General features: G+C 65.9%; 52 protein-coding genes and 2 pseudogenes (1 of these 54 running past the window's edge). 14 read left to right on the top strand and 40 right to left on the bottom strand.

What is annotated here, in order from left to right; genetic code table 11:
• Positions 1-90: 90 nt before the first annotated feature.
• The 9 genes from CJ028_RS02200 to CJ028_RS02240 all read right to left on the bottom strand — a co-directional run bounded on the left by CJ028_RS02200 (position 91) and on the right by CJ028_RS02240 (position 10,136).
• Positions 91-1,251, bottom strand: a complete 1,161-nt coding sequence (locus tag CJ028_RS02200) for an ROK family transcriptional regulator (RefSeq protein ID WP_240607037.1) — start codon at positions 1,249-1,251, stop codon at positions 91-93.
• 338 nt (positions 1,252-1,589) lie between these two features.
• On the bottom strand, positions 1,590-1,976 hold the full coding sequence (locus CJ028_RS02205; protein WP_105033657.1) for a RidA family protein: 387 nt from the start codon (positions 1,974-1,976) through the stop codon (positions 1,590-1,592).
• Between the two features lie 52 nt (positions 1,977-2,028).
• On the bottom strand, positions 2,029-2,760 hold the full coding sequence (locus CJ028_RS02210) for an IclR family transcriptional regulator (RefSeq protein ID WP_105033658.1): 732 nt from the start codon (positions 2,758-2,760) through the stop codon (positions 2,029-2,031).
• 55 nt (positions 2,761-2,815) lie between these two features.
• A complete protein-coding gene (locus CJ028_RS02215) occupies positions 2,816-4,393 on the bottom strand; it encodes an N-acyl-D-amino-acid deacylase family protein (protein WP_105033659.1) in 1,578 nt (525 codons plus the stop codon).
• A gap of 1 nt (position 4,394) precedes the next feature.
• On the bottom strand, positions 4,395-5,576 hold the full coding sequence (locus CJ028_RS02220) for an ABC transporter ATP-binding protein (RefSeq protein ID WP_105033660.1): 1,182 nt from the start codon (positions 5,574-5,576) through the stop codon (positions 4,395-4,397).
• A 5-nt stretch (positions 5,577-5,581) separates the two neighbouring features.
• A complete protein-coding gene (locus CJ028_RS02225) occupies positions 5,582-6,418 on the bottom strand; it encodes a carbohydrate ABC transporter permease (protein WP_105033661.1) in 837 nt (278 codons plus the stop codon).
• Positions 6,415-7,338, bottom strand: a complete 924-nt coding sequence (locus CJ028_RS02230) for a carbohydrate ABC transporter permease (RefSeq protein WP_105033662.1) — start codon at positions 7,336-7,338, stop codon at positions 6,415-6,417. Before CJ028_RS02230 ends, CJ028_RS02225 begins: the two co-directional genes overlap by 4 nt.
• An 86-nt stretch (positions 7,339-7,424) precedes the next feature.
• Complete coding sequence (locus tag CJ028_RS02235; protein ID WP_161498872.1) at positions 7,425-8,681, bottom strand: ABC transporter substrate-binding protein; 1,257 nt, start codon at positions 8,679-8,681, stop codon at positions 7,425-7,427.
• A gap of 153 nt (positions 8,682-8,834) precedes the next feature.
• Positions 8,835-10,136: a type III PLP-dependent enzyme domain-containing protein gene (locus CJ028_RS02240; protein WP_105033786.1), complete on the bottom strand. Its 1,302-nt coding sequence runs from the start codon at positions 10,134-10,136 to the stop codon at positions 8,835-8,837.
• 125 nt (positions 10,137-10,261) lie between these two features.
• On the opposite strand from CJ028_RS02240, the gene CJ028_RS02245 reads away from it, so the two are divergent.
• The 3 genes from CJ028_RS02245 to CJ028_RS02255 are packed head-to-tail and all read left to right on the top strand — an operon-like array spanning position 10,262 to position 12,155.
• Entirely contained in the window at positions 10,262-11,143 is an 882-nt protein-coding gene (locus CJ028_RS02245; RefSeq protein WP_105033664.1) for a sugar kinase, read from the top strand.
• 18 nt (positions 11,144-11,161) lie between these two features.
• On the top strand, positions 11,162-11,773 hold the full coding sequence (locus CJ028_RS02250) for a bifunctional 4-hydroxy-2-oxoglutarate aldolase/2-dehydro-3-deoxy-phosphogluconate aldolase (protein WP_105033665.1): 612 nt from the start codon (positions 11,162-11,164) through the stop codon (positions 11,771-11,773).
• Positions 11,766-12,155, top strand: coding sequence for a rhodanese-like domain-containing protein (locus CJ028_RS02255; protein ID WP_105033666.1), 390 nt, complete (start codon positions 11,766-11,768; stop codon positions 12,153-12,155). Before CJ028_RS02250 ends, CJ028_RS02255 begins: the two co-directional genes overlap by 8 nt.
• Here CJ028_RS02255 and CJ028_RS02260 read toward each other — a convergent pair.
• Positions 12,146-13,315: an exo-beta-N-acetylmuramidase NamZ family protein gene (locus tag CJ028_RS02260; protein ID WP_105033667.1), complete on the bottom strand. Its 1,170-nt coding sequence runs from the start codon at positions 13,313-13,315 to the stop codon at positions 12,146-12,148. The two genes, CJ028_RS02255 and CJ028_RS02260, sit on opposite strands and share 10 nt — an antisense overlap.
• A gap of 22 nt (positions 13,316-13,337) precedes the next feature.
• Positions 13,338-14,204 (bottom strand): MurR/RpiR family transcriptional regulator, encoded by an 867-nt coding sequence (locus CJ028_RS02265; RefSeq protein ID WP_105033668.1) that lies wholly within the window; start codon positions 14,202-14,204, stop codon positions 13,338-13,340.
• Positions 14,205-14,372: 168 nt separating this feature from the next.
• Between CJ028_RS02265 and CJ028_RS02270 the strand changes: the two genes are divergently transcribed.
• The 5 genes from CJ028_RS02270 to CJ028_RS02290 all read left to right on the top strand — a co-directional run bounded on the left by CJ028_RS02270 (position 14,373) and on the right by CJ028_RS02290 (position 19,488).
• The gene (locus tag CJ028_RS02270) at positions 14,373-15,305 is read left to right on the top strand and encodes an N-acetylmuramic acid 6-phosphate etherase (protein ID WP_105033669.1); all 933 of its coding nucleotides are present in this window, start codon (positions 14,373-14,375) and stop codon (positions 15,303-15,305) included.
• A complete protein-coding gene (locus tag CJ028_RS02275) occupies positions 15,302-16,582 on the top strand; it encodes an ABC transporter substrate-binding protein (RefSeq protein ID WP_105033670.1) in 1,281 nt (426 codons plus the stop codon). Before CJ028_RS02270 ends, CJ028_RS02275 begins: the two co-directional genes overlap by 4 nt.
• A 67-nt stretch (positions 16,583-16,649) precedes the next feature.
• Positions 16,650-17,612, top strand: a complete 963-nt coding sequence (locus tag CJ028_RS02280; protein WP_105033671.1) for a carbohydrate ABC transporter permease — start codon at positions 16,650-16,652, stop codon at positions 17,610-17,612.
• A complete protein-coding gene (locus CJ028_RS02285; RefSeq protein WP_105033672.1) occupies positions 17,612-18,538 on the top strand; it encodes a carbohydrate ABC transporter permease in 927 nt (308 codons plus the stop codon). The genes CJ028_RS02280 and CJ028_RS02285 overlap by 1 nt, the downstream gene beginning before the upstream one ends.
• Entirely contained in the window at positions 18,535-19,488 is a 954-nt protein-coding gene (locus CJ028_RS02290) for a serine hydrolase domain-containing protein (RefSeq protein WP_105033673.1), read from the top strand. Before CJ028_RS02285 ends, CJ028_RS02290 begins: the two co-directional genes overlap by 4 nt.
• Before the next feature lie 182 nt (positions 19,489-19,670).
• Here CJ028_RS02290 and CJ028_RS02295 read toward each other — a convergent pair whose 3' ends face one another.
• The 9 genes from CJ028_RS02295 to CJ028_RS02335 form a co-directional block, all read right to left on the bottom strand.
• Positions 19,671-20,675 carry a SecDF P1 head subdomain-containing protein gene (locus CJ028_RS02295; RefSeq protein ID WP_105033674.1) on the bottom strand — a complete coding sequence of 335 codons (1,005 nt, stop codon included), beginning with the start codon at positions 20,673-20,675 and terminating at the stop codon, positions 19,671-19,673.
• Positions 20,676-21,122: 447 nt separating this feature from the next.
• A complete protein-coding gene (locus CJ028_RS02300; RefSeq protein WP_105033675.1) occupies positions 21,123-21,788 on the bottom strand; it encodes a nucleoside/nucleotide kinase family protein in 666 nt (221 codons plus the stop codon).
• 155 nt (positions 21,789-21,943) lie between these two features.
• Positions 21,944-22,264 carry a hypothetical protein gene (locus CJ028_RS02305; RefSeq protein WP_105033676.1) on the bottom strand — a complete coding sequence of 107 codons (321 nt, stop codon included), beginning with the start codon at positions 22,262-22,264 and terminating at the stop codon, positions 21,944-21,946.
• Between the two features lie 202 nt (positions 22,265-22,466).
• Positions 22,467-23,447 (bottom strand): hypothetical protein, encoded by a 981-nt coding sequence (locus tag CJ028_RS02310; protein ID WP_105033677.1) that lies wholly within the window; start codon positions 23,445-23,447, stop codon positions 22,467-22,469.
• Complete coding sequence (locus CJ028_RS02315; RefSeq protein ID WP_105033678.1) at positions 23,447-24,166, bottom strand: arsenate reductase/protein-tyrosine-phosphatase family protein; 720 nt, start codon at positions 24,164-24,166, stop codon at positions 23,447-23,449. The genes CJ028_RS02310 and CJ028_RS02315 overlap by 1 nt, the downstream gene beginning before the upstream one ends.
• Positions 24,163-25,599, bottom strand: a complete 1,437-nt coding sequence (locus CJ028_RS02320) for a tyrosine-protein kinase domain-containing protein (protein WP_105033679.1) — start codon at positions 25,597-25,599, stop codon at positions 24,163-24,165. The genes CJ028_RS02315 and CJ028_RS02320 overlap by 4 nt, the downstream gene beginning before the upstream one ends.
• A 106-nt stretch (positions 25,600-25,705) precedes the next feature.
• Positions 25,706-26,230 (bottom strand): hypothetical protein, encoded by a 525-nt coding sequence (locus tag CJ028_RS02325; protein WP_129590355.1) that lies wholly within the window; start codon positions 26,228-26,230, stop codon positions 25,706-25,708.
• A 59-nt stretch (positions 26,231-26,289) separates the two neighbouring features.
• Positions 26,290-28,080, bottom strand: a complete 1,791-nt coding sequence (locus CJ028_RS02330) for a DUF4012 domain-containing protein (protein ID WP_105033681.1) — start codon at positions 28,078-28,080, stop codon at positions 26,290-26,292.
• A gap of 30 nt (positions 28,081-28,110) precedes the next feature.
• Positions 28,111-29,556: a tyrosine-protein kinase domain-containing protein gene (locus CJ028_RS02335; protein ID WP_105033682.1), complete on the bottom strand. Its 1,446-nt coding sequence runs from the start codon at positions 29,554-29,556 to the stop codon at positions 28,111-28,113.
• A gap of 165 nt (positions 29,557-29,721) precedes the next feature.
• Between CJ028_RS02335 and CJ028_RS02340 the strand changes: the two genes are divergently transcribed.
• Together CJ028_RS02340 and CJ028_RS02345 are read left to right on the top strand one after the other, a co-directional pair.
• Entirely contained in the window at positions 29,722-30,462 is a 741-nt protein-coding gene (locus CJ028_RS02340; protein WP_105033683.1) for a CPBP family intramembrane glutamic endopeptidase, read from the top strand.
• Positions 30,463-30,673: 211 nt separating this feature from the next.
• Entirely contained in the window at positions 30,674-30,982 is a 309-nt protein-coding gene (locus CJ028_RS02345; RefSeq protein ID WP_105033684.1) for a DUF7882 family protein, read from the top strand.
• Positions 30,983-31,148: 166 nt separating this feature from the next.
• Here CJ028_RS02345 and CJ028_RS02350 read toward each other — a convergent pair whose 3' ends face one another.
• From CJ028_RS02350 to CJ028_RS02380, 7 genes are all read right to left on the bottom strand, one after another.
• Positions 31,149-31,676: a hypothetical protein gene (locus CJ028_RS02350; RefSeq protein WP_105033685.1), complete on the bottom strand. Its 528-nt coding sequence runs from the start codon at positions 31,674-31,676 to the stop codon at positions 31,149-31,151.
• 200 nt (positions 31,677-31,876) lie between these two features.
• Positions 31,877-34,213, bottom strand: a complete 2,337-nt coding sequence (locus CJ028_RS02355; RefSeq protein WP_105033686.1) for a DUF8320 family protein — start codon at positions 34,211-34,213, stop codon at positions 31,877-31,879.
• Complete coding sequence (locus CJ028_RS02360; protein ID WP_105033687.1) at positions 34,213-34,866, bottom strand: response regulator transcription factor; 654 nt, start codon at positions 34,864-34,866, stop codon at positions 34,213-34,215. The genes CJ028_RS02355 and CJ028_RS02360 overlap by 1 nt, the downstream gene beginning before the upstream one ends.
• A 40-nt stretch (positions 34,867-34,906) precedes the next feature.
• Entirely contained in the window at positions 34,907-35,536 is a 630-nt protein-coding gene (locus CJ028_RS02365; RefSeq protein WP_105033688.1) for a thymidine kinase, read from the bottom strand.
• Positions 35,536-36,951 carry a hypothetical protein gene (locus CJ028_RS02370; protein WP_105033689.1) on the bottom strand — a complete coding sequence of 472 codons (1,416 nt, stop codon included), beginning with the start codon at positions 36,949-36,951 and terminating at the stop codon, positions 35,536-35,538. Before CJ028_RS02370 ends, CJ028_RS02365 begins: the two co-directional genes overlap by 1 nt.
• Complete coding sequence (locus CJ028_RS02375) at positions 36,948-38,264, bottom strand: sensor histidine kinase (protein ID WP_129590356.1); 1,317 nt, start codon at positions 38,262-38,264, stop codon at positions 36,948-36,950. The genes CJ028_RS02370 and CJ028_RS02375 overlap by 4 nt, the downstream gene beginning before the upstream one ends.
• 53 nt (positions 38,265-38,317) lie before the next feature.
• Positions 38,318-39,490 (bottom strand): Rv2578c family radical SAM protein, encoded by a 1,173-nt coding sequence (locus tag CJ028_RS02380; protein ID WP_105033691.1) that lies wholly within the window; start codon positions 39,488-39,490, stop codon positions 38,318-38,320.
• A gap of 140 nt (positions 39,491-39,630) precedes the next feature.
• On the opposite strand from CJ028_RS02380, the gene CJ028_RS02385 reads away from it, so the two are divergent.
• The 3 genes from CJ028_RS02385 to CJ028_RS02395 all read left to right on the top strand — a co-directional run bounded on the left by CJ028_RS02385 (position 39,631) and on the right by CJ028_RS02395 (position 41,501).
• The gene (locus CJ028_RS02385) at positions 39,631-40,677 is read left to right on the top strand and encodes a DNA topoisomerase IB (protein WP_105033692.1); all 1,047 of its coding nucleotides are present in this window, start codon (positions 39,631-39,633) and stop codon (positions 40,675-40,677) included.
• Positions 40,678-40,777: 100 nt separating this feature from the next.
• A complete protein-coding gene (locus tag CJ028_RS02390; RefSeq protein ID WP_105033693.1) occupies positions 40,778-41,182 on the top strand; it encodes a hypothetical protein in 405 nt (134 codons plus the stop codon).
• A gap of 37 nt (positions 41,183-41,219) precedes the next feature.
• Positions 41,220-41,501, top strand: a complete 282-nt coding sequence (locus CJ028_RS02395; protein WP_105033694.1) for a hypothetical protein — start codon at positions 41,220-41,222, stop codon at positions 41,499-41,501.
• 33 nt (positions 41,502-41,534) lie between these two features.
• Here the strand turns inward: CJ028_RS02395 and CJ028_RS02400 are convergent, their stop codons facing one another.
• The 6 genes from CJ028_RS02400 to CJ028_RS02425 all read right to left on the bottom strand — a co-directional run bounded on the left by CJ028_RS02400 (position 41,535) and on the right by CJ028_RS02425 (position 47,537).
• Complete coding sequence (locus tag CJ028_RS02400; RefSeq protein ID WP_105033695.1) at positions 41,535-41,831, bottom strand: hypothetical protein; 297 nt, start codon at positions 41,829-41,831, stop codon at positions 41,535-41,537.
• A 236-nt stretch (positions 41,832-42,067) separates the two neighbouring features.
• Positions 42,068-43,546 (bottom strand): malate:quinone oxidoreductase, encoded by a 1,479-nt coding sequence (locus tag CJ028_RS02405; RefSeq protein ID WP_105033787.1) that lies wholly within the window; start codon positions 43,544-43,546, stop codon positions 42,068-42,070.
• A 56-nt stretch (positions 43,547-43,602) separates the two neighbouring features.
• Complete coding sequence (locus CJ028_RS02410) at positions 43,603-44,808, bottom strand: PP2C family protein-serine/threonine phosphatase (protein WP_240607039.1); 1,206 nt, start codon at positions 44,806-44,808, stop codon at positions 43,603-43,605.
• Positions 44,805-45,248, bottom strand: coding sequence for an ATP-binding protein (locus tag CJ028_RS02415; protein ID WP_105033696.1), 444 nt, complete (start codon positions 45,246-45,248; stop codon positions 44,805-44,807). The genes CJ028_RS02410 and CJ028_RS02415 overlap by 4 nt, the downstream gene beginning before the upstream one ends.
• Positions 45,241-45,573 carry an STAS domain-containing protein gene (locus CJ028_RS02420; protein ID WP_105033697.1) on the bottom strand — a complete coding sequence of 111 codons (333 nt, stop codon included), beginning with the start codon at positions 45,571-45,573 and terminating at the stop codon, positions 45,241-45,243. Before CJ028_RS02420 ends, CJ028_RS02415 begins: the two co-directional genes overlap by 8 nt.
• On the bottom strand, positions 45,573-47,537 hold the full coding sequence (locus CJ028_RS02425; RefSeq protein ID WP_240607040.1) for a glycosyltransferase: 1,965 nt from the start codon (positions 47,535-47,537) through the stop codon (positions 45,573-45,575). Before CJ028_RS02425 ends, CJ028_RS02420 begins: the two co-directional genes overlap by 1 nt.
• 222 nt (positions 47,538-47,759) lie before the next feature.
• Between CJ028_RS02425 and CJ028_RS02430 the strand changes: the two genes are divergently transcribed.
• Positions 47,760-48,413 (top strand): response regulator transcription factor, encoded by a 654-nt coding sequence (locus tag CJ028_RS02430; RefSeq protein WP_105033699.1) that lies wholly within the window; start codon positions 47,760-47,762, stop codon positions 48,411-48,413.
• Positions 48,414-49,121: 708 nt separating this feature from the next.
• Here CJ028_RS02430 and CJ028_RS21870 read toward each other — a convergent pair.
• The 7 genes and pseudogenes from CJ028_RS21870 to CJ028_RS02465 form a co-directional block, all read right to left on the bottom strand.
• A pseudogene (locus CJ028_RS21870) lies at positions 49,122-49,358 on the bottom strand (EAL domain-containing protein); the annotation flags it as partial.
• 4 nt (positions 49,359-49,362) lie between these two features.
• Positions 49,363-49,752, bottom strand: a pseudogene (locus CJ028_RS02440) (EAL domain-containing protein); the annotation flags it as partial.
• A gap of 9 nt (positions 49,753-49,761) precedes the next feature.
• Positions 49,762-50,058 (bottom strand): diguanylate cyclase domain-containing protein, encoded by a 297-nt coding sequence (locus CJ028_RS21875; RefSeq protein ID WP_105033701.1) that lies wholly within the window; start codon positions 50,056-50,058, stop codon positions 49,762-49,764.
• Positions 50,059-51,348: 1,290 nt separating this feature from the next.
• Positions 51,349-52,419 (bottom strand): aspartate-semialdehyde dehydrogenase, encoded by a 1,071-nt coding sequence (locus tag CJ028_RS02450; protein WP_105033702.1) that lies wholly within the window; start codon positions 52,417-52,419, stop codon positions 51,349-51,351.
• A 368-nt stretch (positions 52,420-52,787) separates the two neighbouring features.
• Positions 52,788-54,065, bottom strand: coding sequence for an aspartate kinase (locus tag CJ028_RS02455; protein ID WP_105033703.1), 1,278 nt, complete (start codon positions 54,063-54,065; stop codon positions 52,788-52,790).
• Between the two features lie 247 nt (positions 54,066-54,312).
• Entirely contained in the window at positions 54,313-54,912 is a 600-nt protein-coding gene (gene recR, locus CJ028_RS02460; RefSeq protein ID WP_092340318.1) for a recombination mediator RecR, read from the bottom strand.
• Between the two features lie 3 nt (positions 54,913-54,915).
• On the bottom strand, positions 54,916-57,104 hold the 3' portion of the coding sequence (locus tag CJ028_RS02465) for a DNA polymerase III subunit gamma and tau (protein WP_105033789.1). 541 nt of this gene lie beyond the right edge of the window; the window shows 2,189 of its 2,730 coding nt (coding positions 542-2,730); its start codon lies off the right edge, out of view; it ends in the stop codon at positions 54,916-54,918.

The following is a 57,104-nucleotide window of genomic DNA, read 5'->3' on the forward strand; positions in this document are numbered from 1 at the left end:
CGCCTCGGGTCGGGCGGGTCGGGCCGGCGCCTCGGGTCGGGCGGGTCGGGCCGGCGGCTCGGGTCGGGCGGGTCGGGCCGGCGGCTCGGGTCAGCTGATGCCGAGCTGGCTGGCCAGGACCTGCGCGGCAACGCCGCGCAGGACGCCGTCGTCGCCGAGGTCACTGTGGCGCACGGTGACCTGGGCGCCATCGATCGCCATTGTGCGGGCGGCGATGGTCTGCGCGGTCACCGTGAGCACCCGGTCGGTGAGCACGTCGTGGGGGCCGCTCAACACGATCTCGCTCACGTTGAGCATGCCAACGACCGGTGCCAGGGCGATGCCCAGGCGAACCCCGGCGGCTTCCCGAACGGCGTTCGTCACCTCGTCGCTCCCGGCCCGATGCAGCTGGCCACGGATGGCCGGGACCGACAGCCAGGTTTCCAGGCATCCGGTCTTGCCGCACGTGCAGAGCGCCCCGCCGTCGGTGCCCACCACGACATGACCGATCTCGCCGGCCGCGAACCGGCTGCCGCGCACGAGCTGTCCGTTGACGATGACGCCGGCGCCGAGGCCGCGGCCCACCCGCACGACGATGACGTCGGCGGCGGCGTCGCCCCACGCCCGTTCGGCGATTGCGGCAGCGTCAGCGTCGTTCATGACCACGGCGACCGCCCCGAACCGGCGCGACACCGTGTCCGCGAGGTCTTCATTGGTCCAGCCGAGGTTGGTGGCTTGCAGCACCACGCCGCGCTCGTTGATAATGCCGGGCGAACCGATGCCGATGCCGAGCAGCGGCGAGGGACTGCGCTCGGCCAGTTCGGCGATGAGGTCGAGCACGGCGTCGACGGCCACATGGCCGCGGGCATCCGGCGACCGGGTCTCGGCGCGGCGAAGAACTTCTCCGTTGAGGTCAAGCAGGGCGCCGCGAAACAGCGCGGGCTGGCTCAGGTCAATGCCAATGATGGTGAACGCTGCCACGTTGATGTCGAGCACTGTGGCCGGCTTACCTGGCCGGGCATCCTCTCGCCGGCCCAGCTCCCGCACGAGCGTGTCGTCGATGAGCTCGCCGATGAGATCCGACACGGTCACCCGGGTGAGCCCGGTGGCCCGAGCGATATCGGCCCGGCTCAATTGGGCGCCGCGATAGAGGGTTTGCAGCACGAGCGCACGATTGTGGCGGCGGGTATGCTCGGGCAGGAGTTTCTTGCCCGCGACCGGCCCCATCAGGGGTGTCACGGTGCGGCTTCGGGCGGGCACCGGGGAATCCATCTGGCCAATCCTGGGGCATGGGGAACAGCGGAATGAGTTTTGTTAGGTCAACTAACGAAACCTTACCGTGTGCTCCACCGTGCACGCCAGAGCATGCTCCTGGCCAACGCGGGCCAACACGTCGCGCTCGCGGGTCAGCGGGCACGGCACGGCGCTTAGGGCCGGAGGCGGCTGCCGCGTACGTTATGCCGGTAAATTTCGCGACACGCCGAGCCGGGTGCGCAAATAGCCCAGCGTGTCGGAATTTTACCGGCATAACGTGCAGCCGGGCGGGCAGCCGGGCGGGCAGCCGGGCGGGCGGCGGGCGGGTAGCCGGGCGTGCGGCGGGCGGGTCGCGCCTACTCGCCGGCGGGCAACACCGCTACGACGTCGATCTCGACCAGGATGTTGGCCAGCTGGGAGCCGACCGTGGTGCGCACCGGGAACGGCGCGGAGAAGAACTCCTTGTAGGCCTCGTTGAACTCGGCGAAGTCCTCGTTGAGGTTCTGCAGGTGCGCGGTGACCTTGACGGAGTCGTCGAGGGTGAGCCCGCGCTCGGCGAGCACAGCGGAGATGTTGCGCAGCACCTGTCGGGTCTGCTCGCCGACCGTGGCTGCCTTCTCACCGGTCTCGGGGTTCTGCGGGCCAAAACCGGCACTGTAGAAGAACCCGTTGGCTACGATTCCCTGGCTGTAGGGGCCGGCCGGCTGCGGAGCGTTGGCGGTTCTGATGGCGATTTTCGTCATGGTGTTCCTTTCGTGGTGGGCGCGCGCCACGAAAGCAGCGCGACACCCGTGATCATCCGAGCTCGCGAGAAATGAGCTCGGCAGTCTGTTGCATCAAGGGCAGGTGAGTTTTGAGTTGGGGCAGGTTCTGAACCATGCGGATAGCGGTCACCGACAAGGCGCCGACGACACCCATCGACGAGTGGATGGGGACGGCAACGCAGTTGACGAAGTCCTCAAATTCCCGGTCGTCGGCGGCCCAGCGTTGCTTCTTGATGATCTCAAGCTCGCGGTCGAGCGCGTCCCGGGAGGTGATGGTGTGCTCGGTGAATTTCTCCCAGGTCGACCCGGCCAGTACCGCGTTGCGGCCTCCTTCGTCAAGATCGGCCAGGATGGCCTTGCCCACGCCGCTGCAATACGGCAGCACGGCTTTGCCGATGCGGGAGTACATGCGCACACCGTTGGGGTCTTCGACCTTGTCGACGTAGACGATGCTGCTCTCCATGAGCGCGGCGAGGTGCACGGTATTGCCGACCACCTTGTGCAGGCGGCGGATATGGTCGTGCGCGGCTTCTCTCAGGTCGAGGTTGTCGAAGGCCAGTTTGGAGAGCGAGATGAGGTGCAGGCCCAGGGTGTACTGGCCCGACTTGCGCCGGTGCACGTAGCCCACCTCTTCGAGGGATTGCAGCTCACGGAACATGGTGGAGCGGTGCAGATCGAACATTAGAGATAGTTCCACGACCGTCTTCGGCCCCTCCGCGATGGAGTCGATGATGAGCGCGGCGCGACGAACGCTTTTCGACATGGGACTACTTTCTGGTTAGAGGCCTGGCTGATGCAAATACTGCAACACTGCGACGTTATCGCCCTATCGGGACCCGTCGTAATCCCTGACCGGCCAATTCGGCGGTGAGCTGGCCGGCGACGAGAACCGGCCGGCCGGCGACGAAGACATCGTCGATGCCGGTGGCCAGCGCGACCGGGGCCTCATAGGTGGACTGGTCGGCCACCGCGGCGGCGTCGACGACGATGACGTCGGCGATCTGCCCGGTCGCCAACCGCCCGCGCGCACCGAGTTCGAAGGTGTCGACCGGCCGGGTGGCGAGGTGCGCCACGGCCGCCGGCCAGGTGTAAAAGCCGTGTTCGCGCACGAATTCGCGCAGGTAGCGAGCGAAGGTTCCATGGGCCCGCGGGTGCGGGTGCGCCCCCACGAAGATGCCGTCCGACCCGCCGATGTGCAGCTCGTGCGAGAGGATGCGACCCAGCTCCTCGACCGGGCGAGCGTAGCGCACCGCCATGATGGCGTTCACTTCGAGCCGCGAGGCCAGCAACACATCGAGCGCGAAGTCGATCACGTCGACCTCGGCCCTCGCGGCTCCCTCGGCGATCGTGAGGCCGTGCGCCCAGGCGTATTCGGGCGCACGGATGTGGCCGAGGGTGATCATGGTAGGCCAGGCCGGCCCGAGGCTCGGCTTCTGGTCGATTTGCGGGAACCACTCCCGGCGGAGTGCTTCTCTCGCTTCGGGGCGGGCCAACTCGAGCAGAATCTCCTGCAGCGGGCGAATCGCCAATTCCGGCGGCAGCAGCGGCATGGCCAGCAGCGTGCATCCGCGGGTATAGGGGTAGGCGTCAAAAGTGGTGTCGATGTCTGCGCCCCGCAACCGGTCCAGCAGGGGAAGAAGCGTGTCGGCTTCGGCGTGAAAGTGCGAGATGTGGGTGCGCACCCCCGAGTGCCGGCTGATCGCGGCGATCTCATCGACTCCGGCGGCCGAGTTGGCCTCGTAGCCGCCGCGCATGTGGGTGACGTAGACCGCGCCGATGGCCGCGACCGGCTCGCACAGTGCGGCCAGTTCGGCGGTGTCCGAATAGAGTCCGGGCACGTAGTCAAGCCCGCTCGACAGGCCGACGGCGCCGTCACGCAGCCCCTCGGTGACGAGGTCGCGCATGCGGGCCAGCTGCTCGGGGGTGGCGGGTTCGGTGCTGCGTGCCATAACTTCGTGGCGCACTGTTCCTGCCGGCACGAGGTAGGCCACGTTGAGCCTGGTGGTGTGATCGTAGGTGGCGAGCAGGTGGGCAACGCTCGACCCTCTATAGGTCGGATGCTCGCCGTTGATCGCGGCAAAATACTCCGACGCGTAGGCCCCGTCGCCGGGCGCGTAGGAGACGCCGTCCTGGCCAGCGATGATGGTCGTCACCCCCTGGCGCAGCAGCGCGAGTTGCACCGCGGGGTCGAAGACCTTGCCGTCGCCGTGCGAGTGCGCATCGATGAAACCGGGAAGCACCAGTCGGCCGGCACAGTCCACATCGACGTCCCCGGCCTCGGCCGGGATCTCGCCAACGGCCTCAATGCGGTCGCCACGCATCGCGAGGTCGCCGCGGTACGGCTCCCCCGCGCTGCCGTCGACGATCACGCCGTTACGCAGGACCAGGCGGGTCATGTCAGTGCTCCAGTCGCGTGCCGGTCTCGGGGTCGAACAGGTGAACGGCGTCGCTGGCAAAGGTGATACGGCATCCGCTATTGGTCGTGAAATGCTCCTCACCGGCGATGCGCGCGTAGTGCAGGCCGCGGCTGGCGCCGACCCCCACGTCGACCGTGGCACCGACTGGACCGGTCTTGACGCCCACGACAGTTTCGGCACCGAGGTGTTCCACCACGAGGGTGTGCGCTTCGATCGACAGCAGATCTGTGCTTTCCCCCGGGGACTTGAGCCCGATCTTCTCGGCCCGCACGCCCAGTGAGACCTTCTGCAGCCCCAGCGCCACAACGGATGCCGCCCAGCCGGCGGAATTTAGCACCGGCACGTCGTCGACATAGAGCAGCCCGTCGCGCACCGTCGCCGCGAAGATGTTCATCGGCGGGGAGCCGATGAACCGGGCGACGAATTCGTTGGCGGGAGCGCTGTAGATCTCGGCGGGGGTGCCGTACTGCTGCACGACGCCCTCGTTCATGACGATGATGCGGGTGCCCATGGTCATCGCCTCGACCTGGTCATGGGTGACGTAGACGAATGTTTTCTGCACGCGCGCGTGCAGGGCCGAAATTTCGGCTCGCATCTGCATGCGCAGCTTGGCGTCGAGGTTCGACAACGGTTCGTCGAACAGGTAGATCGCGGGTTCGCGAATGATCGAACGGGCCACGGCCACCCGCTGACGCTGACCGCCAGAGAGGGCTTTCGGCCTGCGTTCGAGGTAGTCGGTGAGCTCGAGCATCTCGGCGGTGCGCTCGATCTTCGCCGTGATGTCGGGGCGTTTCAGCAGCCGAGACCGCATCAGTGAACCCACGAACGGCAGGTGGTGCCACCAGCGGAAGTTGTCCATGATGAGCGGAAACGCGATGTTGGCCCGCACGGTCATGTGCGGATACAGGGCGTAGGACTGGAACACAAACGCGATATTGCGCTGCTTGGGGGTGAGGGTGTTCACGACGTCGTCGCCGAATTTCAGGGTGCCGGAGCTGATGTCGGTGAGTCCGGCGACCATGCGCAGCATGGTGGATTTGCCGCAGCCCGACGGGCCGAGCAAGACCAGAAACTCTTTGTCGTCGACCGTGGCGCTGAAGTCGCTGATGACGGTGTTGGCGCCATAACTCTTGGACAGGGCGTCAAATGTGAGCGATGCCATCGGGGTCAGCCTTTCACAGAGCCGGCGGTGAGACCGGCGACGATCTTGCGTTGCATGAGGAGGAAGAAAATGGCCGCGGGAATCGTGAAGACGATCGCCCCGCTGAAGACCATGTCGAGCGGTGTGGTGAATTCACCGATGAAAGAGGCCAGTCCGGTGGAGGCGACCCAGTTCGACGTGTCGTGAATGAACGTGGTCGCGAAGAGGTACTCGTTCCAGCCGTCGAAGAAGGTGATGACGGCTGCCGCCGCGAGGGACGGCGCGATCAACGGGATGAACATGACCTGCAGAATCGTGAGGGCGTTGCAGCCGTCGACCCGCGCGGATTCCTCGATCTCGTAGGGCACGGTGTCCATCGCCGATTTCAGCAGGAACACCGCGACCGGCATGGCGAAGGCCGTGTTCACGAGCACGAGACCGTAGAGCTCGTTGAGCAGCCCGAGGGTCATGAACATGGAATAGAGGGGAACGATGAGCAGGGCTTCGGGCAGCATCTGGGTGGCAAAGAAACCGAAGGTCATCAGGCCCTTGCCGACGAACTTGTACCGGGACAGCGCGTAGGCGGCCAGGCAGGCCAGCAGCAGGCTCAACAGCGTCGTTCCCCCGGCCACCAGGGCGGAGTTGCCGAGCCACCGGAGGAAGGGCGAGTCACTCACCAGCACCTGGAAGATGTTCAGCGTGCGACTGAAGTCGGGGATGATCCGCTGGTTGTTGGAGTAGAGATCATCGACCGGCGTCATGGCCGTGTTGATCATCCAGAACACGGGGAAGCCCGCGAGGATGACGAGCACGAGGGCGAGCAGCGTGCGCACCCCGATGCTGAGATTGCGCCTGCCGATCATGATTCGACCCCGTTCGCTTTGGTCGCGCGTTGTTCGACGAAGAAGTAGACGACGGTGACGATGAGCGAGAGCAGCAGCCCCAGCACGCCGGCAGCCGCGGCCAGTCCCAGGTTTCCATTGTTGAAGGCCTGGCGGTACACGTTGATGACGATCGTCGTCGTCGCGTCGACCGGGCCTCCTCCGGTGAGCAGCCAGATGATCTCAAAGCGACGGAACGACCAGATCGTCATGAGCAGGGCGACGACGCGCATGGTGGGCGCAATCTGCGGCAGGACGATCTGTTTGAAGGTGGTGAAGGCATCCGCCCCGTCGACTCGGGTGGCTTCGTAGAGTTCCTCGGGAACGGATTGCAAGGCAGCCAGCACGATGAGCATGACGAAGGGCGCGAGCTTCCAGACCGTGGCGATGACCACGGCGAGCATGCCGTAATTGGGGTCGATGAGCCAGCCCACCTGGCCAAGCCCGAGCCCCTGAGTGACGTCGCCGGCGATGCCGTTGGTGTCGTTGTAGATCCAGCGAAAGACGAGCGCGAGGGCAACGGTCGGCACAGCCCAGGGCAGCACCATGATGGTGCGAGCGATCGCGCGGCCGGGCAGAAACCCGTTGATGACGAGCGCCGAGGCCGTGCCGAGAACGAGGCAGCCAATCACGGTCGCCGCCGTGTAGATGAGTGTCGTGTAGACGCTCTTCATGAAGGCACCGCTGGTGATGAGAGCGGTGTAGTTGTCGACGCCCACGTATGAACCGGCCGAGGGGTTGAGCAGTTTGCTGTTGGTGAAGCTGAGGTTCACCCCGGTCAGCAGCGGGAACGCCGTGAAGAAGAGCAGGTAGAGCACGGCGAGGCCGATGAAGATGTAGGGCGCCGAGCGTACGCGTTTCTTCGTACGAGCGGGCCGCGTCTGGGGAATTGCGGAGACCATGCGAATCCTCGAAAGTCGGGCGGAAGGTGACCCTGCTCGGGTGCGGCGGCTAGTGACCGCCGCACCCGAGCAGGCTGTGGCTGGTGCTACTGAGTGAGGGCTTCAGCCTGTTTCTGAGCTTCGGCGAGGGCTTCCTCAGCGGAGACACCCTCGGTGAGCACGCGTTCGATCTGCGTGAGCACGATCGTGCGGATGGCAGAGGTGTCAGCCTCGAATCCGGCGATGATGACGCTGCTGGCGTCGTTGACCTGCTCGTGGAACGCGGCGACCCAGGGGTTGGCGTTCAGCAGTTCGTCGGACGCGTCAATCTCGGTGGCGATGGCCGACGGGAAGAGCGTATCGGCGAGGCTTTGCTGGGCGTCGTCGGTGAGCATCCACTTGATGAAGTCTTTGGCCGCTTCCTTGTTCTTGGAGTTGGCGTTGACACCGATGGAGAAGCCGGCGTAGGCCGAACCGCCCTCGGGGAAGGGCAGAACGGCGGAGCCGATCTTGTCGGCCGGAACCGCGTCGCCGACGAGGGTCATGACGGCCGAGGAGTTGTCGATGGCCATTCCCAGTTCGCCGGCTGCGAAAGCCGAGCGGTAGGTGGAGGCGTCCTGGCCCTTACCGAAGCCCGGGGAGTCGTAGACCGACTTGAAGGCCTCGACGGCTTCGATGTTCTCGTCGGAGTCGATGGTGAGGTTCTCACCGTCTGACCACTCGCCGCCGTAGCCGAATTCCCAGTTGGACTGGTCGGTCCACCACGGAGTTTCTTCGTTCATCTGGTGGCGAACCGAGAAGCCGGTCTTGCCGGTGGTTTCGGTGATCGTGGCCGCAGCGGTGATCAGTTCGTCGACGGTGGTGGGCGCTTCGACGCCCGCAGCGGCGAGGATGTCGGTGTTCCAGAACAGAGAGTAGGGAACGACCTCCCAGACCAGGCCGAGCTGGTTGCCGTCGACGACGTAGTTGTCGTTGATGTTGCGCAATTCGGTTGCTTCGCTGACGACATCGTCGAGCGGCTCGAGCAGGCCGGCATCGGCAAGCTGGGGGAAGTAGGCGTCGGGGATGACGAACACGTCGGGGCCGGCGCCGGCGCCGAACTGCGTACTCAGGGTCTTTTCGTAGTCGGCGCGAGCGATCTCGACCTTTTCGAGCGTCACGTCGGGGTTCTCGGTCGTGTAGCCGTTGATCGTGTCGAACAGAGCGTCACCGCGGGTGGGCTCCAGAAACTGCCAGGTGGCCACGGATAGCGTGCCATCGGCTTCGGCTGTGTCGGCGGCTTCGTCGCCACCGCCCGCACAGCCCGAGAGTGCGAGTGCGGCGATCGCTATCACGGCGACCGGGACTGTCTTTAGAACTTTCACGTTTCCTCCTAGTGCAATGGTGCCCGTGCATATGTTGCAACGCGTGTTGCAGATGCTGTGAATTCAGTATTGTTTAGCCCGGAGTCGGGCGGAAGAGCGGCATGTTGCGGGTTTGTAACATTTGCACGCCCGTGTGCGTATATTGCACACTTTTTAGAAGTAGGTGCGCACCAGGCCCACGACGAGGTCGGACTCCCAGTTCTGGACGACGGGGATGCAACGCCACTTGTCGAACGCGGTGCACGGGTGCGACAACCCGAGCGTCACGACCGAGCCGATCCGAAGCTCCTGCGCCGGGTCCAGCCGTAGAAAACTGTGCTGGTCATTCATCGCGCTGACCGAGGCCCCGGTCACCGGCGTTGCGGCCGCTCCGAGGTCGTCGGCGCGGGCCTGAGGAATGGGAAGCCCTTCGTCGTAGGGAAAGTCGCGCTTGCCGGCGTCAAGCAGGGCGAGTCCCGGTTCCGGGCGCGACAGCACCCGCGCGAGCCCGCGCATCGCGGGTTGCAGCACGTGCGCCGGGTCGGCGTCGACCAGCCGCGACGCATCCAGCGGGGAGATCCCCCGATAGAAGCCGTCATCGTGGGTGAGATAGGCGCCGGAACGCAGCACATAGCGCGTGCGCGGCACTGGATTCGTGATGGGGGCGAAGACCTCATCGACGAGGTCGAAGTAGGCGCTGCCGCCGGCCGTGAGAATGACCTCCTGGTCGTCGTACTCGTCGGCCAGGCTCGTGTGCAGTTCGAGCATCTTGCCGAGGTAGTCGCGCACGGCGGCGAGCCCGTGCTCGCTGCGGTCGTGGGCGAGGCAGCCTTCGTAACCCGCGACGCCAGCCAGACGCAGCACCGACGACCGACGGATGCGTTCAGCCACGATCCGCGCATCGGCCAGCGTGCGCGCCCCCGTGCGTCCCCCGGCAGCGCCGAGCTCCACGCAGACGTTGATTGGCCGCGCGAGTTCGACGCCGTCGAGCGCGCGTTCCATGACCTCGACGGTATCGACGGAGTCGGCCCAGCAGCTGAACGAGAAGTTCGGGTCGGCGAGCTGGGCAGCTACGAAACGTAAGGCGCGCACATCCGTCAGCGCGTTGGCGAGCATGATCGAGTCGAAGCCGAAGTCGCGGGCCACTCGTACCTGGCCGGCCGTGGCGAGGGTAATGCCGAAGGAGCCGGTGTCGAGCTGGCGCTGCCAGAGGGTGGGCGCCATGGTGGTCTTGCCGTGGGGCATGAGCGAGAAGCCGTGGCGCGCAGTCCAGTCGGCCATGACGCCGAGGTTGTGCGCGAGGGCGTCGTCGCTGAGCACGAGAAGCGGGGTCCAAAACTCGGACAGCTGGGGGCTGGTGGCCAGGAACTGTTCAACCGTGAGGCCGACTGCTCGAGCCGGGAGGCCCTTGTCGCGGGGCGACAGTTGGTGGTTGTCTACTCGGATGTCTGCACCGTACCGATCGAGTCGTTGCATGTCGTGCACATGCAGTTGCAATTTCTGTTATCGATTATCTAATCAGAACCACCGCAGACTCGCGACCATGTTGCAATATTTGCAACGATGTTGCAATATACGCTCAAATAGTTGACTATGGAGCCATGACCCAGACTGTGATCACCATTGGCGAGACCATGGTGCTCGTCACGCCGTTTGCGGCCGAGCCGCTGGAGACCGCGAGCGCGTTTCGGCTTGATATCGGCGGTGCTGAGTCGAACGTGGCGTCGCACCTGTGCGATCTGGGCACGCCGACCGCGTGGGTGAGCCAGCTCGGCGACGACGCCCTCGGGGGGCGGGTGGAACGACTGCTGCGCGAACGCCAGGTCGACACCGGCTGGGTGCGCCGGGTTACCTCAGCGCCGACGGGCGCGTACTTCAAGGACCCCGGTAACGGCGTGCAGTATTTTCGCGCCGGCTCTGCGGCGTCACTCATGAATGCCTTGACTGTCGCTGCGGTTCCCCTCGAAAGCGCTCGGCTCGTGCACCTGTCGGGCATCACCGAAGCCTTGTCGGCGAGCTGTGCCGAGCTGGTCGCGGCCGTCATCGCTCGGGTTGCCGCGGCGCCCACGCTGCTGAGCTTCGACGTGAACTATCGCAGCGCCCTGTGGAGCGTGACCGAGGCTGCTCCAGCGCTCGCACACTCGGCCGGCGGCGCCGACATTGTTTTCGTGGGCCTCGACGAAGCCCGCACCCTGTGGGACACGCGAACTCCCGACGACGTTCGGGCGAAGTTGGCCCACGTGCCGTATCTGGTCGTGAAAGACGGTGACGTGGGCGCGACCGAGTACTCCCCTGCGGGAACCGTGTTCGTTCCGGCGACCCCGACGGCCGTCGTCGAGGCGGTCGGTGCCGGTGACGCGTTCGCCGCCGGGTACCTGCACGCTTTCCTGCAGGGCCAAGGCAGCGCCGAGCGCCTGCAGGCCGGTCACGACCGTGCCGTACTGGTTTTGCAATCGACGAGTGACTTTCTGCACATCCACTGACCGCTTTGAGAGGCCCTAATGATCGCACTATCGAATGAATCGCTCAGCCCCCTGCTCGACGGCCAACCGCTGATGGCCATTCTGCGCGGCTTCGGCGTTGAGCGCAGCCTCGAGTTGGCACAGCAGGCCTGGGATCTCGGCATCGACTGCGTCGAGCTGCCGATCCAGTCCAGCCGCGACATCGACGCGCTTCGTGCCGTGGTGGCGGCCGGGGCAGACCGCGGCAAATCGGTCGGGGCCGGAACGGTCGTCACGCTCGAACACGTGCGCCAGGCCCACGAAGCTGGGGCCGCCTTCACGGTGAGCCCCGGCTACGACCCGGTCATCGTGCGCGCGTCGTTCGATGCCGGCATGCCGCCCCTGCCGGGCGTTGCCACCGCTTCGGAGGTGCAGGCCGCCCTCGCGTCTGGCCTGACCTGGCTCAAGGCCTTTCCGGCCAGCATTCTCGGGCCGACCTGGTTCACCACCATGGCCGGTCCGTTTCCGCAGGCCAAATTCGTAGCGACCGGCGGTATGGACGCCTCGAACGCTTCACTCTTTCTCGCCAACGGCGTGCGCACCGTGGCCGTGGGCTCGGCCCTGGGCGACCCGGCCCAGCTGGAGCTGCTCGCGGCCATCGCCCATGCTTGATTACCTAGCGGCAAGGCTCGCCTACGAGGTGGACGTGCTCGATGCCGCGGCCGGGCTGGACTCGGGGGAATTCATTCTGGTAGACACGCGCATGCAGGCGTCGTGGGACCACGGGCATGCCCTGGGTGCGATTCAGCTGCGGGGTGACATTCCGACCGGACGAACCGTGGTCGTGTACGGCTGGGGTCCAGGCTGCAATGGCGCCACCCGAGCGGCCGCTGCGCTCATCGCGCGGGGTTATTCGGTGCGGGAAATGATCGGTGGGTTCGAGTACTGGTACCGTTCAGGTCTCGCGGTGGAAACCGCCGCCGGCATCATGCATCCGCCCGTGGACCCGCTGGTCGGGGCGGCTGGCGCGGCACTGGGCGAGGCTCAGCCGTAGAGCAGATCCTGCCGCACCGCGTCGGCCCAGTCCGGCACCTCGAGCGCGGCACGGTCATTCCACGCCCCCGCGGTGATTTCGTCGAAGGCCCCGCGGTGGCCGAACAGCTTCTCCAGCGGGGTCGCCGAGCTCTCGCCCGGCATGGCCATGTGGGTGCGCTCCGACAGCATTCCCGGGTGGATCTCCTCGACCGCAGCCAGCATGCGCACACCGGTATGCACGGGACGGAATGCCTGCGCATCGGTCACGTGCAAGATGATGCCCGTACACGCCTCGCCGGCCCAGTCGCGCACCCACGGGGTGAAGCCGTACTCGAGTGCGCTCACCCCGGCAAGGTCGAGTTGGGCCAGCCGATCGGCCAGGGCAGCCCCGTCGAGCCACGGCGCGCCGATCACCCGGAACGGCACTGCCGTACTGCGTCCCTCCGCGAGGTTGACGCCCTCGGCGAGACAGGTGCCGGGGTAGAGCAGCGCGGTCGCGGCGGAGGGCATGTTGAGCGACGGCGGCATCCACGGTCGATCCATCGCCCAGGTCGGTTCGGCACGGTCCCAGCCCTCGACGGACACAACTTCGAGGTCCACGGCGATGCCGCGCGTGCGTACCCAGTGGCGTGCCGCCTCACCGATGGTCAGGGAATGGCGGATCGGCATCGACCAACGGCCCACGAGCGAGTGGCAGTCCTCATCGAGCATCGGGCCCTCGGCCTGCGCCAGAGCGCCGCCGAGCGGGTTCGGCCGGTCGGCGATCACGACCGCAACCCCCGCCTCGGCGCAGGCCTCGAGCAGGTGACTGAGCGTCCAGATGTAGGTGTAGAAACGGCTGCCGACGTCGGGCAGGTCGACGAGCACGATATCGAGGCCGTCGAGATCGGCGGGTGTCGGCCGTACCTTCTCTCCATAAAGACTCACGACCGGGATGCCCGTGGCCGGGTCAGACCCGTTCGTCACGACCGCGCCCTCGCTCGCTCGCCCGCTCAACCCGTGCTCCGGGCCGAAGAACCGCTTTACCGGATACCCGCTGGCCACAATCGCGTCTCGCGCGCGGCGGGCATCCGCTGTGATGGCGAGGTCGTTGGTGAGGTAACCCAGCCGTGACGATTTCAGCCGGGCGACGAGTTGCGTGGGTGTTCCGGCGATGAGCCGGTCGATACCGTTGTGCACTGGTGGCCTTTCGTTCGTGTGATCAGTCGACGCGATGGCCCTGCACGGCCCGGTAGGTGAGTTCGAGGTTGGTTGACATGCTGTCGAAGTTGCGTTGGGCAATGCGCACGAGCAGAAAGTCGATCACCGCCAATTGCGCCATGCGGCTCGACATTGCGCCGGCTCGAAACGGGGTGTCGCTGGCGGAGGTCGCGAGCAGGAGATCAACCCGGGTGGCTAGCGGCGAGGTCGGTGCGTTCGAGATCGCGGCGGTCATGGCCCCGGTGCCGGTGGCGACCTCCATCGTCTGCAGAATTTCCAGCGTGCGGCCGGAGTGCGAGATGCCGATCGCAACATCCGCTTCGGTCAGCAACGCCGCGCTGGTGAGCGCGATGTGATGGTCGCTCCAGCACTGCGCGAACAGACCGATGCGGTGTAGTTTCTGCTGCAGGTCCATGCCAGAGAGCGCACTGGACCCGAAGCCGTAGACGTCAATCCGGCGGGCGCCGGAGATGCGCTCGGCCAGGGTGTCGAGGGCCACGAGATCGATGTCCCGCGCGGTCTGATCGATGGCGGACGACTCTTGAAATGCGATCTTTCGCACGGTCGTCTCGGCGTCATCGAGGGGACCGACCTCGCCGTCGCCCACCTGAAAACGCTCACGCCCGGACGTTGCGCGGTCGACATCGACGGCGATGGCCAGGCGGAATTCGGCGTAGCCGTGAAACCCCAGCGTGCGGGCGAAACGAGCCAAAGAGGCCACGGAAACCTCACACGCTGCGGCCACCTGGGTGATGGATGCCCCGACCACCGCGCTCGGGTCAGCGAGCACGTGCGCAGCGATCCGCTGCTCGGTGGGAGTCAGTTCGGCCAATCGTTGGTGCATTGCCGTCAGGGTGTTTGAAGACATGCGCGCTTCGCTTTCTCGCGGATACAGCGGATTCGTTGCTCCATCTTGGCACGGAATGTTTCATTTCTGTAAATAATTATCAGCGCTGACAAAAGTTCTGGTACTTTTTCTCATACCGCTGGTTGGAGGCCCTCCGCTCGGCGGCTACCATCCGAGCGAACGGACAGCATGCATACCGCCGACACGGCAAATTTGCCCCGGACAGAGCGACGTCATCCGGCGTCGATGGACCTCGATCAACTTGAATCGATCGAAATTCTGTGCCTCTTGAACGACGCCGACGCGGAGGTCGCCGCCGCCGTGCGTGCGGCACTGCCGGCATTGGCCCGCCTCGTCGACGCGGGAGAATTCACCCTCGCGCAGGGCGGAACGATCGCCTACTTCGGCGCCGGCACCTCCGGTCGACTCGCGGTTCTCGACGCCGCCGAGCTCATCCCGACTTTCGATCTCGAACCGGGCCGCGTGGTCGCGCACATTGCGGGGGGCCACGATGCTCTCCTGACCGCAATCGAGGGCTCCGAAGATTCCGAAGAGCAAGGCGCTATCGCCGCTGCGACCCTGGGCGCGGGCGATGTAGCGATCGGCGTCACCGCCTCCGGTACGACGCCCTACGTGCGCGGCGCGTTGCGGTCTGCGCAGGGGCGGGGCATCAGGACCGCACTCGTCACGAGCAACCCGCAATCGTCGCTCGCTATCTTCGCCGACATTGTCATCGTCGCCGATACCGGCCCGGAGATTCTCACGGGCTCAACCCGTCTCAAGGCCGGGACGGCCGCGAAGTTCGTGTTGAACGGTTTTTCCACCGCGGTCATGGTGCGTCGTGGTCGGGCCTACTCCAACCTCATGGTTTCGCTCGTCGCCTCCAACGTGAAACTGCGTCACCGCTCGGTACGCATCCTCGCCCAGGCGCTCGATCTCGGCCTGGACGCCGCTGCCGATCTGCTGACCGAGAGTGACGACGAGGTCAAGACGGCGCTCGTGCATCATCTCGGCACGATCGAGGTGCCCCACGCTCGCGAGCTTCTGCGCGCAAGCGACAACAACGTACGCGAGGCACTCCGCCTCGCCTCACTCGAAAAACCAGAGAAGGGAACGTCATGAAGAAGAGAACACTCATGCTCGCCGCGGGGCTGTCGGCGAGCGCACTCGCGCTCGCCGGCTGCGCGCCGGGGGATGCCGGCAGCGACGCCGGTGGCGACTCGACCACGCTGAAAGTCTGGTCGTGGCAGGCAGCGAGCTCACCCGACTGGGAGCGCATCTTTGACGTCTATGAAGACGCGAACCCCGGAATCACGGTGGAATTCGAAGGCTTCCAGGCCACGGAATACAATCAGCTGTTGTCCACCGGTCTCGCTGGGCGGGACGGCCCGGATGTCGCAATGATCCGCGCTTACGGCGGCGCCCAGGGACCGATCCAGGCCGGCCAGCTCACACCGATCGACGACGTCGTCGATGGTCTGGATCTGTTCGAACCGACCGTTCTGCAGGCAGCGCAGGGCCGGGAGGACGGCGTCACCTACGGTGTCCCGTTCGCGTACCAGACCATGCACATGTTTTACAACAAGGACATCTTCGACGAGAACGACCTCGAGGAGCCCAAGACCTGGGACGAGTTCATCCAGCTGCAAGACGACCTGCTCGCAGCAGAGATCACCCCGATGGCGCTCGGTGCCCGCGAAGAGTGGGTGCTGCCCATGTTCCACGACCTGATCGGCTCGGCGCGCTACGGCGGATCTGAGTTCGGCGCGCAGGTTCAGGCCGGCACGACTGACTTCACCAACCCCGACTATGTCGCATCGCTCGAGCTCGTGCAGCAGATGCAGCAGTACTTCGATCCGAACGTGAGCGCCATCGCGGTAGCGGATGCCACCCTACAGTTCACCGCCGGACAAGCTGCACAGTGGCCCGGAGGTTCGTTCGATCTCAAAGTGTTCCAGGACTCCGCCCCCGACACCGAGTGGGGCGTCTACCAGGTGCCGCCAGCTCCCGGCTCGGTGCTGTCAGAGGCGGTGACCCCGTCGTACGCCGACGGCAGCTTCGGCATCAACGCCGCGAGTGAGAAGCAGGAACCGGCGACCGACCTGCTCAACTGGATGACCACTGTGGAATTCGGCCAGCTGGTCGGGGACGAGCTCAAGCAGTTCTCCCCGCTTGCCGGCGTCTCGTACTCCGACCCGCTCATGCAGGAGATGAACGACCTGTACCTCGCGAACCCGTCTCCCTACCTGCTGCTGGTCGACTTCCGCTACGGCGACCCGACCGGAACAGCGGTGCTCGGCCCGGACATCCAGGCCATGTTCCTCGGTCAGAAGACGCCGGAGCAGCTCGCCGCAGATCTCCAAGCGGGGATCTCCACCTGGTTCACTCCGGGCTCCTGAAATTACGTGGTGGGGGCTTTGACCCCCACCACGCTCACCCTTTCCCCTTCCGCTGAGGAGAATTCGTATGGCCATCGCCCTCCCGCCGCGTCGCCCGCGGCTCATCCGCACGGCCAGTCACGCCGGCGTTCACATGAGGTTCGGGTCGACCCTCGTCTTCGTGTTGCCGGCCTTGCTGCTGTTCGCCGTACTGATCCTCTACCCGATGCTCGCGGCACTCAGCTACTCGTTCTTCGGGTGGCAGGGCACGAACCGCGACGGCTTCGTCGGTTTCGGCAACTACATCACGCTGCTTACGCGTGAGCCATACGCCAGCGAGCTCTGGGGTGGGTTCTCCCACAACATTCTGCTGTTCATCGGCGCGTTCATCTTTCAGAATTCGCTCGGGCTCGGCATCGCCACCCTGCTGCACAAGCGCAAGCGCAGCAAACGGTTCTTTCAGACCATCTTCGCCCTGCCCTACCTGGTGAGCCCCATGGTGATCGGCTATCTGTGGTCGCTCATGCTCTCGCCGCTGTTCGGACCGGTCAACGCAATCCTTCGCGGGGTCGGTCTTGAAGGCCTCGCCCTGCCGTGGCTCGGCGATCCGACCCTCGCGATCTGGGTGGTCGTGTTCGTGACCGCCTGGCAGTGGCTCGGCTTTCCGATTCTGCTCTACGGGGCAGCGATTGCCGGCATCCCCGAGGAAATCAGCGAGGCGGTCTCGCTCGACGGGGCGTCCGCTTTTCAACGTTTCCGTTACGTGACGCTGCCGCTGCTCACCCCGAGCATCGGGATCATCACCGTGCTGACCTTCATCGGTTCCATGGAAGCGATGGCGATCCCGTTCGCCCTCGGCGGCTCATCCGGAAGCCCGGCCGGCGCGACCGACGTGATGATGCTGCTCTTCTACCGCACCGCCTTCGAATCGGGAAACCCCAACTCCGTCGGTATCTCGTCTGCTCTGGCCACGGTTCTGTTCATTTTCATTCTCGCGATCTCCGTGGGCATCACCCGCGTGATCCGCCGCGCTGAGAGGAAGCTGTACTGATGACAACCTCACTCGCCGAGAAGACGGCCGTCATAGCGGATGCCGCGCCCCCGCAACCATCGCGCGGTCGCGACCGCGGTCGCAAGGGCCGTAACCGCCGCGAAGAAGGTCCGCTCGCCGGTCGCATCGCCTCGAACGTCTTTCTGTGGGGCTACGCGATCGTCGCGATCTGGCCGTTGCTGCTCATGGTCTCGAATGCCCTCCGCACCCAGCAGCAGATCGCAACGGAGCCGCTCGGCCTGCCGATCCCGCTGAACTTCACCTCGTTCCAGGAGGCCTGGGTCACGGCGTCGTTCGAGACCTACTTCATCAACTCGGTCGTGGTCACCGTGGGATCAGTGCTGCTGTCGACCGTGGTGTCGGTGATGGCCGCCTACGCGTTCGCCCGCACGCGGAGCCGCTTCTTTCACGGGATCGAGGCATTGTTCCTGTCCGGGCTCATGCTGCCGGTACACCTGGCGATTCTGCCCCTGTTTTTCATGCTCGACCAGCTGCGCATGACCAGCAATATCTTCAGCCTGATTCTGGTCTACGGCGCACTCGGTATCCCGTTCAGCACCTTCGTGCTCGCCGTGTTCTTTCGCCAGCTACCGCTGGAGCTGGAAGAGGCGGCCCGGCTCGACGGCGCCGGCCCGTTCCGCGCGTTCTGGAGCGTCATGCTGCCGCTGGTGCGCCCCGCACTCGCGACGGTCATCGTCTTTCGGTTCGTGCCGATCTGGAACGACTTCTTCTACCCGCTGATCCTCATGCGTGACCGGGACAGTTACACCTTGCCCGTCGGGCTCACCCGGTTCTTCGGCGAATACTCCACCGACTGGCCGCAGCTCTTCGCCGGGCTCACGATCGCCACGATTCCCCTGGTCATCGTGTTTCTCCTGGCGACAAAGCAGATCATCTCCGGGCTGACCTCCGGCATGAGCAAATGACTGCTTCTTTCGCGTCGGAGGGGTGGTCGGCGCTGGCATCCGTCGTGCGCACGTCGACGGGCGAGGTACAGCGTGAGCTGGTCGGCACGACCGATGGCGCGGAGCCTTTAACGCACAACCATCTTTTCGATCTCGCATCGCTCACGAAGGTGTTCACCGCCATCGCCGTGCACTCCGCCATCGACGATGGACTGCTCGGCCTCGACCAGCCGATCACCGAGATCATGGACGTCGCCGCCGTGCGCGGGGGCGTCACCGCGCACCATCTGCTCACTCACACGTCGGGGTTGCGCGCGGGTTCGCTGGCCTGGCGTACGGGAGATTCCGCGCTCGCCGATGTGCTCGATGTTGCTCCCCGCACGCCGCCGGGTACCGTGCACGACTACTCCTGCCTGGGGTTTATCGTTCTGGGGATCGTGCTCGAGCACCTGCATTCCAGGCCGCTCGACCAGATCGTGCTCGAGCAAGTAGCGGCACCTCTCGGGGCTGCGACACTGCGCTGGGGACCGATTTCGCCGTCTGCAGCGGTCACGACCGAGGATCAGCCGCTGCGCGGGATGCTTCGGGGCGAGATCCACGATGAACTTGCCGCGTCCATCGGGCGGCCTGTCGGCAATGCCGGGCTGTTCGGTACCGTAGAGGATGTCGAGGCTCTCGCCGCGGCGATCGCGTCACGGAATGTGCCGTTAAGTGCGCGCTCAATCGCACGGCTGACGACACCCGACACGTCCGCTGGTACCTCGGGAACACAAGCTCAAGGACTGCGCGTGGGCCTGCCGACGTTCACGACGTCGCCATCGGTCGTCGGCCATACGGGGTTCACCGGCACGTCGTTCGTGGCGGATCTTTCGACCGGTGGCTATGCGGTGTTGCTCACGAATCGGGTTCACGCGGGCCGGGAGGGAACGTCGGTCGAGGCTCGCCGACTCGCGCTCTCCGGCCTCATCTAGTGGTGTGACGGGCGCCTGTCGCGATGTGACGGGCGAGCGGCCGTCTCGAGGTAGCGGGCGGGGCATCCGCTCGCCGAGCCGTGAGTTTCAGACCATTTTTTCGAGGGATTTTGGGCCACGGCTCGGCGGGTGAAACTCACGGGTCGACGGTACGAGGTGAGGTGCGGGTTTTGGCAGGCGGGTTAGTCGTGCACGGTCGTGGCGGCTTCGACCAGAGTGACCAGTTGGGCGGCGAGCAGAAAGTGAACGGCGAGGGTCTGCGCGGGGGCTGGCGTGGCGTTGGGTCCGTCGACGAGCTGGAGGTGGCCGTCGGTGAGCACGCTCATGACGACCGAAGCCGAGATCACCTGGCCGTCGAGCACGATAGCGAGCTGGTTTTCGGGCTGTTGCTGCTGCTCGAGCAAGTCGGTGGTCACGCTCTCAAGCGCCGTGGTTGCCTCCGTGTTGAGGGTGAGATCGGTCGCCGTCTGCACGGCGACGGCGTCGTCGACCTGTGCTCCGCGGATCGCTATCGGTCCCAGCACATACTTGACCGAGGCGTCGCGGCTGCAAGCGACGTAATTATCGCCGACCGCCTCTATGGTGTGCGCCGGTGAGCAGACGGTTTCGTCGAAGATGGCGGCTGCTGGTGCGGGGACGGTGCCCGAATCGTTGGCCGCAAGAACGGGGTGGAAGGTGGCGCTGAACGTTTTCGTGGCGACAGCGGATGCCTGTTCCACCTCGTCGGGAGTGGCGTCGTCGGGGAAGACGACATACACTCCGGCGCCCTTGACACTGATTTCATCGTGGGCAAAGCCCGCGCGGTCGAGGCGTTCCGCGACGACCGCGGCCACGACGTTGAGCTCGGCGGTGGAGAGGTCCGCGTAGTCGGCGATGAGCACGATCTCGTTGGTGTGGGTGAAGGCGACGAGCTCTTTTCCCACGGCGGGCAGGGTCGACGTGGCGGCGGCTGTGGCGGCGAACCAGGCGATGACGACGGCGACCGCGGCGCCGGTGATCACCAGACAGAGCGCTACGCCGATGCTGAGCGCTGCGACGGTGCGGGTGCTGCTGCGCTCACCGCGTTTGTGGGCAGCGGATCGGGCGAAGAGGGCCACGATGACACCGGCGGCCGGTGCGAGCACGGCGATGATGAGCGCAGTGTTGTCGATACTCTGTGGTTCCGCGCGTGCTGGCTTTGATGTCACTGACTATCCCCCGAGGTTTGTTGTGGTTCAAGCGTAGTCGGGGGGTCGCTGCATAGGCATCCGCTCGGTGAGGCGTGAGTTTCGGGTGTCGAGCTGTGCGTCTTGGGCGATTTGAACAAATCATGAAGCTGAAACTCACGGGTCGCTGAACCGGTCGGGCTGAAACTCACGGGTCGGCGGTGACGGGAATCGGTGCGATTCGCAAGCAGCCAACGTTGGGCTACGGCGGTCTCGGCTCCGCTCGACCAACGACCGGGATGGCGCGCGGACCGGGCTTGAGGGTGCGGTGAAATGAGATTCGTTGTGCCGGCAAATTTGGCGACACGCCGTATTTGGCGCACCAAACCCCGGCGTGCTGCATTGTAACCGGCAAGGCGTGCGGGATCACTGGCCGGAACGGGTGCCCGCTGCGGGAATACTGCCGGAGATGGTGAGGATGGCGCGGGGCTACTGGCCCGAGATCGTGAGGGTGGCGCGGGGGCGCGTGGCCTCGATGAGGAGGGCGTTCTGGCCATCGACGGATTCGGCCCAGGCCAGTGCGGCCTCTGGGGTGCGTCCGTGGCGCTCGTGCCGGTCGACCAAGCGGCGGAGGCGCTCGCGCTCGCTGGTTTCGCAGAACCAGGATTCGGCGAGCAGCGAGTTGATCTGCACCCACGGCTCGGTGTCGGCGAGCAGGTAGTTTCCCTCGACCATGACGACACGGTTGCTGGGCAGCACGGCGATCTCGGCCGCGATTCCCTCGTCGACGTTGCGATCGAAGCTCGGCGCGTAGACGGTGTGGTCGTACTCGGTGAGGAGACGGCGGAGGAGTACGACGAATCCCCAACCATCGAAGGTGTCCATGGCCCCCTTGCGGTCGTGGCGGCCGAGACGATCGAGGGTGGCGTTAGCGAGGTGGAAGCCATCCATGGGGAGGTGCACGGCGATCTCGGTGCTGTCGAGCAGAGCGTTCACCGTCGCGGCGACCTGCATCGCGAGGGTGGTCTTGCCCGCGCCGGGACTGCCGGCGATGCCGACCAGGATGCGCCCGTGGTCGGGCAGAAGCGCGATAACGCGGCGGGCGAGGTCGGTCAGTTGAGCGGATGCTGTGGGCGCGAGGCCGCTGTTCGACATGAGTTGACTATAGGGCGGCGGCACGAGCGGGAGCGGTGCAACACGAGGTAGCTGCTGGGCTGCGGCGCGGACGGGGGCGCTGCGAGCGCGGGCTGGGGCCTGCGAGCGCGGGCTGTGGCGGCGGGGGCTGTGGCGGCGGGGGCTGTGGCGGCGGTTCAGGAGCCGGTGGGGGGCCAGATGCCGTCGCATCCGCTGTGCGCACAGGCGAATTGCCAGGTCTCGTCGTCGGGCACGATCTGCATGGGCATGAGGCAGCGCGGGCAGTTGGGCGCGCGCACCTCGGGCGAAACGGTGCTCGCCAGCTCGGCCTCTGAGTATTGCGGACCGAAGTACAGCTGCGGGCAGGCGAAGTTGGCGCAGCCGTAGTCGTAACCCGTGCCGTGCCAGGTGACTTCGAGGGGGTCGCCGCACTGCTGGCAGAGGCGCGGCTGAGCGACGTCTTTCTTCTCGAAGACCCATGCGACGTTATCGTCCATGCGCTGAGAATAGTCCCGCTGGCCGAAGTGTGCTGGGCTGAGCCCGATCTGTGGAGAATTGGGCGAGCGAGAGCGCACGCTATGCCGGTAAATTTTGCGACACGCCGTGAATTGCGGTCGAAAAGCTCGGCGTGTCGCAAATTTACCGGCATTACGTGCAGGGCGACCGGCGGGCGGGGCGGGACGCCCGGCGTCCTGGCCGCTAGAGCCAGGTGCGGCCGGCGTCGGTGGAACGGAGGGTGGCGTCGCCGATCCAGAGCCAGAGCGTGTCATCCGCGACGGCGACGGCGACGTTGCCGGCCAGGGCAGCGGGCGTTTGGTCGGTCGGGTAGCAGCCGGTGACCGTGGGCGCGAGGTCGGCGGTGAGGGCGACGAGGTCCACACCGATGCAGTCGCTGGTGCTGGTGGTGGTGGTCGCGACGGCCAGGTAGCCGGTGGGCGTGGCGGTGAGCGTGACCATTCCGGCGACGGCTACCGGCGGCGACCAGGTAGCGGCGGCATCCGTTGTGGCGAACAAGCGGCCGTCGGCGCAGAGCACGGCGGCCGAGTCGGCGTCTCCCAAGCTCGGGGCGACGGTGACGATGGCGTCGCACGGGGCGGTGGCGAGGCCATCGGGGCCGTGCACGGTCGCGCGGTCCGCGGGGTCGATGTACCAGGCGAGCTCGAGCTCATCGGGGTAGCTGGAGTAGTTCTCGCCGCCAACGAAGGTCTTGACGAACTGCGGGGCGCAGTCTTCGTCGTCGAGGCCCACGAATTCAGCGACGGACTCGCTCTGGGCAAAGATGTTCTGCAGGGCGGTGACCCCGGTCGGTGCGGTCGCGTTGCTGGCCACCCAGGTGGCGCCAGAGTCGGTGCTGAGCTCGGGCGCGGCCGCCGTGGCCGGGCACTCTCCGGTCGTGGCGCGCCAGGCAGCGGTGGTCGAAACGGCCGAGAGCAGGCGGAAGGCCGGCACCGGGCTGACCGCCGGCGCGAAGGTGGGGGTCGGCCTGGCGGCAAGGGTGGGCGACGGAGTAGCGCTCGGCGTGGGGAAAACGGATGCCGTCGCTGCCGGCATCGACGACGCGTCAACGGCCGCGTCAACCGAGGTGGAGGTGACTGCGTTGGTGACGAGCACGGCGTCGATCAGCACGAACAGGCCGATGGCGGAGTAAGCGATGAGGCGACGACGGCGTGAGTGAGGCATCAGGCTCCGGCCGCGACCAGGGCGGCAGTGATCGTGGTGACGGAGGCGTTGATGGCCCCAGCGGCGCGGGCGTAGACGGCCGCGGACTGACGGTAGGGGTCATCGACGTCGTCGAGGGTGGGCGGGTTGGGCGATGGATGGAGTCCACGGGTCGAGGCGACCTCGGCGACGTAAGCCGCGAAGTCGAGCGGCGGCCGAGTGGTCGAGGTGGGAAGCGGCAGTCCTGGGGCGGCCCCGACAATCTCGACCAGCGGGTGTTGAGCCGGGTCGGCGGCCACCAGACGGGCGAACTGGTTGAGGGTGAAGGTATAGCGGGTGGCCTTGGGGAGCAGCGTCACGACGTCGCGGCGGTGGTCCCGCGTGGCCGTGAGTACCAGGTCGGCGTCGGCGATGAGCTTTTCGGTGAGCTGCCGAGCCACATGGTGGGTGCGGAGCGCCCCATATTGCGACGACAACGCCGCAGCCTCCGGCGTCATGGCGCTGCCGGTCATGGCCCGCGTTCCGGCGCTCGTGACGATGGCGTCGATGCCGGCCGCGGTGAGATTCTGCCGCAGCAGCTGCTCGGCCAGCGGCGACCGACAGATGTTGCCGGTGCAGACGATCAGGATTCGGGGGGCGCCCGCGGCGGGGAGGCTGCCGGTGGTGCTGGGGAGGTTACGCGGCGTCTCGGTGGGGAGGTTACGCGGCGTCTCGGTGGGGAGGTCGCGGGGCGCGGTCATTCTTGGGCTCTCGATCGCCGGGAGTAGCTGGGGGCTAAGACCGTGGGGGCCGGGCCGACGTCGCCGTAGGTGTGTCCATAACCGTACTGGCCGTAGCGGCCGTAGCCGTAGGCATCCGGTCCCTTGGTGGGCAGCATGGTCATGACCACGCCGCTGATCGGAGCGCCGACGCTCGCGAGCGCCGCGATGGCCCCGGTGACCTGGTGCTTCTGGGTGCGCCCGGCGGCGACGATGAGAATGGCGCCGCCGACGCTCTTGGCGAGGATGGCGGCATCCGTTACGGGAAGCAGCGGCGGACAGTCGAAGATGACGACGTCGAACGTGCGGTTGAAGTCCTCGATGATTTGGGCCATGCGCGACGACCCGAGCAGCTCGCTCGGGTTGGGCGGAATGTGCCCGGCGGGCAGCACAAACAACTGGCCGAGGCCCCAAGGCTGAATAACGTCCTCAATCTCGGCGCGGCCGACGAGCACGTCGGTGAGGCCGACACCGCCCTCGATGTTCATGTAGTCGGCGACCCGCGGCTTGCGCAGGTCGGCGTCGACGAGCAGCACGCGGGCACCGGAATCGGCCAGCGAAATGGCCAGGTTGGCGCTCGTGGTGCTCTTGCCCTCACTGCCGATCGAGGAGGTGACGACGAAGGACCGGTCGACCCGTTCCACGTCGAGATACTGCAGGTTGGTGCGCAGTGTACGAAAGGACTCCGCCCGCGGGCTGCGCGGGTCGGCGTGCACGATGAGCGGGCGCTCGGTGGCTTTGGGGTCGAACACGATGCCGCCGATGATGGGCAGATCGGTGACCTGTTCCACGTCGCGCTGGCTGCGAATGCGGGTGTCGAGGGTTTCGCGCAACACCGCAATTCCCACGCCGAGGGCCAGGCCCACGAGGGCGCCGAGCGCGATATTGAGGGGAATATTCGGGGCCACCGGCACGGACGGCACACTGGCCACCTGCACACGTGTGAGTTTCACGGTGGGTGCCCCGGTGACCTCGTCGCGCTGCTCTATCTCCTGCACGCCGGCGGCGAGGCTCTCCGACACCGCGTTGGCAATGTCAGCGGCGCGGCGCGGGTCGGCATCGGTCACGGCAATGTCAATGATCGAGGTGTCCAGCGGCGCCGACACGGCAATGTTCTCGGCCAGTTCGGCAGCCGTTTCGGAGAGTTTGAGGGATTCGATCACCGGTAGGAGCACAAGTGGTGAGACAGCGATACCACTGTAGGTCTTGACTCGAGCCACGGTGAAGCTCGCCCCCTGCACGAGGTCACTCGTGGTGCCGCTCGACTGCGTCGACACGAACACCCGGGAGGTGGAGCTGAAGGTTGGTGTCTGCAGAATCGAGAAAACGGATGCCGCGGCCACGGCCACCAAGGTGAGCGCCACGATGAGCATCCAACTCTTCTGCAGGATGCGGATGTAGTCGCGGAGTTCCACGCTGCTACCTTTCGTTGCGGTACAAAACTGCCAACCCGTAGCTTGACATAGGTGAGGGATCGCTCGGCAGGGCGAGCGACCCGCAATCAGAGGGTGAAACCCCGAACTAGGCGGTGGCGGTGCGGCGGCGCAGAGTGAAACGCAGTGCCACGACCATACCCAGGCCCAGCAGCAGGGCGCCAACTGCACTATAGATGAGCACGAACGGAGCGTCGAATCCGGCGGTGGCCAGGCCAGCTCCGTCGGCGGCAACGACCGTGATTGTTGAGGTACCGATGTTCTGCGAACTGAGTCCGATTGCCGTGACGGTGTAGGAGCCGGTCGCGTCGCTCGGCAGTGTGACCTTGAGGTCGACTGCGCCGAGGCTCGTGGCCGTCTTGCGGGTATCGACGGTGGCGGCACGCAGTGCAGCCAGGGTAACCGAGCCTTCGCCAGAGACCGCGACCGAGACCTGTTCGCCGCCGGCAAAGGCGCCGTCGTCGAACGCCACGGTGACCGTGCTTCCGGCGGTCTGGCTGCCAGAAACGGTGACGAGGTCGGCAGCCACATAGCCAGCGGCGTGCGCGGCAACCGGACCAGCCAGAACGGCGACAGCAACGAGCGCGAGCGTGGCAAGAAGTTTTCTAATCAAGGTGAATCCCCCGGAAGTACGTTGTGGCTTGGTGCTGTTGTGACTGCCCATAGTGAGCCCTAACAACGCAAGTCTAGTGATGTCGGCTCGTTCAGCGCGATCAGAGGAGTGCTGCGCAGCTCGATATCGCCGGTAAACGGCGACGGGCCGAGCCAGTTGAAGCGCAGCACGGTGCTCTCTCCGGGCGCCAGTTCGATACCGATAGAGCTCACCGGGTAGCCGGCATCGGCGGCCGGGTGATAGGGGACCTCGACACCGTCACGGGTGAGGCCGAGGTTTTGCATCGCCTTGGTGCCGTAGCCCGCGATCAGGGTCTTGATGTTGCCCGGCGCGACTCCGAAGCCGCCGCCGCCGGTGACATAGGGGGGAAGGCTGGTGGCGGCATCCGCTGGCGCCGTGTTGGTGAGGGTGACTTCGAGGGCGTACTGCGGGCGCAGGTCTTTGCGGCAGGTCTGCTGGCCGATGGCTGTTTGCACGTCGAGGTACACGTCCATTTTGGAGCCCGTACCGTCGTTGAGGTAGAGCCCGAACCGATTGGTGTGCTCATCGCTGACCGGCCTGGCCCCGGCCAGGGTGGTGCCGTCGAGAATTTTCTGTTCAGCCTCGTCGGCATTCCAGACCATGACCCGGTTTTCGGTCGCGGCGCGGCCGAGTGCGGCGATGAGCTTGGTGGGGTCGACGTTGCCGCTCTTGACGGCGTCGAACACGGCTCCGGCGGCGGCGGCGAAGAAAATGTCCTGCTGCTTGGGGTCGCTGTAGCGGGCGTAGACGTCGCTCAGCAGCAGTTGCACGGCGTTGCCAGCGTTGAGTTCGTCGCCCGTGGCGAGGGTGATCGGACCGGTGGCGTCGAGCAGGTAGCTGAGCGCGACCGGATCGATCGAGAGCACGCCGTTGGCTTCGACACCGAATTCGAGGCGCCACATTTCGCGGGCCAGAGCGCCCGACTGCGCGAAGTCCGGGGTCATCGAGACGTTCTGAATGAACTGGCCGGTGATGTCGCCGTAAATGCTGCGAATGTCGTCGCCGAGGGGCAACACCGGGGCCGGGTACTCGGGAAACGAGGTCGAGCTGGCCTGCTGGGTGAGGTCGATACGGCCGTTGTCGGTATGGAGCAGCGCGAGCGCGCCGGGGATGCCGCCGGTGGAACGCAGCTCGGCCGGGTTCTGAAAGAGCAGAATGTAGTCGCGCGGCCCGCTGGCTCCGAGCATGGCCGGCAGCAGGGTCACGGCGCGGTTCATGCCGTCGAGGGTTGCCGACGTTTCGACGGTGACGGTCTGCAGTCGGCTGACGGCGCCGCGCACGACCTCGAGCACGTCGCTGGTCTTGATGGCGTTCACGTTGGTGGCGGCTCGGGCCAGAGCGCTGTTGGCCGCGGTCACCGAGGACTGAGCGTCGATCAGCGGTTGCAGAGCTACGGCGCCGTCAACGGGCTTGAAATCGGTCAGGTCGATGTTGCCGGCCAGCGCGGCGAGGGGCGTGACGGCGTTCTGGGCGACGTCGTCAACCACGGCGGCGAGCTGGCGCACAGCCAGCAAATTGGGGCCGAGGAACGGCAGCAATTCGTAGGTGCGCCAGATCGGGTCGCTCGTGCGAGACCGGGCGGTGTCGGCGTACTCGGCCAACTCGGCCGCGGTCTGGGCGGCGGCCTCACCGTCACCCGCGACGACCTTGTCTTTGATGCTCGAAGCGAGCGGCACGGCCGCCTCGAGGGCATCCTTGGCCTGCAGTCCGCGAATGCCCACCCAGGCGGTGGCCGCCACCACGATGACGAGCACACCGAGCACGACGAACCCCACGAAGGTGCGGGTGCGCTTCGGAGGTGCGGCGGGGGCCGAGTGGGTAGAAGACATCGCCTTATTCAAGCAGAGCGCAGCGGTCGGTTACAGCTTGACGCGAGTGCCGCGGGCGCGGGCAGGGGCGGCACCTGCTGCGGGAAGCACTTCGCCCGCTACGGGGTCGGTGTCGCCGTAGCTATAGCCGTAGCCGTAATTCCCGTAGCCGTAGGCGTCGGGGCCGCTGGTGGGCAGCATGGTGAGCACGAGTCCCGAGATGGGGGCGCCCACATTGTTCAAAGCGGCGATGGCTCCGGTCAGCTGGTTTTTGTGGGTGCGCCCGGCCGCGACGACAACGAGGGCGCCGCCGACGTTTTTGGCGAGGATGGCGGCATCCGTCACCGGGAGCAGCGGCGGAGCATCGAAGATGACCACGTCGAACACCCGGTTGAACTCGGCGATGAGCTGGGTCATGCGCGTGGAGCCGAGCAGTTCGCTCGGGTTCGGTGGCACATGACCGGCCGGCAGTACCGACAGCAGGCCCTTGCCCCAGGGCTGGATGACGTCGGCCAGCTCGGCGCGACCGATGAGCACGTCGGTGAGTCCGACGGCGCCCTCGACGTCCATGTAGTCAGCGACCCTGGGACGGCGCAAGTCGGCGTCCACGAGCAGCACGCGCGAGCCGGCATCCGCCAGGGCGATCGCGAGGTTGGCGCCGGTCGTGCTCTTGCCCTCACTCTCGATCGACGAGGTGATGACGAAGGCACGGTCGACCCGGCCTACGTCGAGAAACTGCAGGTTGGTGCGCAGCGTGCGGAACGACTCGGCGCGCGGGCTGCGCGGGTCGACGTGCACGATGAGCGGCCGGTCTTTGGCCTTGGGGTCGAAGACGATGCCGCCGAGAATGGGCAGGTCGGTGAGCGCTTCGACGTCGCGGGTGTTGCGGATGCGGGTTTCCAGGGTTTCACGCAGCACCGCGATGCCCACGCCGAGGGCCAGACCCACCAGGGCGCCCAGAGCGATGTTGAGCGGCACGTTGGGGCTCACCGGAACAGTCGCCACGGTCGCTTCCTGCGTGAGAGTGAGTTTGACCGGCGACGTCGCGCCGGCGGCATCCGGAGTCTCAATGTCTTCGACAACGCGGGTGAGGCTGGTCGAAATAGCATTTGCCGTGTCGGCGGCCCGCACCGGGTCGGTATCGGTCACGACGACGTCGATGATCGACGTATCCAGCTGTGCTGAGGCAGCGACCTTCGTCGCCAGCACATCGGCCGTGATGCCCAGGTCAAGGCTGGCGATGACGGGCAGCAGCACGATCGGCGTGGTCACGAGCTCGGAATAGGTCTTCACCCGTGCCACAGAGAAGTTGTTGCCCTGGGCGAGGTCGGCGGTGGACCCGCTCGACTGCGTCAGGATGACAACCTTGGACGTGGCGCTGTACTCGGGCGTCTGCAGAATCGAATAAGCGGATGCCGCACCCACGGCCACAAGCGTGCACAAGACGATGAGCACCCAACTCTTGCGCAGAATGCGAATATAGTCGCGAAGTTCCATGCGGCTTGATCCCCTCGTGTCGTCAACGGGAATGGCAGCTCCCGATCCGGCGCGTACTTCAGTGCACGAGCGTGCGGTTCCCCTGTTCTGAGGGTACCGAACTTTGATCCCCGCGCCGACCGGTGGCCGGTGCCGGTAGTTTGGGGTGATGGGGAGGGTGAAACTATGGGGGCGTTAACTCCGCCGCGGGCTCGGCCCGCACGTCTTCTGGTGCCCGCCGGCATCGGCATCGTGGCGGCCATGGTGCTGCTGGCGTCGGTGGGGGCAACGGCGTTCAGCGACGGCAACGTGGCCCTGCTTCTGGGCTATCTCTGCGTCTGGGTGCCGCTGCTGGTTGCGGTCGGCGTGGCGGCGATTGATGTTGGCCGTGCTGCAGGCGAGCAGCACGGCGCGGCGCGCCGTTTTCTGCGTCTGTCGATTCGCCCGATCGACCTGGTCTGGGGCCTCGCCGTGGGGCTTTTGACCCGCACTGCGGCCAGCCTGATCGAAATCGGGGTCTACGGCAGCATCGGAACCGCCGGCGTCAGCTTCGGCGAGACGGTCTACGACCTCTGGTGGCTGTTCGGGGCTCTGCTGGCCCCGGTGCTGCTGGCCCCGTTCGTGGAGGAGCTCTTTTTTCGCGGGCTCGTGCTGCGGGCCGTCTACGGCCAGGTGGCCGCGCACGGGTCCTCAGGCTGGGCTGCACCGATCGCGGTCGTCGTCAGCGGGCTGACATTCGCGCTCATGCACCTGGTGACCATTGAGGCCGGGAACCCGCAGGCCATCGTGGTGGTCGGAGTCTCGACGCTGATTTTTGGGCTGGCTGCGGCATCCGTTTCGCTGGCGACCGGGCGTATCGGTGGCGCGATCGTTGCGCACGTGAGCTTCAACGGGCTCGTCGTTGTGCCCGCACTGCTCGCGTTCTGAAGTCACTGGACCTATTAGGGGTGTTAGACCGATCTGACTATCCCCAGTATTGGGGCTGGGGCTTGGCTAACTAAGCGAGGCACTTAGTCGACCGCATCGCTATGATCAAAAACGCATAACAGTTATCGTTCCCCAAACGGGAACGAAACCCGTGGTTGTATGCGACTCGGCCTGCCCGTTCGCGTTCGCCGAAGAACCAGCGCGAGGCAGAATGGGCAAGTTTACGTACGACTCGAGCATCACGGTCGATTTCGATGACCGGGCGCTCGCACACATTCAGATTGCCATCGGTGCCAAATTGCGCCGCGGGGAATCCTTCTACTTCTCCTGGCGCGATGATCCACTCGTTGGCGGCGGGCGCAGCACCGTTTGGGTGCACCCCAGCATCCCCCTGACCTTCAAGTACTTCGGCAGTAAAATGCCGTCCCTCAACCGCGACTGGGTCGAGGCATTAACGATCTCGGCCAACTCAGCGACCGGTTTGCAGATTGTGATCGAACCTGCGCCGCGCACCCCGTAGCGCAGCTACCATGCGTGCCAGCCCGGCCGGACCTCTGGCCGGGCTTTCTTGCGCCGGCTGGGCGGCTACGTGGGTGCGTGGCGGCTCCGGGTGATTCGGGTACCCAAAAACGCCCCGACTCCGAAGAGTCGAGGCGTTGAGGAAAGCCGCTATGCGATGAAGCTAATTACGCGGCGGCGTGCTGACGACGAACCGAGATGCGCACGGCGATGAGTGCGCCACCGAGAACGAGGAGGCCGGCGGCAGCCCAGATGACGAGAACCGGAGCGTCGTAGCCAGTGGACGCGAGACCGTTGGACGTTCCAGCGTCAGCGGCAATAATGTCGAGGGTTGCGGTGTAGCTCTGGGTCGCAGACTTTGCAGTGAGGGTGTAGTCGCCGGTCGCTTCATCGGGAATCACAATGTTGACCGACGAAGAACCGTTATCGGCTGCGGCCTTGGTGAGGGAGGTGGTGACAGCGGTCTTGACTACGCTCAGCGTGGTGGAGTGCGAACCCGTGACCGAGTACGTGACGCTCTCGTTCTTGGCGAAGGCGTTTGCGGCGAAGGCGACGACTGCCGTCTCGCCGGCGACGGGAGCAACCTGAACGGTGACCTTGGTGTCGGACACGTAGTCGACCGCGTTGGCGGCCGGCACGACGGCGAAGACGGCAAAGATGGCGAGTGCCGCGGTCGCGAGGCTTTTCTTAAACATAGTGAGGGTCCCCCCGGGTAAGTGAATGGCTGATATGCCAAGAAAAATGTGTGTCCCGGCATATCATCGTGAAATACCTAGGCGACTCCCAGACTAGCGGGACGACTGGTGCAATACACAATTAGATTTGCCTTCTCGTCTGGTAATTCGGCGTAGAAACGCGGTTAACCACCTGTAATGGGGGTACGCGACGCGAACGATCACGTTTCGCGCACGGTGCCGTCACGGCTCACCAGCAGGATGCGGCTCTGCCCGCTTTCCACCATGATCGTGGCGAATTCGCGGCGCCCGGGGGGAAGCACCCGCACCGTGAGCCGCCCGTGCGTGAGACGGTCGAGCTCACCGCTGACGATCGCAGCTATCACCACAACGGATGCCGGTGGCCGGTCGCCGCTGTCGTCGAGCAGCACGACCTCGACCCCCCGGGAGCGTGCCGCCCAGGCGGCCCCGATGATGGGTTCGACGAACAGACAGCGTGCCCGGATGGCGTCACGCAGGCTCGCCTCGACCAGGAGGAACTCGTCGCGCTGAAAATCCGTCACCGGGTCGGTGCTGGTGAGGCGTTCCAGCGAGGGGCGAGCCATGGCATTCAATCGGGCGACCTGCGCCTGCCGCTCGGAGGTGGTCGCGCCGGTTCGAGCCACAAAGGTTTCTCTTTGCGACCGATCGCGATACAGCTCGTCGAGGTTGTGCGAAAAATGCCGCATGCCCACGACGAACAGGGTGCCGGCCAGGAGGGTACCCGCGTGGCGGCTCACCTGCAGGACGCCGTCGCCGACGGTGAGCCCGGCGTGCACGGCGAATGCGATCGAGCTGAAGGCCATCATGGCGTACCCAGCCCAGGCCCACCCGGTGCGCCCACGGGCGGCCAGAACGACGAGCACTAGCGTGATGGCGCCCAGATGCCAGTGCGCGAACGGTCCAACGTGCCCGCTCGGAATATGAAAGTACATCAAGCCCGCGGCGACCGTGCAGAGCAGCAGAATCCCAACGGTGCGGGTCACCGGCATGGGGTCGGCGGCGCCGCCGGTGACCAGAATCGCCGCGGTCGAGAGCACCAGAAAGGCAAAGATCCCCAGCGGCATCATGGTGATGCGATCGGAGTTGGCCGCGGCGAGCACCGAGTGCACGACGATGAAGAGCACGACGACCAGCCGCGCCATGTGCACGGAGAGACCGAGCGACGCCGAGAAGGACAACGGACGAGACGCTGCCCCCGGTATCCCGGCGAGACGGGCCGGCGCGGGGGTGACGGGCGCGGCATCCGGTCGAACCCAGAACAGGTCGACCGAGACTCCATGACCCGGTCGGCTCGTGATCACGGCGCTTCCGCCCGGCACGCGTTCCATGCGACCGACGATGCTCTCGGCGATTCCCAGTCGGTGGCCAGGCACTCTGGCGCTGTCAAAGCCCACACCGTCGTCGGTGACCGCGAGGTGGATCGAGTTCTGATCGGCGCTCAGTGCGACCCGACGCTGTACCTCATGGGGATGGCCGACCCCGGCGGCGGCAACCGAATTGCGCAGGGCCTCACCGGCGGCGGCGAGCAGCGCGAGTACCACCGGGGCGGGGACCGACCCGAGGTCGTTCTGCTGAATCGTGACGAGAACCCGCGCCGGGAGGTGTTCGCACTGCTTCTGCAGCCGGCTCGCGAAGTCCACCCCGGAGACGGCGGCCGACCGGGCATCCGTTCCCAGGGCGTCGAGCTGGTCGAGGGTGGAACGTGCCTGCCGGGCGACCACGACGGGTGATGCCCGGTTCAGGCCCGCCATCAGTAAGGTCGAGAGCACGCTGTCGTGCACGAGGGCATTGATGGTCTGGCGTTCCGTGCGTCGGGCGGCCCGGGCGGCCTGTTCGGATTCGGCGGCGCGTCGCACGTATTGCTCGCCGTCGACCCGGGCGGCGCTGCGCCGAATGGTCAGAGTCAGCCCGACCAGAACGCTCGACAACAGCAGCATATAGAGGGCGTCCTGCACTCCCACGAGCAGGGGGTCGGCTTCCACCGAGGTCGCGCCGCGAATGAGTCCGCTCGCGATGGAGGCGAGCAGGGCATAGATGCGCGCGGTCCAGGGCCTGGCGATGATAGCGATGGTAACGGTGGGGATGCCCGACAGCATGAGAACCCAGGGCACGTCGTCGCCCGCCGGCAGCGGTTCGAGCCGCATCAGCAGCCACCAGCAGAGGATGAACGAAAAGGTACAGCCCTCGAGGATCGCGATGCGCCGCAGCACCCGCAGCGGCACGACGTGGGAGAGAAAACCGAGGGTGGCTGGTAACCCCACAATGAACAGCCAGCCGGCGGTGGAAGCGACCGGGAACGGGGCATAGACCTGGCGCAGAAACGCATCGAGAGAGAACACGCCGAAAATCAGCGCGGTGGCACCGACCCCGAGGTAGAGCATTCGCGTGAGACGTTCTGTAGCGGAGACGTCGTCGAACTCGGCTCCGTGGTTGTTGATGGTCGTGTCATCGGCGTCCGCACGCGCACTGGGCGGGTGAGGCGGAGCATCCGCTTCGTGCGAATTTTGCTGGGGCATCAGGAGCGGCCCGGAACGGGCAGAATGCCGTCTTCCAGGGCGCGCTTGTACAAGTCGATCTTGGTGTTGGCCGGGCGGCCGACCCGCTCGTACTTGGAGCGGACGCGGCGGATGTAGTCGATGACGGTGGCCTCGGATAGTGCGGTGCGCGAGGCCACGAGGGGCGCTTTCGCGCCCGCTGCGTAGAGCGAGAGCACCTCGCGTTCGCGCGGACTGAGGCCGGCGTCAGCCAGGTCGGGGTCGCCGTCGAGGGCAGCGGCCCAGTCGGTGGAGGCGATGGTTTCACCGCGCGCGGCTCGCGTGATGGCGTCGAGCAAGACGGCGGTCGGCTCGGATTTGCGCACGACGCCGAGCACGCCGGCCCGGGCGGCGGCCCGCATGAGCTGCGCGTCGTCTCCCCCGGTGAAGGCGAGTACTGCCGCACCGCGGGCACGAAGGCGGTCGACATTGCTCGTGACCGTTGACCCATCGGAGAGGCGCAGGTCGAGAATGACCAGATCGATGCGGGCGCCGTGCGGTGTGGCCTCGAGCAGTTCGGTCACCGTGGCGACGGTGCCGGCGACGTCGATCTCAGCAATAGTGGAGAAGAGTTCGGCGAATCCGCGGGCGACGATCTCGTGATCATCGATGAGGGCCACTCGATAGCGGTACATGGGTTTTACCCTAATGTTTTCTTCGCCCGTTCTGGCCTTTTTATTCGGAAGCTGGCCGGCTGCGGTTGTTGAGCACGCCGTGGCTTTCGTCGAGGTAACAGCTACCACAGAGCGACTCGTAGGTGACCTTTTCGCCATCGATGGCCACCTGGTCACCGTCGAAAACAAACGAACCATCGATCTTGCGCCCGTTGAACACCGCTTTGCGCCCGCAGCGGCAGATGGTTTTGAGCTCTTCGAGGCTGTGCGATACCTCGAGCAGGCGGCGGCTTCCGGGAAAGGCGACGGTTTGAAAGTCCGTGCGGATCCCGTAGGCCAGCACGGGCACGTCCTGCAGAATCGCGATGCGCAGCAGGTCGTCAACCTGCGTTTCGGTGAGAAACTGGGCCTCGTCGAGCAGCAGGGCGCTCACGTCACGACCGGACTCTTTCAACACCAGCGCGCGGTGCTGCTGGAAGGCCGCGTAGGCATCCGTCTCGGGGGTGAGCAAGAAGTCAACAGCGCGGGTGACGCCGAGGCGGGAGAGGATGCCGCGGTCACCCTTGGTGTCGACGCTCGGCTTCGCGAGCAGCACGTGGTGGCCGCGCTCCTCATAGTTATATGCCGCTTGCAGCATAGACGTGCTCTTGCCGCTGTTCATGGCGCCGTATCGAAAGTACAGTTTCGCCATTAATTGATGCCTTTGGTCGTGGTGCGTTCAGCGTCAAATTCTAGCGTGAGCAGCGGATGCCGGCTGGTCACCCGCACCCGGGTGAACACGGCTCGCAGCACACTGAGGTACGGGCGCAGTGCGCGACGGCGGTGAAACGGCGGCAGGGAGATGCCGGCCTGGATTGTGATGGTGTCGATGGCGCTCAACTCGGTTGTGCGCGTTCTCGGGGCCGTGGCGGCGTGCACCTGGGCCTGCGCGCGGGCCTGGGCCTTCGCCTGGGTGGCGGCCTGCTGTTCGGCGGCGGTGACGATGGCGATTGTCGTGGTGTCGGTGGCGGGGGTGGCGCGGGCTGTGCGGTTGCCGAAGGCCTGCGTGATCTGGTCCGTATCGGATGGGGCTTCTCCGGATCCGTCGATCTGCACGACCAAGCTCGTGGGGTCGAAGCCCTGGAGAGTGCAGAGAGCCACGATCAGGGCGCCGACGGCGGCTCGCTGATCTGAGTCGAACCCGGTAGCGCGGCGCTCGGGGTCGGCGATGACGCACAGTGGGTTGAGCCCGCGCTCGGTGAGTTTGAGGCGTTCGCGGTCGATGAGGTCGTCGAGCCAGGTGTGGTCGACCTCGGCTACGAGCACCCGGCGCACCTGAAAGGCGAGGGAGCGCGCCCGTTTGATGTCGGCCGGGGTGAGTTCCTGCCGCTCGAGCACATCCGCCAGAAAGGGCAGTACGTCGGCACCGAGGTTCGTGACGCGGTGGTCCACCACCTCGGTGGCGAGGGCGCCGCGACTCTCTTCGGTGCGCGCCCGAATGGCGCGGCGGGCATCCGTTTGCCAGCGGTGAATGGAGTTGACGACCTGGCGAGAATACGCGGCCGAGGCCAGGGCGGGAGCGAGCACCTGGGTCATGGCGATGATGGCGAACAGAACGGGCGGGGTCTGGATGCCGAGAAATGGCGACTGGGCCAGGGCCGTGACGCCGACAACGAGCGCGGAGGATGCACCGAGCGCGAGTATTTCCTTCCACGGGCGGAACGGGGCGAGAGCGAGGAGCAGCAGGCCGAGTCCGATCGGAGCGAAGTCGTCCTGGATCATGCTGTTGAACTGCCACGTGCTCGCCGCGGCGAGCACGTGCGCCGTGAGCCCGAGGGCGACGATCACGACGGCGCGGGTGCGGGTGAACGGCGCCAGATCAGGGCGGGCGGCCCAGACGAGCACGGCGGCCGTGATCATGAGCACGGCAACGGAGGCTGCGGCCAGCTCAGTGATCTGGATCTCGCGCATGCGGGACATCGTCGCGACGATAGCATAGGTCACGACGATGAGGGCGACCACCGGGGCGAGTGGCCAGGCAGCGAGGCCGCCGATGGGGTCGAGGCGCTGCTGCGAAGCGGATGCCGGTGCGCGCGGCCTGCGCGGTATGGGGGTCGCGCGAGTCAACGCGGGCTCCGTGGGTTCGGGTCGGGTCGCGCGCTCTGGCTCGTTGCGGGTTTCGTGGGAGTTTGCGTTGCCGCTGGAACCGTCAGGTGCACGCTCGTGCCAGCGCCGGGGCGGCTCCAGATCAGCACGGATCCGCCGAGCTGTTCGATGCGGCGCCGCACGGACTGCCGTAGACCGAGGCGGTCGGAAGCCGATTCCGATTCGGTGAAGCCGCGGCCGGCATCCGTTATGAGCAGGGAGATTGTACTGAGGTCGGATTCGATGGCGACCTCGGCCGAGGCGACTCCGGCGTGCAGGATGACGTTGACGAGGCACTGTTGCACGGCGAGGCCGACGTCGCGGTCGCTGCCCGCGTCGAGGCGGGCGAGCGCGTCGCGATCGCCGGTGACCTCGACGACGAGTCCGCGGTCGCGTGAGCGACCGATGGCGGTATAGACGGCGCTGGAGAGCCAGGCGTCGCTGGTGGCTGGCGCGGCGAGGGGCTTTCTCGGGGCTTGCTGGGTGGTTTTGCCGGTGAGGGTCGGTTGCGGCGTGGTGTTGGTGCGGGCGTCGATGTCGGTGAGCCAGTTGGTGTCGTGCAGGGTGGTGAGCGTGTAATTGAGGCTCGCTTTGAGGCTCGGCGAGAGGGCACCGGGTTCGGCCAGGGACAGGGCCACGAGCTGGGCCACGGTCGTGTCGTTGAGCAAGGCGATGGCGCGAGTGTCGAGGGCGTCGCGCAGTTGCCGGTTGGCGCCATCCTGAACTGCGCGGTGGATAGCCGGCTGCGCGGCATTGCTCGCGCGGCGGTCGATTCCGGCGAGCACCATGGCGCCGACCAGCACGAGGTAGGTGGAGAGGGTGAACAGGTCGGGCCGGTAGGGCACTGTGGTGTTGACGATAGCGACGAACGCAGCGGACTCGGCGAGGATGAAGGCCGCGGTGCTCCAGAGAACGCCGGCGAGGGCGGTGGTTCCGGCGCCGCCCACCATGACGAGTGCCATCTTGGGCAGGGCGACGAGGAACATATTCGACGTGGGGAATACGTCGGGAACGCCGAGCACGGTCATGGTGAAGACGTAGACGCCGAGGGTTCCGACGATGAGGTAGGCGACGGCGAGCGCGATTCGGCGGTGCCGCGTGAAAAGAATGAGCAGGGTGCCCATGGCGGCTACGACCACGATCGTGATCCAGAGTTCGGGGCTGCGGGTGACGCTGAGAATGCCGACAGACACGACAGCGGCCATCAGACAGGTCAGCGCAAACCAGTGCGCCGCCCGCGCCAAGGCGCGCGCGAGCGTCAGCTGCACCAAGTGGCCGGGTAGACCTAGAGACATATTTTCCCCCTGGTCAAGTATGCCACCGGGGTGGAGTGGGGCCGGTGGCCAGGTCAGAACAGGGTGGGCGATAGCTCAGGCGGAAGCTCGGCGGCGATCAGCGAACGCGGCGTCTCGGTGCCCGGGCCCGGTGCATTGGTCGGTGCGGGGAGCGGCGCGGAACCCGGGCGCGGTGCACGGAGTGGGGCCCGCATGCGGGAGGCGGGCGCTGGCATCCGTTCCGGGGAGGACGGGAGGGCGCTGGAGCGCAGGCCGCCGGTGGACGGGTCGACGATTCCGCGCTCGAGGCCGTGCGCGCGAATGAGGGGTTTGATGCGCGCGGCGAGCCAGGTGCGGTACTCCTTGGGGGCGTATTGTCCGCGGGCGTAGAGCTCCTGGTAGCGACCGATGAGCTCGGGATGCTCGCGGGCGAGCCACTGCAGGTACCAGTCCTTGACGGCGGGCTTGAGGTTGAGCCCCGAGTAGAGCACGCTCGTGGCACCGGCCGCTTTGGCTTGCCGCAGGGCCTCGTCGAGGTGCGCTCGGGTGTCGGTGAGGAACGGCAAAATCGGCATAAGAAAGACGCCGCAGTCCAGGCCGCGTTCGCGCACCGCGGTAACCGTGGCGAGGCGGGCCTTCGTGGTGGGGGTACCCGGCTCGACCGACTGCTGCAGGTCATCGTCGTAGATGGCGATCGACATCGCCAGATCGACCGGAACGTGCTCGCTCGCCTCGACCAGCAGATCGAGATCGCGGCGCAGCAGAGTGCCCTTGGTGAGAATAGAAATGGGCGTTTTGCTGTCGGCGAGGGCCGCAATGATCCCCGGCATGAGCCGGTAGCGTCCCTCAGCACGCTGGTAGGGGTCGGTGTTCGTGCCGAGCGCCACCGGATGCCTCCCCCACGTCGGTTTCGCCAGCTCTTTTCGCAAGACCTCCGCCACGTTGACCTTGACGATGATCTCGCTGTCGAAATCCTTGCCAGCATCAAGGTCGAGGTATTGGTGCGAGGTGCGCGCAAAACAGTAGGTGCAGGCGTGCGAGCAGCCACGATAGGGGTTGATCGTGTAGCCGAACGGCAGCGCGCTCTGCCCGGGTACGTGGTTGAGCGCCGACTTGGCCAGGATCTCGTGGAACGTGATTCCCGCGAACTCCGGCGTCTGCACGCTGCGCACGAGGTTGTTCAGCCGCGCCAGCCCCGGCAGGGCGCCTGGCCGCTCGGTCTGTAGTTCTTGTGAGCTCCACCGCATGCCCTCAGTCGAACACAAGTGCGATTGAATTGCAAGTGTCGGCGGAAAAACCCGGGCATCACGGCAGCGGGCATTTGCTTTCGTGCTTGCCGGGCGGAGTCGCAGTACTGTACCGGCATGCGACCAGAGGCGAGCGCCCGATGACCCGGCTGCGACGCAGCGACCCGACGCGTCCGGGATATACGAGAACGCGCGCCGGCACGGGCTTTGGCTACCGCGACCCCGCCGGGCAGAAGGTCACCGCGAAGGCATTGCGGGAGCGGTTCGCGGCGCTCGCGATTCCGCCCGCGTGGAACGACGTGTGGCTCTGCCCGCACCCGAACGGGCACATTCAGGCGATCGGTATCGACGCAGCCGGCCGGCGCCAGTACATCTACCACCCGGTCTGGCGCGAACAGAAGGACCGGCTCAAGTTCGAGCGTGCGCTGCAGCTGGCCGAATCGCTTCCGCGGGTGCGCGGTCAGGTCACCCGCGAGCTGCGCGGCGACGGCCCGCCCCGCATCCGGGCGCTCGCCGCGTCGTTTCGCATGCTCGATCTCGCATCGCTGCGCATCGGCAGCGAGCGCTACGCCGACACCTACGGAAGCCACGGGCTCTCCACCCTGCTCTGCTCGCACGTGAGCGTGCGCGGCGACGTGGTGCGGCTGAATTTTCCGGCCAAGAGTGGGCAACAGTTTCAGGGCGTCATAACGGATGCCGACCTCGCGTTGTATCTGCGCGCCCGCCTGCGCGAACGGCCGGCCGCACCGCTGCTGTCCTGGGTGCTGGATGACATTGAGGACGTCGTGTCGGCCACCGACATCAATGATTTCATCAAGGAACGAACCGGCGGGGAGTTTACGGCGAAGGACTTTCGCACCCTGCGGGGCACGGCCGCAGCCGCGCAGAGCTTGGCGGCCAGCCTCGCCGAGAGCTTGAAATTGGCTGCGGAGCCGGCCGGACGAGCGGCATCCGCTGCCCGCCCACCGCGCGCGGCAACGCGCAGCCGTCGCCAGGACAACCGTGCCATCGCCGAAGCCATGCGTCAGGCCGCCGAGGTTCTCGGCAACACACCGGCGATCGCACGTACGAGCTACGTGGATCCGCGCGTGGTCGACCTCTATCTTGCCGGTGAGACCATCGACCCCGCCGGCCGAGTTTCCGTCGAGACGGCGTTGCGCGCGCTCTTGCTGAGTGATGGCAGCTGAACCATATTGAATGTCACCCGTTCGGGGTATAACTTGAGTGCCGCCCACCCGTTCGCCCGGTCGCTGCTGCGATTCGGCCGACTTATCAGAGAGGTACACCGTGACCCACAACTCCACCCCCGACAACCAGCCGCCACTGGATGCCCCCGGCACTGAGTCGGCGCCCGATGCTCCGGCTTCGCCGACCAATCCCGATCAGCTGGTCGGGCCGGATGGCCCCGACGGCCCGGACGAAGAGCGCTCTGGCGGCCCCGCCGCAGTGCCCCAGGCCAGCGCTGGCACCGGCCCCGACGGCCCAGCGCCCCAGAACGACGGCTCAACCGCCGGTGAGGCCGCCGCCGCCACTCCGGCCGAGCCCGACAGCGACGCCGAAGACGACCAGGACAATCGCGACAACGAGCCGAACATCGACGACATCGATCCGGCCGACAATCCCTCGAACCCCGATCTGGTCGTTCATGACATCGACGAAGAAGATCTCCGTCTCGCTGAACCTTCGGCGTGACGCAGCACCGTAGAGAAAACGACATGAAGGAGTTTCCATGAAAGGCAAGCTGTTATTCATCGCCGGCATCACGACCGGCTTCGTGCTCGGATCCAAAGCTGGCCGCCAGGCCTACGACCGCCTCAGCGCAAAAGCCCACGAAATGTGGGGCGACCCCGCCACGCAGAAGGTCATCTCTCAGGCCGAGACGATCGCGCGCGACGCCGCCTCCGTGGCGCAAAGCAAGGTCGCCGATATGTTGAACCAGGCCGAGGCATCCGTCAAGAAAGGGGAGCATGGCAGCACGCCCACAACGGATGACAACAATCACGTAATCTAGGCCGCCCCGGAGCCTCCCCGAAGTGTGGCCCAGCTAGTCAGTGAGTCGCGATGCTCGCGGGCGGCTGGGCTGCGGGGCGAGCGCACCCTGCACCAGGAAGCTGGCCTGGGCCTGATAGAAGGACGAGTAGAACCATCTCGTGGTGAGTACTCCGAGCTTGGTTACCTCGTAGGCGTCCCCGCTCTGCTGGATCACTCCGAGCAGGGCGGCCGGGTCGCCGTCGAGAATTTGCGAATCTCGCACCAACCACTCGGTCGGGGTGAGCTGGAGGATGCCGAGCTGCGATACGCGCAGATTCTGGGCATCCGAAACGTCATTGTTCGGGTTCACGTGCCGCCTCCGGGCTGCTTTGGGCCTTAAGTAGACATCCGCTAACTCCCACATTCAAGGGGTTGACAGGGCACTCCTGCCGAATTCCCACGGCGCTCCAAGCCGTCGGTTGCGCATAACTCCGGCAATTCGTTCCGGTCGACCCACACCACCCGCGTAATCACGCGGAAGTCCACTGTTCGGCACGCAGATTGCAGGAGTTATGCCCCGCCGGCCGAGCAGGCGGGCGCCGAAACCTAGTTGCTGAGGTGCAACACTTCGGCAGTGGCGGCCAGCGAGGCAGCAGCAGCAGCAGGGTCGTCCGAAAGCTTGGTGCCGTAGCTCGGGATCATCTGACGGATGCGCGGCTTCCAGCCCTCGATACGGTCGGGGAAGCAGCGGGCCAGCAGGTCCACCATGATCGGCGCGGCAGTCGAGGCTCCCGGCGAGGCGCCGAGCAGTCCGGCAATCGAGCCGTCACTCGAGGTGATGACCTCGGTGCCGAACTGCAGCACTCCGCCGAGCTTGGCGTCTTTCTTCATGACCTGCACGCGCTGGCCGGCCGTGATGAGCTCCCAGTCCTCGGAGACCGCGGCGGGAATGAACTCGCGCAGAGCCTTCAGCTTGGTGTTCCGCGACGCGAACACCTCGCCGATCAGGTATTTCATGAGGTCGAAGTTGTGGCGGGCCACCGCGAGCATCGGGCCGAGGTTGTGCGTGCGAATGGAGAACGGCAGGTCGAACCAGGTGCTGGTCTTCAAGAACTTGGGGCTGAACCCGGCGTACGGGCCGAACAGCAGCGACATTTCGCCGTCGACGACGCGGGTGTCGAGGTGCGGCACCGACATGGGCGGGGCCCCCTTGGCTGCCTTGCCGTAGACCTTGGCCTGGTGCTGGGCGACGAGCTTCGGATTGGTGGTGCGCAGAAACTGGCCGCTGATCGGGAATCCGCCAAAACCCTTGATTTCGGGGATTCCGCTCTGCTGCAGCAGCGCGAGCGCGCCACCGCCGGCGCCAACGAAGACGAAGCGGGCATTGATGGTGCTGCGGGTCTGCCCGACCTGACGCAACAGTTTAAGGTTCCAGGTGCCATCCGCTTTGTGCTTGAGGCCCACGACCTGCTCATTCAGGTGCATCGTGACGCCCTGCTTCTCGAGGTTCTCGAACAGCAGTCGGGTGAGTGCGCCGAAGTCGACGTCGGTGCCGCTCACGATGCGGGTGGCGGCGATCTTCTGGCCGGCCGGACGTTTGCGAGTGAGCAGCGGCGTCCAGGCGCCGATCTTCGCAGCGTCATCGCTGAACTCCATGCCGGCGAACAGCGGCTCGGGAGCCAGTACGGCATGGCGCTTGCGCAGGTATTCCACGTTGGCTTTGCCGTGCACGAAGGTCATGTGCGGGGTGGAATTGATGAACTTGTTCGGCTCCGGCAGCGCGCCAATAGACACCAGGTGCGCCCACAACTGACGGCTGATCTGAAACTGCTCGTTGATCACGACGGCCTTGTCGGCCGTGACCGAACCGTCCGCAGCCTGCGGCATGTAGTTGAGTTCGCACAGTCCGGCGTGGCCGGTGCCGGCGTTGTTCCACGGGTTCGAGCTCTCTCGGGCCAGTTCGCCGAGCCGCTCGTACACCTCGATGCGCCAGTCGGGCTGTAGCTCCTTCAGCAGCGTGCCGAGGGTGGCACTCATGATGCCGCCACCAATGAGGACTACGTCAACGGTTCCCTGAGAATTCACACTTTCGAGTGTATCGCGGCGAGCGGATGCGCCCAACCGTGCGAGCGCCCGCACGGTCACCCCTCCATCTCACGCCGGACGACGATCACCGTGACGTCGTCAGGGGCGGACAGCCCGGCCAGTGACATCAGGGAATCGACGACGGCCTGCGCGGTCGACGCCTGGCGCACCAGCCGGTCGACGGCGGCGAGCGAGGCGAGCGTGCCGTCGAACAGGTCGAGTACGCCGTCGCTGACCGAGATCAGGGTACTGCCGGGAGCGAGCACGACCCGCTGCTCCTCCCAGGGTGAATCGTCCCCGGCGCCGACTGGCAGGCGCAGTGACGTGAGGCGCTCGGTCGTACCATTGGCGTGTACGACGAGAGAGAGACCGTGGCCGGCGTCGACATAGCGAATGACGCCGGTGTCCATGTCGAGCCGGGCGTGAAAGAGAGTCACAAAGCTGTTGGCCTCATCGAGGTCGGGTTCGAGCGTCGCCGCAGCAGCCAGGGCTACGTCGGCGACTGCGTCAAGGCGAGATCCGGCCCGCAACACCGCTCGAACTGTCGCCGCAATAATCGCCGCGCCCACACCCTTGCCCATCACGTCGGCGAGGGTGAACGCCGCACCCTCCCCCACTGGATACCAGTCGTAAAAGTCTCCCCCGACGGCGCGAGCCGGTGAACATGCTCCCGCCACTTCGAAGCCCGGCAGGCTTACAAGCTTTTTGGGCAACAGGCCGCGTTGTACAGCAGCGGCCTGGTCCAGTTCCTGCGACGCGTTGAGTTCTTTTTGCACCCAGAACGCGAGATCACGCAACAAATTTTGCTCGAGCTCAGTGAATTCCCGCGGCTCAGTGCCGAACACGCACAGGGCGCCGATACGTTCGCCGCCGTGCGCTTCGAGTGCGTGACCAGCATAGAAGCGAATGCCGGGTGCCCCCGTTACATAGATATTGTCGCGAAAGCGCGGGTCGAGCCGGGCGTCAGCAACGATAAGGGTGCCGCACGCGTCGATGGTTGAGTCGCAGAAGGCATTCGACCGCGGATACTCGGTGGGTTGATCGGGTTCGATGCCGGCGCTGGACTTGTTCCACTGCCGGTCGTGGTCGATGAGCGAGATGATCGCGATCTCCACGTGAAAGAGTTCCTTGACCAGACGAGTGATCCGGTCGAATCGCTCTTCCGGTGCGGTATCGAGGATCTGCAGGTCGTCGAGCGCCCGTTGCCGGGTGAGCTCGCTGTGTTGCAGAGTGGGCGGCATGCTGCTGAGAGCGGCGGTCATGACCCCAGCTTTCGGGCAATGTGCCAGTGATTCAGATCTCCGTTGCGGGTGTATTCGAGCTTGTCAACCAAAGCCTGGATCAAGGCGATCCCCCGCCCCGATTCGCTGAGCTCGTCGGGCATCTGGCGCAGATCGAGGCCCGCAGCGCCCGAAACGCCCGCCGCGAACAGTTCGGCCGCCGTCGCACCGGTGTCGCTCAAGCGGGCGTCGAGCGCAACGTCACTCACCTCGACGCGTAATCCGCAGGTCACGCCCGAACCAGTATCCGCGTAGCGAATCACGTTCGACGCGAGTTCGATCAGGGCCGTCTCAAAACTGCAGCGGTCCGTCGCGGAAACGTGCGCGGCATCGGCCCAGACCGTTTCAAGCAAGGCGTGCACGGTGTTCACATCGTCGGGCGGTGAGATCAGCGTGAGGGTATGAGCGCTGATCCTAACCATGGAATGCGTTGCTGGCGGTGGGATAGGCGGTCAGCACGCGTTCCATATTGGTCAGCTGCAGCACCAAGCGAACCTGTTCGTTGGGCGCTGCAATGCGAAGGTCACCGCCAGCCTGCCGTGTGGTCTTGAGTCCGCCGATCAGTGCGCCGAGCCCCGAGGAATCGATGAAATCCACGTCGCTCAAATCGACCGCGACGCGGTTCTGGCCGGCAGCGACGGAGGCGGCCACCACTTCGCGAAGGCGCGGCGCTGTGACCATGTTCAATCGTCCAGCGATGTGTACAACGGCGATGCCCTCGCCCTGGTCGGTGACCGTGAATTGCATTAGCGAGTCGTTTCCTTTGGGGTTGAGCCTTGAAAGCGCACGGCGGGTACCAGCACGCTGAGAATGAGCAAATCGAAGACGACCCAGGCCACGTTGACGAGGGTCCCGATTGGCTCGCCCAGGCCGAGTGCCAGCCGGGTCCCCCCGATGATGGTCGAGACGATCAATACGACGGCGACGGCGATCTGCGGAAGGATCAGGTGCCAAGGATTGGCGCCCGCCTGCCGCGTCTTCGGGGTGACCACAAAGCCGAGCGGCCGGTGAAAGACGACATTGGCGACGGCGGTCGTTGTGGCCTTTATCCAGACTGGGAACAGGGCAAGACTGTATTGCTGGCCGCGCCAAGTGGAAATACCGTGACTGGAGATGACGAACAGAATTTGGTTGGCGACCATGAACGGCAGAAATCGCAGAAAAAATTCCAGCGCAGTCGTATTGACGGGCAGAATGCCGAAGCAGAGAAAAACAGCGGGGGCGGCGAAATAGACCAGCGCGGCGTATCCGCTCAGGTAACTCCACATGGTCGAGAAGTACATCAGGCGCTGCGGCAGGCTGAGGCCTGCCTGCACCAGTGGATTCTCCCGAAGCAACACCTGCATCGTGCCCTGCGCCCAGCGCAGCCGCTGGGTGATCATGGTTCCAAGATCTTCGGGCGCAAGTCCGAGGGCTAGGGTTTCGTGGTGGTAGATGCTCGTGAAACCAAGGCCGTGCAAGCGCATGCTCGTGGCCATGTCTTCGGTCACGCTGATTGTGGCCAGCGGCATGAGCGGCTGGGCCTCGTCCGAGCGGTCCACGTCGATTGACCGCAGCAGCACTTGCACAGATTCCAATGCGCCAAGCGGGGATAGGTCGCGGGCCGCGAGCAGCTCGAGGCTATGCACGGGGACGCCGTTGTCGGCATCGGTTTCGAGTTCCAACTCAGCGATGGCGGCGAGGTCGAGCGTCAGCAAGTGCAGGTCGACGGCCACGAGGTCACGTGACACCGCAGCCATGCGCTGCTGCAGGGTATATGTGGCGTGTCCGATGGTTTCGCCAGCGGCAATGGCGGCGCGTGTGTCTTTGATCGCCGCGCCCACCTCGTGCAGAGCGGTCTGCACGATCGGGTCTTGTGCATCGTCGGCTCGGCTGGCCCGGGCGAGCACCCGTGCGGCGCCGGTGAGAGCACGTGTGACGGCGCGCTCCATCTCGAGCACGTAGCGGGTGATACCGAGCTGCATGAGTGCTTCTCGACGCACGACGGCGTTGGATCCGCAGAAGAACGCGGCGTTCCAACCGTCCTTGCCCTGCTGGATCGGCCCGTAAAATAGGGGCGCCTGACTACCGAGCGGGTCGCCAGCGCTTACGTTCTCAAACACCTGCGGCGTCTGCACGAGGGCCACTGTCGGGTCGACGAAGTAGCCAAGTGTGTGGTCAAGAATGTGCGGCAGCGGCACCTGATCGGCGTCGAGGATGAGCACAAACTCACCTTCGGTGCTCATGAGTGCATTGTTGAGGTTGCCGGCTTTGGCGTGCAGGGGGCGATTCTGCCAGTCGGCGCCGCGGGTGATGTAGCCGACGTCGAGCAGCTGGGCCGCCTCGCGCATCTCGGGCCGGTTGCCGTCGTCGAGGATCCAGGTGGTATGTGGGTAGCGGATGCGCTGGGCCGCCTGCGCGGTGCGCTGCACCAACTCGACGGGTTCGTTATAAGAAGTGATGAATACGTCGACAGTGAGATCGGGGGCCGGCGCGGCGGGCAGCTCCCGGTCGCGAGCCCGCCACATGGTGAGACCGAACAGGGCCACGTCGATCAGGCTGTAGGTTTCAGCGAGCACGAGGGCCACTGCGATCCACCAGGCATCCCAGTTCAGGGAGAAGAACCAGCGCCAGATGATGTAATTCGCGCCGAGGGCGATGGTGACCAGCACGGCCACGCGCAAGAGCAGCAGATGCGCCGCAGATCGGGCGGGTCGAATCGGTACCACCACGACTCTCCTTGGTGCTGATCCGCTCATGCGGGCGTATTTAAACCCCAGGCTAGAACCCCGATCGGCCCGCCACAATTCCCGAAATGGGCATTGTGCCAGATTTATGCCTTGCGCTATGACGGCACTTGACGTCGCGCGCTCCGGCCGGTTGCGCGAACTGCGGCAGATACGAGATCGCAGCAACCTCGGCGACGATCCTCCGAGCAAGGAATACTAAACGGTATGGCTTTAGACAACGCGGAACGGCGCGTCGCCGTCATCATCGAAGATGACGCCGACATCCGCAATCTTCTGGAGGCCGTGCTCACCCAGGCCGGGTTCGAGACGATCGCCACGAGTAATGGTCTCGACGGCATCGCCGCGGTACGCGCCTATGACCCGATCGTCACGACGCTCGACGTGAGTATGCCCGGCATGGACGGCTTCGAAACAACCAAGTGCCTGCGCGCGTTCAGCCCTACCTACCTCGTCATGCTCACCGCCCGCGATGACGAAATCGACACGATGCAGGGCCTCGAAGCCGACGACTACGACTACCTGACAAAACCGTTTCGCCCGCGCGAACTGCGCGCCCGCATCGAGGCCATGCTGCGGCGCCCCCGCAACACCGTGACAGCGGATGCCGCCGCCCCGTCGGCCGCACCCGCTGCGGCGGTGGCTCCGTCCGCGCAGCAGGTTGCCGCACCCGCCCCTTCGACCACAGCGCGTCCGACCAACGTGGCCCCCGCCGCGCCTATTCACACCGTCCCGACCCCGACATTTCGGCCGAACCCCGTCGCTTCCGCTCCGACCTTCGTGCCGGCCGCGACGCCGCGAGCCCACTGCAGAGCGCCACACTGCGCAACGGCTGGATTGAACACAACGACGTGCGGCTGAACCCGACGACGCCGAAGTCGATGATGTTGAAAATCTCGTCGAGGGTGCGTTCTTCGCATCGGGAGCGGCGCAGAGCCCCCTCGAACACGACGGGCTGATGGGTCGGCAGCACGCGCTGCGCTGCCACGCGTTTCGTGGTCGTGTAGGTCGTCGCAGCGACGAAGGCCAGCACGATAGGCACGATGGCCAGATGATGAGAAAAACGAGCAGAAACGTCGTGCCAAGTAGCAGTTCACCTTCGCAGGCGATCACCAATGCCACGAGGTCGACGGTGGGCAGGACGATGATCCATTTCTTATCGAGGTGTCGCCAGGGCACCCCGGCCGACACCGCGGTAGCGAAAAAAATGGTGAGAATGCCGGCCAGAAACAGCTGGTTGGTGAAGAGGCGGCTGTCGAGCAGGCCGGACACGGCTACCAGGAGCAGGGTCGAGGAACCGACCAACAGCTGCGACAGAAAGACGGATCGTTCGACCCGATAGCGGTGGGCTCGGTCTGGCCAGCGCCGACTTTGAATGATTGCGGTGTTACTGCTCTGGATCCCACCGGGCAAGGCAGCACAGCCTTCGCTCCGAATTCGTCGAGCCGGTCGACGGTCTCGGTGAATCCCTGCGGCACACCGAAGTGAAACCCCTGGGCGCTGCGGCTGGCCCAGCTGGGCCAGCCGCACGGCCATCTCTTCGTTTTCCACTCCCTCGACGATCATGGAGTACTCGAGCTTGTCGCCGAAACCCTGCGGCGCGGTGAGCACTTCGCGCTGGCGGATATCACCGAGGTCGTCGACCAGGCTGCGGTCGATCTTGAGAATATCCATCGGCACCCGCACGAGCGAATCGACCGAGGAATCTTCGGAGCCATAGTCGTCGAGCGCGATGAGGATGCCAAGATCGCGCAGTCGGTTGGCCTGCGCGCGAATCTGCGCGGACACCCGCGCGACCGAGCTCATTGAGTTCGAGGCAGAGCGAAATCTCGGGGTAGCGATTGTTCAGATCTTCCACGAACCGGCCGAGCCGCTCCGGCGCCAGCTGCCCGGCCTCCACGTTGATGGTCATGCAGACGATGCCGGGTTCGACCAAGCGAAACTCGGCCGCCGCGATCATGGCCTTCTCGGCGATCTGACTAGTGAGTTTGTCGAACCGTCCCAAGTTCTTCGCCTTTTCCACCAGCGACGGCGGCGAGATCGCACCGAGCTCCGGGTGAACATAACGCAGTAGCGCCTCGAAGGCCCAGATGCGGCCGGTGACCAGACTGACGATGGGTTGGTAGGCCAGTGGCAACTGGTCCTCATCGATCGCTCGGGCAACGGTGTCGTTGAACTGCGAGGCGCGGTGGCCAGACACGTTGATGCTCTACTCGCCGCCCAGGCTGCCGCGCCGAGGGCTCTTCTCGACCATAAGCATGCTGTGGTCGGCGTCGTGAACGAGGGACGCGACATCCGTTTCGACCAACGAGGAGAAGGCTAGGCCAATGCTAAGACTCGGGCTGATGGTGTCGGCGCCGACCGCGAGCGGTGCACCGGATGCCGTGCGGACGGTCTGCGCGATGGCCGTGGCTACGTCCAGGGTGGACAGGCGGGTGAGGATGATGACGAATTCGTCGCCACCGACCCGCGCGACGACGTCGTGGGGGCGCACCGATTTCAGCATCGCTGCGCGTGCTGTTGATGGTGTCGAGCGCTTCCTGGAAGGCGCCGTAGTTGGGTAGGCCGGTGAGCGGATCGGTGTTGGCCCGCGCGGTGAGCCCAGCGACGTTCTGCCTGGCCTGCACGGACAATTCGGCCGTAGCGACCAGGGCCAGCAGGGCGCGCCGGTCGACGCCGGAGAAAGCACCGTCCATCGGGTCGCGGCGAGCCACCAGAAACCGGGGCTCGCCCGGCGTGAAGCTGACCGGCACGCCGATTGCTCCTGCCTCAGCCGGTTCGGTCTGCACCACAATCGGCTGCACGCCGACCGCGCCGGCCGCCGCTTCGCAGAGCGCCTCGCCGACGTCGTCCGGGGAATCCACTCGGTGCGCGGCACTGAGAATGCTACTGCCGATCACGAGGCCATTTAACCGTCGTGGCATGTCCCACCCGGTGCGCAGCATGATGGCGATCAACGCCACCACGAAACTGCCCGTCAGGGTGCCCACCGCGATTTCAATGCTGGTGCGGCCCGTTCCGGGTGTGGGCAGATCGGTTTCAGCCCAATATGCCGAGCACATGGTCAAAGCCGCCACAACGACCAGCAGACCACCGAGGCGCAGGGGCGAGATCAGTGGGCGGCCGCCACGATCGACCGGGGCGTTGATCAGACGCACTCTGACCACTTCGAGCGCCAGGACGAACAGCACATAACCGACGGATGCCGCGGCGACTGTCGGCAACGCCGTCACGCCTACCACGCCCAGCATCCAGGCGATGAGGAGATAGACCATAGAGCCGACGCCCGCGAGGCCCGCGCTGTGAACGGAGACACTGATGCGGCGAGATTCCACCAGCAGCACGACGAGAATTCCGAGCATCACGACGCCGATGATGGCCTGGTCGGGCAGCACCGGCACCAGCGAGGGAACGGCGAGAACCGGCACGCTGATGGCTGGAGTGCGATGCGGCACGCTGCCCACTCGAATCCAAGCTATTTCCAGGGCCGCCACGCACACGAGGGCGCACACTGCGACGGCGAATCTTGGTCCCGGATCAGCAAGAACAGTGGCGATTGCGCCGGGGATGAACACCAGCGCGACGGCGGTGAACACGCCAAAGGAGACGCGCTGCAGCACGCCCGAAACCCCAGTTCGGCTAACGCGATCAAAGCCTACGCGACTTGCCGCGGAACGGCGTCGTGCGGGCGGGAATTAGGGCTGGCTGTTTGCCTGGGCCCGTGTTCGGACCGTGGGCCCAGTTTCTCAACTGGGCCCACGGTCCGGGCAATCAGGGGCGGCGGGCTGGCTGGGGGTTAGGCGACGACTCGCGCGGCGGCGATGAGCTCCGCGATCTGCACGGCGTTCAGTGCGGCACCCTTCCGCAGATTGTCGTTACTGATGAAGAGGGCGAGGCCGCGGCCATCCGCTACGCCTTCGTCCTGGCGGATGCGACCGACGAAGCTGGCGTCCTGCCCGGCGGCCTGCAGCGGGGTGGGGATGTCGGTCAGTTCGACGCCGGGAGCGGTCTTCAGCAGCTCCTCGGCGCGGGCAACACTGATCGGTTTGGCGAATTCCACGTTGATCGAGAGCGAGTGGCCGGTGAAGACGGGCACTCGTACGCAGGTTCCGCTCACCAGCAGTTCGGGCAGGCCGAGGATCTTGCGGCTCTCATTGCGGAGCTTCTTCTCTTCGTCGGTTTCGAACTGGCCGTCATCGACGATGCTGCCGGCCAGCGGGATCACGTCGAACGCGATCGGACGGGCGTAGATGGTGGGCTCGGGCAGGGTGACAGCGCTGCCGTCGTGCACGAGCTGGAACAGGTTCTCGTCCTGCGCGGCGACGCGTACCTGGCTGGCCAGCTCGAACGCACCGGCCAGGCCGCTGCCGGAGACGGCCTGGTAGGTACTGACGATAAGCCGCTTCAGGCCGGCTTCGTCGTGCAGAACTTTGAGCACGGGCATCGCGGCCATGGTGGTGCAGTTCGGGTTGGCGATGATGCCCTTGACGGCCTGCTTGATGGCCTCGGGGTTGACCTCGCTGACGACGAGGGGAACGTCCGGGTCCATGCGCCAGCCGCTCGAGTTGTCGACGACGGTGACTCCGGCCGCGGCGAAGCGGGGTGCCTGGGCCTTGGAGAGGGTGGCGCCAGCGGAGAAGATGGCGACGTCGAGTCCGGTCGGGTCGGCGACCGAGGCGTCTTCGACAGTGATCGGCTCGCCCTTGAAGGTCAGCGTGGTGCCGGCCGAGCGGGACGAGGCGAAAAAGCGGATGCTCTTCACCGGAAAATCGCGTTCCTCCAGCAGCCGACGCACCACGGCGCCGACCTGTCCGGTGGCGCCGACGACGCCGATGTTGATGCCGGGGGTGCTGGCTGAGCTGGTCACGTGTGGTTCCTAACGTCTGTGGTGTCCCCCGGTGGCTGATGCAGGAAATGCGCACGGTTTTGCTGGCATTTCGGCCCCCAGAGCGGATGCTCGGGGTCGATTTCCTGATTTAGCCCCCGAGAGTCGGGGGGATGTGCTTCATTCTGTCAAAAACGGGTGTTTCTCCCTGGCCGCCGGGCATAACTCCTGCAATTTCTGAACCCGGAGAATCGGTTCCGCGTAACTATGCGGCAGTAAAAATCCAGGAGGACAATTTGCAGGAGTTATGACGGTTCGGCGGGAAGGGTGAGGCTGGGCATCCGTTTGGCGAAGTGTGAGTTTTGCGACCCTTTGGCCTCGAACGGGCCGAAACTCACGCCTCGGCGGGACTAGCGGCCGGAGCCGCCGTGCACGACGGCTTCGATCTCGCCGTCGAGCCCGAACGCGGTGTGCACCACGCGGAGGGCCTCGTTGATGGTGTCGGCGCGGGTGACGACCGAGATGCGAATCTCACTCGTGGAGATCATTTCGATGTTGATTCCCGCCTCGTAGAGCGCCTCGAACAGCTTCGCCGAGACGCCGGTGTTGGTGCGCATGCCACCGCCGACCAGGGCAAGCTTGGCGATCTGGTCGTCGTATTGCAGTCCGGCGAACCCGATGCGGTCGCGTTCGTTGGTCAGGGCCGTGAGCACCTGCTGGCCCTCGGACTTGGGCAGGGTGAAGGAGATGTCGGTGAGGCCGGTCGACGCGGCCGACACGTTCTGCACGATCATGTCGACGTTGGCGTTGGTCTTAGCGACGATCTTGAAGATCAGGGCGGCCTTGCCGGGAATGTCCGGCACGCCGACCACGGTGACCTTTGCTTCACTCAGGTCAGCGGCGATTCCGGCGATGATGGGCTCTTCCACAATTTCTCCATTTTCTCGCGCGGTCGCGGCGTTATACACGATGGTGCCGGTGTTGTTGTTGAAGGACGAGCGCACGTGCAGGGTGACGCCGTGGCGGCGAGCATATTCCACAGCGCGAATATATAGGACCTTGGCTCCGGCAGCGGCGAGTTCGAGCATCTCTTCGCTCGTGACGCGCTCGAGTTTGCGGGCGCGGGGAACGACGCGCGGATCCGCGGTGAAGACGCCATCGACATCCGTGTAGATTTCGCAAATGTCGGCGCCGAGGGCCGCGGCGAGGGCGACGGCGGTCGTGTCGGAGCCGCCACGGCCGAGGGTCGTGATGTCCTGGGTGTCACGGTTGAAGCCCTGAAAACCGGCGACGATGGCGACGGCGCCCTCATCGAGCGCCGAGCGGATGCGGCCCGGCGTGACGTCGACGATGCGTGCGGAGCCGTGACGGGCATCCGTGATCATGCCGGCCTGGCTGCCCGTGAACGAGCGGGCGTCGTAGCCGAGGCTCTTGATGGCCATCGCGAGCAGCGCCATCGAGATGCGTTCGCCGGCGGTGAGCAGCATGTCTAGCTCACGCGGGGCGGGCAGCGGGGTGACCTGGTGAGCGAGGTCGAGCAGCTCGTCGGTGCTGTCGCCCATCGCGGAGACGGCGACGACGACCTCGTTACCGGCCTTGCGGGTATCGACGATGCGCTTGGCGACCCGCTTGATACTTTCGGCATCGGCGACGGATGACCCGCCGAACTTCTGCACGATCAAGCTCATGTGACTCCTGAGATGGGGGTATGCGGCCTGGCGTGCGGGCCGCGTCCAAGTTCCCATCCTAAATGCTGGTACCTGCGGGCCGGTGCCATGTGACGCTGCGCGGCGGTGAGGGCGGGGCATCCGCTCGCCGGGCCCACCGTATGACCGTGGGCCCAGTTTCTAAACTGGGCCCGGGGACGGGGCCCGGGCCTCGTCCTTAAAGGGCGGGGGGACCGCGGCCGGCAGATTGGGCGGGAGGGGGGTCCGGCTAGTGGGTGACTTCTCGGCGACCCTCGAAGGCACGTCCGAGGGTGACCTCGTCGGCGTACTCGAGGTCGCCGCCGACCGGGAGACCGGAGGCGAGGCGCGTCACCTTGATCTCGAGCGTTGTGAGCAACCGGGAGAGGTAGGTGGCCGTCGCCTCCCCCTCGAGGTTCGGGTCGGTCGCGATGATGACCTCCTGCACGGTGTTGTCGGCGAGGCGCTGCATCAGCTGGCGGATGCGCAGGTCGTCGGGTCCGACGCCGTCGATCGGGCTGATGGCCCCGCCCAGCACGTGATAGAGGCCCTTGAATTCGCGGGTACGCTCGATCGCGACGACGTCTTTGGCCTCTTCGACGACGCAGATCGAGGTGGGATCACGGCGCGGATCCCGGCAGATCAGGCAGGTCGGCTGCTCCGAGACGTTGCCACAAATGTCGCAGAACCGTACCTTGTCGCGCACCTCGAGGAGCACGTTGGCGAGCCGGGTCACGTCGAACTTCTCGGTCTGCAGAATGTGGAACGCGATGCGCTGCGCCGACTTCGGGCCGATACCGGGAAGCTGGCCAAGCTCGTCGATCAGTTCCTGAACGATGCCTTCATACATGGTTTAGTGGTCGTTTCTGGTTCGGGGCGCCGCGGAGTACGGCTGTTCTTCGATGAAGGTCGCGCCGAGAATCTCGCGCACCACGGCCTCGCCGTAGCGCTGCTTCTCGGCGAAGGACGGCGCGCGCGACGGGTCTTTCGTGGAGCCGCGCTGGCCGGACGCGTTCGGGTGCTGCCGTGGCGCTGGCGCGCTCTGGTGACCGGGGTCGGGCTGGGCTGGGTTCTGGCCAGTGTTCTGCTGGCCGGGGGTCCGCTGCACAGCGGATGCCTGGTAGTTCGGCACGCGTTCGTCCGCGGGTGCATCCATCTCGGGCGGCACATCGTCGTCGAACGGCGGCGGGACATCATCGAACGGCGGCTCGTCGTGGGACGGCGATACGAAAGCGGTCGCGGCCCAGGGTTCGTCTGACGCCACGCCCCCGGACGCCCCCGACGTCCCAATCGACTGCGCCGGCACGGAAGACGAAGATTCGGGGGCGGGAGCATTCACTGCTGGCGGCGCAGCGGTCGCGGGAGCTGCGGCATCCGTTGGGTCGTCGTCGATAACGGGCAGTGCCGGACCGTTCGGCGAGCCCGGGATTGCTACGGTAGCCCAGCCACTGGTGGACGCGGCGACGGGTGACGCGCCTGCTACGACCGGCGCCACTGCCTTCAGCGCAGCAGCGCGCGGGACGGGCACGGCGCGGGGGGTTTCGTCGGGGTCCTGGGCTGACGGCGCGGTCGCAGTCACAGCGGTTCCGGTCGGTGCGGTCGCAGGCAAAGCGCCGGTCGGAGACGCCGATGAATCCGCTACCTCGGGATTTGGGACGGCAGAGCTAACCAGATCCGCTTCGGTTGGTGCTGGTTCGGTTGGTGCAGGCTCCGCTGGCGCAGGCTCCGCGGCAACGGTCGGTGCGCCGCCGGACGTCGTGCTCGGCGATGAGGTCTCGCGGCCAGCGTCGACTCGCGCGATGAACTTGACCCGCAGGCCGAGCACAGCAACGATCGCGGTGCGCAGAAAGTCGCTCGTTCCCATTCCGGGGACCTTTTGCTGCTTGAAGCTGTCGACATCGGCGTGACTCGGGAACGACAGGGCGAGCACGTCGCCGTTCAGGCTGAGCACATGAGCGGTGTAGACGACCAGCCACGCCGTCGTCTTCTCCGTTTTCACGGCTTCGAGAATCTCGGGCCAGGCATCTTTGAGTTGTTGCAGCGAGACCGGGGCGCCGGGAACGATGGGCGGGCGGGCTGGCGAGCCTGCCGGGGCTGGTTGGGGCGCTGAAGCAGCCTGCGTTTCCGGGATGGCGGTCTCGACCAGCTCGACCAGCGGATCGGGGCCGGACTCGCGGGTACCCGCGGACGCGGGGTTACTGACACCGACACGAGTATCGACACCAGCACCAGCACCAGCACTGGCACTGGCACTGGCACTGGCACTGGCACTGGCACCAACATCGACACCATCACCAGCACTGGCACCAACATCGACACCAGCACCAGCGCCGGCAGGTCGGCCGGCGGGCGCGTCAGCAGCTGCGACAGCGACCGCACCCGGCGCGGCAGCCGCACCAGGCGCAGCCGCAACGCCGTCGACACCGATGCGACGCTCCAGGCGCTCGACCCGGGCGAGGGCGCCGCGGGTGGTGTCATCGGTCGCGGGAATCAGGGACCGCGCGATCATGAGCTCGAGGTGCAGGCGCGGCGAGGTGGCCCCGCTCATCTCGGTGAGCGCGGCGTTGAGAATGTCGGCGGTGCGCGAGAGTTCGGCCGGCCCGAAGGCAGCGGCCTGCACGGTCATGCGTTCCAGCTCGTCTTGCGGCACGCCCCGCAGAACAGCCGCGGCCCCCGCGACGCTCGTGGCCGCGACGATAATGAGGTCTCGCATGCGCTCGAGAAGATCTTCGACAAACCGACGCGGATCTTGCCCGGTCTGGATGACGCGGTCGACCGCGTCGAACGCGGCCGCCGAATCGCGGGCGCCGATGGCGTCGACGGCCTCATCGAGCAGTGAGGCGCTGGTGTAGCCGAGCAGCGCGACGGCGCGATCGTATTCAATGGATTGGCCGTCACTGCCAGCCATGAGCTGGTCCAGCAGCGACAGGGTGTCGCGCGGTGAGCCGCCACCGGCACGCACGACGAGCGGCAGCACGCCGGGGGCCACGACCATCTTCTCCGTGTCACACATCTGCTGCACGTACTCGAGCATCGGCCCCG

It is taken from the genome of Cryobacterium aureum (genome assembly GCF_002954245.1).
Lineage (GTDB): Bacteria > Actinomycetota > Actinomycetes > Actinomycetales > Microbacteriaceae > Cryobacterium > Cryobacterium aureum.

Bases quoted from the DNA above. Each gene is read 5' to 3' on its own strand.
- CJ028_RS02200 (WP_240607037.1), bottom strand. From the start codon at position 1,251: ATGGATTCCCCGGTGCCCGCCCGAAGCCGCACCGTGACACCCCTGATG.
- CJ028_RS02205 (WP_105033657.1), bottom strand. From the start codon at position 1,976: ATGACGAAAATCGCCATCAGAACCGCCAACGCTCCGCAGCCGGCCGGC.
- CJ028_RS02210 (WP_105033658.1), bottom strand. From the start codon at position 2,760: ATGTCGAAAAGCGTTCGTCGCGCCGCGCTCATCATCGACTCCATCGCG.
- CJ028_RS02215 (WP_105033659.1), bottom strand. From the start codon at position 4,393: ATGACCCGCCTGGTCCTGCGTAACGGCGTGATCGTCGACGGCAGCGCG.
- CJ028_RS02220 (WP_105033660.1), bottom strand. From the start codon at position 5,576: ATGGCATCGCTCACATTTGACGCCCTGTCCAAGAGTTATGGCGCCAAC.
- CJ028_RS02225 (WP_105033661.1), bottom strand. From the start codon at position 6,418: ATGATCGGCAGGCGCAATCTCAGCATCGGGGTGCGCACGCTGCTCGCC.
- CJ028_RS02230 (WP_105033662.1), bottom strand. From the start codon at position 7,338: ATGGTCTCCGCAATTCCCCAGACGCGGCCCGCTCGTACGAAGAAACGC.
- CJ028_RS02240 (WP_105033786.1), bottom strand. From the start codon at position 10,136: ATGCAACGACTCGATCGGTACGGTGCAGACATCCGAGTAGACAACCAC.
- CJ028_RS02245 (WP_105033664.1), top strand. From the start codon at position 10,262: ATGACCCAGACTGTGATCACCATTGGCGAGACCATGGTGCTCGTCACG.
- CJ028_RS02250 (WP_105033665.1), top strand. From the start codon at position 11,162: ATGATCGCACTATCGAATGAATCGCTCAGCCCCCTGCTCGACGGCCAA.
- CJ028_RS02255 (WP_105033666.1), top strand. From the start codon at position 11,766: ATGCTTGATTACCTAGCGGCAAGGCTCGCCTACGAGGTGGACGTGCTC.
- CJ028_RS02265 (WP_105033668.1), bottom strand. From the start codon at position 14,204: ATGTCTTCAAACACCCTGACGGCAATGCACCAACGATTGGCCGAACTG.
- CJ028_RS02270 (WP_105033669.1), top strand. From the start codon at position 14,373: ATGCATACCGCCGACACGGCAAATTTGCCCCGGACAGAGCGACGTCAT.
- CJ028_RS02275 (WP_105033670.1), top strand. From the start codon at position 15,302: ATGAAGAAGAGAACACTCATGCTCGCCGCGGGGCTGTCGGCGAGCGCA.
- CJ028_RS02280 (WP_105033671.1), top strand. From the start codon at position 16,650: ATGGCCATCGCCCTCCCGCCGCGTCGCCCGCGGCTCATCCGCACGGCC.
- CJ028_RS02285 (WP_105033672.1), top strand. From the start codon at position 17,612: ATGACAACCTCACTCGCCGAGAAGACGGCCGTCATAGCGGATGCCGCG.
- CJ028_RS02290 (WP_105033673.1), top strand. From the start codon at position 18,535: ATGACTGCTTCTTTCGCGTCGGAGGGGTGGTCGGCGCTGGCATCCGTC.
- CJ028_RS02300 (WP_105033675.1), bottom strand. From the start codon at position 21,788: ATGTCGAACAGCGGCCTCGCGCCCACAGCATCCGCTCAACTGACCGAC.
- CJ028_RS02305 (WP_105033676.1), bottom strand. From the start codon at position 22,264: ATGGACGATAACGTCGCATGGGTCTTCGAGAAGAAAGACGTCGCTCAG.
- CJ028_RS02310 (WP_105033677.1), bottom strand. From the start codon at position 23,447: ATGCCTCACTCACGCCGTCGTCGCCTCATCGCTTACTCCGCCATCGGC.
- CJ028_RS02315 (WP_105033678.1), bottom strand. From the start codon at position 24,166: ATGACCGCGCCCCGCGACCTCCCCACCGAGACGCCGCGTAACCTCCCC.
- CJ028_RS02330 (WP_105033681.1), bottom strand. From the start codon at position 28,080: ATGTCTTCTACCCACTCGGCCCCCGCCGCACCTCCGAAGCGCACCCGC.
- CJ028_RS02335 (WP_105033682.1), bottom strand. From the start codon at position 29,556: ATGGAACTTCGCGACTATATTCGCATTCTGCGCAAGAGTTGGGTGCTC.
- CJ028_RS02340 (WP_105033683.1), top strand. From the start codon at position 29,722: ATGGGGGCGTTAACTCCGCCGCGGGCTCGGCCCGCACGTCTTCTGGTG.
- CJ028_RS02345 (WP_105033684.1), top strand. From the start codon at position 30,674: ATGGGCAAGTTTACGTACGACTCGAGCATCACGGTCGATTTCGATGAC.
- CJ028_RS02350 (WP_105033685.1), bottom strand. From the start codon at position 31,676: ATGTTTAAGAAAAGCCTCGCGACCGCGGCACTCGCCATCTTTGCCGTC.
- CJ028_RS02355 (WP_105033686.1), bottom strand. From the start codon at position 34,213: ATGCCCCAGCAAAATTCGCACGAAGCGGATGCTCCGCCTCACCCGCCC.
- CJ028_RS02360 (WP_105033687.1), bottom strand. From the start codon at position 34,866: ATGTACCGCTATCGAGTGGCCCTCATCGATGATCACGAGATCGTCGCC.
- CJ028_RS02365 (WP_105033688.1), bottom strand. From the start codon at position 35,536: ATGGCGAAACTGTACTTTCGATACGGCGCCATGAACAGCGGCAAGAGC.
- CJ028_RS02375 (WP_129590356.1), bottom strand. From the start codon at position 38,264: ATGTCTCTAGGTCTACCCGGCCACTTGGTGCAGCTGACGCTCGCGCGC.
- CJ028_RS02380 (WP_105033691.1), bottom strand. From the start codon at position 39,490: ATGCGGTGGAGCTCACAAGAACTACAGACCGAGCGGCCAGGCGCCCTG.
- CJ028_RS02385 (WP_105033692.1), top strand. From the start codon at position 39,631: ATGACCCGGCTGCGACGCAGCGACCCGACGCGTCCGGGATATACGAGA.
- CJ028_RS02395 (WP_105033694.1), top strand. From the start codon at position 41,220: ATGAAAGGCAAGCTGTTATTCATCGCCGGCATCACGACCGGCTTCGTG.
- CJ028_RS02410 (WP_240607039.1), bottom strand. From the start codon at position 44,808: ATGACCGCCGCTCTCAGCAGCATGCCGCCCACTCTGCAACACAGCGAG.
- CJ028_RS02415 (WP_105033696.1), bottom strand. From the start codon at position 45,248: ATGGTTAGGATCAGCGCTCATACCCTCACGCTGATCTCACCGCCCGAC.
- CJ028_RS02420 (WP_105033697.1), bottom strand. From the start codon at position 45,573: ATGCAATTCACGGTCACCGACCAGGGCGAGGGCATCGCCGTTGTACAC.
- CJ028_RS02430 (WP_105033699.1), top strand. From the start codon at position 47,760: ATGGCTTTAGACAACGCGGAACGGCGCGTCGCCGTCATCATCGAAGAT.
- CJ028_RS21875 (WP_105033701.1), bottom strand. From the start codon at position 50,058: ATGCTGAAATCGGTGCGCCCCCACGACGTCGTCGCGCGGGTCGGTGGC.
- CJ028_RS02455 (WP_105033703.1), bottom strand. From the start codon at position 54,065: ATGAGCTTGATCGTGCAGAAGTTCGGCGGGTCATCCGTCGCCGATGCC.
- recR (WP_092340318.1), bottom strand. From the start codon at position 54,912: ATGTATGAAGGCATCGTTCAGGAACTGATCGACGAGCTTGGCCAGCTT.